Source organism: Stenotrophomonas sp. CFBP 13718 (genome assembly GCF_014842145.1).
Taxonomy (GTDB): Bacteria; Pseudomonadota; Gammaproteobacteria; order Xanthomonadales; family Xanthomonadaceae; genus Stenotrophomonas.
In genome coordinates, this window is sequence record NZ_JACYVC010000010.1 from 1 (window position 1) to 57,671 (window position 57,671).

At 65.7% G+C, this 57,671-nt stretch carries 48 protein-coding genes, 1 pseudogene and 1 riboswitch (1 of these 50 running past the window's edge); of the genes and pseudogenes, 22 read left to right on the forward strand and 27 right to left on the reverse strand.

Annotated elements, in window-relative coordinates; translation table 11 throughout:
- Nucleotides 1-197: 197 nt before the first annotated feature.
- On the forward strand, nt 198-491 hold the full coding sequence (locus IFT58_RS14695) for a hypothetical protein (protein WP_188324592.1): 294 nt from the start codon (nt 198-200) through the stop codon (nt 489-491).
- Between the two features lie 54 nt (nt 492-545).
- On the opposite strand, the gene IFT58_RS14700 is transcribed toward IFT58_RS14695, so the two are convergent.
- Nucleotides 546-1,289 (reverse strand): DUF4349 domain-containing protein, encoded by a 744-nt coding sequence (locus tag IFT58_RS14700; protein ID WP_192095869.1) that lies wholly within the window; start codon nt 1,287-1,289, stop codon nt 546-548.
- A 53-nt stretch (nt 1,290-1,342) separates the two neighbouring features.
- Nucleotides 1,343-1,699, reverse strand: a complete 357-nt coding sequence (locus tag IFT58_RS14705) for a GFA family protein (RefSeq protein WP_192095750.1) — start codon at nt 1,697-1,699, stop codon at nt 1,343-1,345.
- Nucleotides 1,700-1,803: 104 nt separating this feature from the next.
- Here IFT58_RS14705 and IFT58_RS14710 point away from each other — a divergent pair, with 104 nt between their 5' ends.
- Complete coding sequence (locus IFT58_RS14710; RefSeq protein WP_192095753.1) at nt 1,804-3,612, forward strand: DUF885 domain-containing protein; 1,809 nt, start codon at nt 1,804-1,806, stop codon at nt 3,610-3,612.
- 45 nt (nt 3,613-3,657) lie between these two features.
- Here IFT58_RS14710 and smrA read toward each other — a convergent pair whose 3' ends face one another.
- Nucleotides 3,658-5,490 carry a multidrug efflux ABC transporter SmrA gene (smrA, locus tag IFT58_RS14715; RefSeq protein WP_192095755.1) on the reverse strand — a complete coding sequence of 611 codons (1,833 nt, stop codon included), beginning with the start codon at nt 5,488-5,490 and terminating at the stop codon, nt 3,658-3,660.
- Between the two features lie 93 nt (nt 5,491-5,583).
- Complete coding sequence (locus IFT58_RS14720) at nt 5,584-7,143, reverse strand: serine hydrolase (RefSeq protein ID WP_192080319.1); 1,560 nt, start codon at nt 7,141-7,143, stop codon at nt 5,584-5,586.
- Between the two features lie 106 nt (nt 7,144-7,249).
- Here IFT58_RS14720 and IFT58_RS14725 point away from each other — a divergent pair, with 106 nt between their 5' ends.
- Genes IFT58_RS14725 through IFT58_RS14735 form a run of 3 tightly spaced genes read left to right on the forward strand, consistent with a single transcriptional unit; the run spans nt 7,250 to nt 9,477 of the window.
- Nucleotides 7,250-7,693, forward strand: a complete 444-nt coding sequence (locus tag IFT58_RS14725) for a VOC family protein (protein ID WP_192095757.1) — start codon at nt 7,250-7,252, stop codon at nt 7,691-7,693.
- Entirely contained in the window at nt 7,690-8,490 is an 801-nt protein-coding gene (locus IFT58_RS14730) for a DUF72 domain-containing protein (RefSeq protein ID WP_342029569.1), read from the forward strand. The genes IFT58_RS14725 and IFT58_RS14730 overlap by 4 nt, the downstream gene beginning before the upstream one ends.
- A gap of 39 nt (nt 8,491-8,529) precedes the next feature.
- Nucleotides 8,530-9,477 carry a DMT family transporter gene (locus IFT58_RS14735; RefSeq protein WP_192095759.1) on the forward strand — a complete coding sequence of 316 codons (948 nt, stop codon included), beginning with the start codon at nt 8,530-8,532 and terminating at the stop codon, nt 9,475-9,477.
- A gap of 106 nt (nt 9,478-9,583) precedes the next feature.
- On the opposite strand, the gene IFT58_RS14740 is transcribed toward IFT58_RS14735, so the two are convergent.
- The 5 genes from IFT58_RS14740 to IFT58_RS14760 all read right to left on the reverse strand — a co-directional run bounded on the left by IFT58_RS14740 (nt 9,584) and on the right by IFT58_RS14760 (nt 17,727).
- On the reverse strand, nt 9,584-10,654 hold the full coding sequence (locus IFT58_RS14740) for a sensor domain-containing diguanylate cyclase (RefSeq protein ID WP_192095761.1): 1,071 nt from the start codon (nt 10,652-10,654) through the stop codon (nt 9,584-9,586).
- A gap of 75 nt (nt 10,655-10,729) precedes the next feature.
- Nucleotides 10,730-11,452 carry a pseudouridine synthase gene (locus IFT58_RS14745; RefSeq protein WP_192080313.1) on the reverse strand — a complete coding sequence of 241 codons (723 nt, stop codon included), beginning with the start codon at nt 11,450-11,452 and terminating at the stop codon, nt 10,730-10,732.
- Between the two features lie 39 nt (nt 11,453-11,491).
- Nucleotides 11,492-13,153: a diguanylate cyclase gene (locus IFT58_RS14750; RefSeq protein WP_342029570.1), complete on the reverse strand. Its 1,662-nt coding sequence runs from the start codon at nt 13,151-13,153 to the stop codon at nt 11,492-11,494.
- 97 nt (nt 13,154-13,250) lie between these two features.
- Nucleotides 13,251-15,668: an EAL domain-containing protein gene (locus IFT58_RS14755; RefSeq protein ID WP_192095873.1), complete on the reverse strand. Its 2,418-nt coding sequence runs from the start codon at nt 15,666-15,668 to the stop codon at nt 13,251-13,253.
- Between the two features lie 163 nt (nt 15,669-15,831).
- Complete coding sequence (locus tag IFT58_RS14760) at nt 15,832-17,727, reverse strand: DEAD/DEAH box helicase (RefSeq protein ID WP_192080311.1); 1,896 nt, start codon at nt 17,725-17,727, stop codon at nt 15,832-15,834.
- Nucleotides 17,728-17,961: 234 nt separating this feature from the next.
- On the opposite strand from IFT58_RS14760, the gene IFT58_RS14765 reads away from it, so the two are divergent.
- The gene (locus IFT58_RS14765) at nt 17,962-18,192 is read left to right on the forward strand and encodes an RNA-binding S4 domain-containing protein (RefSeq protein ID WP_188324602.1); all 231 of its coding nucleotides are present in this window, start codon (nt 17,962-17,964) and stop codon (nt 18,190-18,192) included.
- Between the two features lie 7 nt (nt 18,193-18,199).
- Here the strand turns inward: IFT58_RS14765 and ubiM are convergent, their stop codons facing one another.
- From ubiM to IFT58_RS14785, 4 genes are all read right to left on the reverse strand, one after another.
- Nucleotides 18,200-19,390, reverse strand: coding sequence for a 5-demethoxyubiquinol-8 5-hydroxylase UbiM (ubiM, locus tag IFT58_RS14770; protein ID WP_192095763.1), 1,191 nt, complete (start codon nt 19,388-19,390; stop codon nt 18,200-18,202).
- Nucleotides 19,391-19,479: 89 nt separating this feature from the next.
- The gene (locus tag IFT58_RS14775; RefSeq protein WP_188327328.1) at nt 19,480-19,869 is read right to left on the reverse strand and encodes an MAPEG family protein; all 390 of its coding nucleotides are present in this window, start codon (nt 19,867-19,869) and stop codon (nt 19,480-19,482) included.
- A gap of 9 nt (nt 19,870-19,878) precedes the next feature.
- Nucleotides 19,879-20,439 carry a DUF4019 domain-containing protein gene (locus IFT58_RS14780; RefSeq protein ID WP_192095764.1) on the reverse strand — a complete coding sequence of 187 codons (561 nt, stop codon included), beginning with the start codon at nt 20,437-20,439 and terminating at the stop codon, nt 19,879-19,881.
- A 57-nt stretch (nt 20,440-20,496) separates the two neighbouring features.
- Nucleotides 20,497-21,657, reverse strand: coding sequence for a hypothetical protein (locus tag IFT58_RS14785; RefSeq protein WP_192095766.1), 1,161 nt, complete (start codon nt 21,655-21,657; stop codon nt 20,497-20,499).
- Between the two features lie 156 nt (nt 21,658-21,813).
- Here IFT58_RS14785 and IFT58_RS14790 point away from each other — a divergent pair, with 156 nt between their 5' ends.
- The 5 genes from IFT58_RS14790 (at nt 21,814) to IFT58_RS14810 (ending at nt 27,441) form a co-directional block, all read left to right on the forward strand.
- Nucleotides 21,814-23,289 carry a DNA-3-methyladenine glycosylase 2 gene (locus IFT58_RS14790; protein ID WP_192095768.1) on the forward strand — a complete coding sequence of 492 codons (1,476 nt, stop codon included), beginning with the start codon at nt 21,814-21,816 and terminating at the stop codon, nt 23,287-23,289.
- Nucleotides 23,286-23,783 carry a methylated-DNA--[protein]-cysteine S-methyltransferase gene (locus tag IFT58_RS14795; RefSeq protein ID WP_192080301.1) on the forward strand — a complete coding sequence of 166 codons (498 nt, stop codon included), beginning with the start codon at nt 23,286-23,288 and terminating at the stop codon, nt 23,781-23,783. The genes IFT58_RS14790 and IFT58_RS14795 overlap by 4 nt, the downstream gene beginning before the upstream one ends.
- A 46-nt stretch (nt 23,784-23,829) precedes the next feature.
- The gene (locus IFT58_RS14800; protein ID WP_192095770.1) at nt 23,830-25,083 is read left to right on the forward strand and encodes an ectonucleotide pyrophosphatase/phosphodiesterase; all 1,254 of its coding nucleotides are present in this window, start codon (nt 23,830-23,832) and stop codon (nt 25,081-25,083) included.
- 859 nt (nt 25,084-25,942) lie between these two features.
- Nucleotides 25,943-26,803: a pirin family protein gene (locus IFT58_RS14805; RefSeq protein WP_192095772.1), complete on the forward strand. Its 861-nt coding sequence runs from the start codon at nt 25,943-25,945 to the stop codon at nt 26,801-26,803.
- Nucleotides 26,804-26,979: 176 nt separating this feature from the next.
- A complete protein-coding gene (locus IFT58_RS14810; protein ID WP_249405035.1) occupies nt 26,980-27,441 on the forward strand; it encodes a hypothetical protein in 462 nt (153 codons plus the stop codon).
- Between the two features lie 56 nt (nt 27,442-27,497).
- On the opposite strand, the gene IFT58_RS14815 is transcribed toward IFT58_RS14810, so the two are convergent.
- On the reverse strand, nt 27,498-28,349 hold the full coding sequence (locus IFT58_RS14815; RefSeq protein WP_192095774.1) for a pirin family protein: 852 nt from the start codon (nt 28,347-28,349) through the stop codon (nt 27,498-27,500).
- Nucleotides 28,350-28,620: 271 nt separating this feature from the next.
- Here IFT58_RS14815 and IFT58_RS14820 point away from each other — a divergent pair, with 271 nt between their 5' ends.
- Both IFT58_RS14820 and IFT58_RS14825 read left to right on the forward strand, forming a co-directional pair.
- A complete protein-coding gene (locus IFT58_RS14820) occupies nt 28,621-30,702 on the forward strand; it encodes a carbon starvation CstA family protein (protein ID WP_192095776.1) in 2,082 nt (693 codons plus the stop codon).
- Nucleotides 30,702-30,915 (forward strand): CstA-like transporter-associated (seleno)protein (locus tag IFT58_RS14825; RefSeq protein ID WP_192095875.1); only part of this gene is annotated, 214 nt, incomplete at its 3' end. The genes IFT58_RS14820 and IFT58_RS14825, both read left to right, overlap by 1 nt.
- Nucleotide 30,916: 1 nt before the next feature.
- On the opposite strand, the pseudogene IFT58_RS18845 reads toward IFT58_RS14825, so the two are convergent.
- Nucleotides 30,917-32,023, reverse strand: a pseudogene (locus tag IFT58_RS18845) (DUF3103 family protein); the annotation flags it as partial.
- Nucleotides 32,024-32,462: 439 nt separating this feature from the next.
- On the opposite strand from IFT58_RS18845, the gene IFT58_RS14840 reads away from it, so the two are divergent.
- Nucleotides 32,463-33,731: a phosphatidylinositol-specific phospholipase C domain-containing protein gene (locus IFT58_RS14840; protein ID WP_192095779.1), complete on the forward strand. Its 1,269-nt coding sequence runs from the start codon at nt 32,463-32,465 to the stop codon at nt 33,729-33,731.
- A 90-nt stretch (nt 33,732-33,821) separates the two neighbouring features.
- Here the strand turns inward: IFT58_RS14840 and IFT58_RS14845 are convergent, their stop codons facing one another.
- The 3 genes from IFT58_RS14845 to IFT58_RS14855 form a co-directional block, all read right to left on the reverse strand.
- Nucleotides 33,822-35,072, reverse strand: a complete 1,251-nt coding sequence (locus tag IFT58_RS14845; protein WP_192080287.1) for a DUF819 family protein — start codon at nt 35,070-35,072, stop codon at nt 33,822-33,824.
- Between the two features lie 136 nt (nt 35,073-35,208).
- Complete coding sequence (locus tag IFT58_RS14850) at nt 35,209-36,498, reverse strand: HAMP domain-containing sensor histidine kinase (RefSeq protein ID WP_192095781.1); 1,290 nt, start codon at nt 36,496-36,498, stop codon at nt 35,209-35,211.
- Nucleotides 36,488-37,186 carry a response regulator transcription factor gene (locus IFT58_RS14855; protein WP_192095783.1) on the reverse strand — a complete coding sequence of 233 codons (699 nt, stop codon included), beginning with the start codon at nt 37,184-37,186 and terminating at the stop codon, nt 36,488-36,490. The genes IFT58_RS14850 and IFT58_RS14855 overlap by 11 nt, the downstream gene beginning before the upstream one ends.
- A 149-nt stretch (nt 37,187-37,335) precedes the next feature.
- Between IFT58_RS14855 and IFT58_RS14860 the strand changes: the two genes are divergently transcribed.
- Nucleotides 37,336-39,330: a M2 family metallopeptidase gene (locus IFT58_RS14860; RefSeq protein ID WP_192095785.1), complete on the forward strand. Its 1,995-nt coding sequence runs from the start codon at nt 37,336-37,338 to the stop codon at nt 39,328-39,330.
- A gap of 93 nt (nt 39,331-39,423) precedes the next feature.
- Here the strand turns inward: IFT58_RS14860 and IFT58_RS14865 are convergent, their stop codons facing one another.
- Both IFT58_RS14865 and IFT58_RS14870 read right to left on the reverse strand, forming a co-directional pair.
- Complete coding sequence (locus IFT58_RS14865; protein WP_188324619.1) at nt 39,424-39,816, reverse strand: hypothetical protein; 393 nt, start codon at nt 39,814-39,816, stop codon at nt 39,424-39,426.
- A gap of 105 nt (nt 39,817-39,921) precedes the next feature.
- Nucleotides 39,922-41,142, reverse strand: coding sequence for a multidrug effflux MFS transporter (locus tag IFT58_RS14870; protein WP_192095879.1), 1,221 nt, complete (start codon nt 41,140-41,142; stop codon nt 39,922-39,924).
- Nucleotides 41,143-41,426: 284 nt separating this feature from the next.
- A riboswitch (glycine riboswitch) is annotated at nt 41,427-41,529 on the forward strand.
- 60 nt (nt 41,530-41,589) lie between these two features.
- Here IFT58_RS14870 and gcvP point away from each other — a divergent pair.
- The 4 genes from gcvP (at nt 41,590) to IFT58_RS14890 (ending at nt 45,677) form a co-directional block, all read left to right on the forward strand.
- On the forward strand, nt 41,590-44,457 hold the full coding sequence (gene gcvP / locus IFT58_RS14875) for an aminomethyl-transferring glycine dehydrogenase (protein WP_192095786.1): 2,868 nt from the start codon (nt 41,590-41,592) through the stop codon (nt 44,455-44,457).
- Nucleotides 44,458-44,876: 419 nt separating this feature from the next.
- Nucleotides 44,877-45,107 carry a hypothetical protein gene (locus IFT58_RS14880; RefSeq protein ID WP_192095787.1) on the forward strand — a complete coding sequence of 77 codons (231 nt, stop codon included), beginning with the start codon at nt 44,877-44,879 and terminating at the stop codon, nt 45,105-45,107.
- A gap of 83 nt (nt 45,108-45,190) precedes the next feature.
- Nucleotides 45,191-45,418: a hypothetical protein gene (locus tag IFT58_RS14885; RefSeq protein ID WP_192095788.1), complete on the forward strand. Its 228-nt coding sequence runs from the start codon at nt 45,191-45,193 to the stop codon at nt 45,416-45,418.
- Nucleotides 45,419-45,452: 34 nt separating this feature from the next.
- Nucleotides 45,453-45,677, forward strand: a complete 225-nt coding sequence (locus tag IFT58_RS14890) for a hypothetical protein (RefSeq protein WP_192095789.1) — start codon at nt 45,453-45,455, stop codon at nt 45,675-45,677.
- Between the two features lie 70 nt (nt 45,678-45,747).
- On the opposite strand, the gene IFT58_RS14895 is transcribed toward IFT58_RS14890, so the two are convergent.
- Together IFT58_RS14895 and IFT58_RS14900 are read right to left on the reverse strand one after the other, a co-directional pair.
- Nucleotides 45,748-47,133: an amino acid permease gene (locus tag IFT58_RS14895; protein WP_192080267.1), complete on the reverse strand. Its 1,386-nt coding sequence runs from the start codon at nt 47,131-47,133 to the stop codon at nt 45,748-45,750.
- A gap of 81 nt (nt 47,134-47,214) precedes the next feature.
- Complete coding sequence (locus IFT58_RS14900; protein WP_188324625.1) at nt 47,215-47,925, reverse strand: AraC family transcriptional regulator; 711 nt, start codon at nt 47,923-47,925, stop codon at nt 47,215-47,217.
- A 120-nt stretch (nt 47,926-48,045) separates the two neighbouring features.
- On the opposite strand from IFT58_RS14900, the gene IFT58_RS14905 reads away from it, so the two are divergent.
- From IFT58_RS14905 to IFT58_RS14915, 3 genes are all read left to right on the forward strand, one after another.
- Nucleotides 48,046-50,154 (forward strand): catalase, encoded by a 2,109-nt coding sequence (locus IFT58_RS14905; protein WP_192095790.1) that lies wholly within the window; start codon nt 48,046-48,048, stop codon nt 50,152-50,154.
- Between the two features lie 230 nt (nt 50,155-50,384).
- Nucleotides 50,385-51,356: a L,D-transpeptidase gene (locus IFT58_RS14910; protein WP_192080722.1), complete on the forward strand. Its 972-nt coding sequence runs from the start codon at nt 50,385-50,387 to the stop codon at nt 51,354-51,356.
- Between the two features lie 4 nt (nt 51,357-51,360).
- Nucleotides 51,361-52,050 carry a M23 family metallopeptidase gene (locus tag IFT58_RS14915; protein WP_192095791.1) on the forward strand — a complete coding sequence of 230 codons (690 nt, stop codon included), beginning with the start codon at nt 51,361-51,363 and terminating at the stop codon, nt 52,048-52,050.
- Between the two features lie 33 nt (nt 52,051-52,083).
- On the opposite strand, the gene IFT58_RS14920 is transcribed toward IFT58_RS14915, so the two are convergent.
- The 5 genes from IFT58_RS14920 to IFT58_RS14940 all read right to left on the reverse strand — a co-directional run.
- Nucleotides 52,084-52,629, reverse strand: a complete 546-nt coding sequence (locus tag IFT58_RS14920) for a potassium channel family protein (protein ID WP_192095793.1) — start codon at nt 52,627-52,629, stop codon at nt 52,084-52,086.
- A gap of 162 nt (nt 52,630-52,791) precedes the next feature.
- Complete coding sequence (locus IFT58_RS14925; RefSeq protein ID WP_192095794.1) at nt 52,792-53,226, reverse strand: pyridoxamine 5'-phosphate oxidase family protein; 435 nt, start codon at nt 53,224-53,226, stop codon at nt 52,792-52,794.
- Nucleotides 53,227-53,441: 215 nt separating this feature from the next.
- Entirely contained in the window at nt 53,442-53,855 is a 414-nt protein-coding gene (locus IFT58_RS14930; RefSeq protein ID WP_192095796.1) for a hypothetical protein, read from the reverse strand.
- 378 nt (nt 53,856-54,233) lie between these two features.
- Nucleotides 54,234-55,526: an adenylosuccinate synthase gene (locus IFT58_RS14935; protein ID WP_188324631.1), complete on the reverse strand. Its 1,293-nt coding sequence runs from the start codon at nt 55,524-55,526 to the stop codon at nt 54,234-54,236.
- Between the two features lie 207 nt (nt 55,527-55,733).
- Nucleotides 55,734-57,671, reverse strand: partial view of a M13-type metalloendopeptidase gene (locus IFT58_RS14940; protein WP_192095797.1) — the 3' portion only. 201 nt of this gene lie beyond the right edge of the window; 1,938 of the gene's 2,139 nt are visible here — the last part of the coding sequence; its start codon lies beyond the right edge, outside the window; it ends in the stop codon at nt 55,734-55,736.

A 57,671-nucleotide genomic window follows, 5' to 3' on the forward strand; every position in this document is an offset into this window, starting at 1 on the left:
CCGACTTCAGTCGGCTGCGTGCTGTGCGCAGCCGACTGAAGTCGGCTCTACCCTCGGGGGCTCTGCAGCCGACTGAAGTCGGCTCTACCCTTCGGCTCCACCGCCTCCGGCGCTACCGTCCTGCATGCGCCACCCTCACCCGCTTTTTTCCATCTGCTGGCTAGGCTGGGTGCCTGCAATCAATGAGGAAACGCCCCATGGCCATGTTGCGACTGCGAATCACCGGTAGCGAAGACGATGCACGTGCCATCAGCGATCTGCTGCTCGGTATCGAAGGCATCGAGCATGTTGAAGAAACCGATGACCTGATGCCGAAGATGGACGACGATGATTCCAGCTCGGCCGGCCTGTCCGACGACATGGGCCCCGGCAGCCACGAACTGGAGGTCGAGGTAGGCAATGAGGCTACCGCGCAGAAAGTGCGCGATGCCGTGCAGGAGCTCGCGTTGGAGCTCGATGTGTTCGTCGAGTACGAAACCGACGAAGGCTGATCCGGGGCAAGGGGCGCCAAGCTCGGCGTGGCGCCCCCTCCGGACTTCCGGCGGTCAGGCCTTCCGGCGTCGGCGCCAACGCCACAGACGCACGCCGATCCACCCCACGAGGCCCAGCACCACCGCGACCGGCAGCAGCGCAGCCACGGCACGGATAAGGAAGGCCACGCTGTTGGTCAGGATGGTGCCCGATTCACGCAACGCCTGGCCGATTTCACTGCGGCTGCGCTGCCCCGACGGTGTGTTGAACTGCATCGTCACCAGTTGCGTATCGATGCGCCTGCGCTGCTGCGTCGCATCCTTGTTCGCCTGTTCGACACCCGCCTCGATCTCCGACAGACGCTGCGTGATCACCAGCAAATCCGCCAACTTGATGTCCTTGCTGTCCTGGTAAGCGAGCAGCCGCTCATGCTCCTTCTGCAGACGCGCCTTGGCCAGCGCGGTATCGGCGACCTGCTGGGCAAGATCTTCTGCATGCGTATTGCGTGAGGACACCTCCCCGCCCTGCCCCGCCAGGCCGATGATCGGCTCCACGCCCTTCGGCGCGATGCGGACGCGGATGGAGCCGGTCGGATAGTCACCCCCCTGCTGCCCCACCTGCAGCACAGCACAGTCGCCGAAGCGCGCGGATTGGCACGCGTCGGCGATCTGCTTGACGCGCGGACCAATCTGCGTCGCGTCCAGGCGGATGTCCAGATCGTGCTCGTAGGCCAGTGATGCGCCTTTGGGAGAGGCCACGGCGCCCGCGCCAGCGCCGCCGGCATCGGCCATCCCCGGCTTGCCACACCCGGCGAGCATCAGCGCGAACAATGCCGCACCGATACCCAAGCCACGTCGCGTTACAGGAAGGCTCACGCATCGGCTCCATTGAAGGCGGTGACTGACAGGCCATCCAGCGCAAGACCCGGCAGGCAACGTACGTTCACCGCCGCCATGGCCTGACCGCTGCGTGGATCGACCCCCTCACTGAACGGCGCGATGCCGCAGTGGGCGCAATGGTGATGATGCAGGTGGTGCTTGTTGAACTGGTAGGTCGCCAGCTGCGCCGGATCGCTGGACAGCACCAGCGCGTCACGGGCGGCGAACCACAGCAGGCCGCCGCGCCGACGGCACAGCGAGCAGTTGCAGTCGATGACATCGGTGATCGGCTCTTCAGCCTGCACGGTGAACGCAATCCGGCCGCAATGGCAACTTCCTTCGTACTGCATGACACACCTCCGCACGGGAATGCGACGATGGTAATCCTTTGGCACGCAGACAGCGCACCGGGGCCAGCCTATGCTTGGGCATTGACCCGAATACAGGATTGCCGATGCGCCCGCATCTTCTTGCCCTCGCCCTGATCGCCGCCCTTGGTGGCTGCCAGCAGACCGACGCTCCCTCGGCCAGCACGCCCGCCGCCGCCCCGGCCCAGGCAGGGGCGGCCACCGCCGATGCGGCCTTCGCCGACCTGTCCAAGCGTGCCTTGGACAGCTGGATGCAGCAGTCACCGGTCGGTGCCACGCAGATCGGTGACCACCGGTTCGACAGCGAGATCGATGACCTCAGCGCCGCGGGCCAGCAGAAGACGCTCGCCGCCTACAAGGGCCTGCTCGCCGAGTTGGACACGATGGACGTGGCCACGCTGGGCCGCGAGAACCAGGTGGATGCGGCGATCCTGCGCAACCAGCTGCAGTCCGATATCTGGAATGCGGAAGTTCTGCAGTCGTCCAAGTGGGACCCGCAGATGTACAACGGTCTGGCCGGCAGCGCGATCTACGGCCTGATGGCACGTGAGTTCGCCCCGCTGCCGGAGCGCCTGAAGTCGGCCACCGCGCGCATGGAAAAGATCCCGGCGATCTTCGCCCAGGCCCGCGAGAACCTCGATCCGGCCCGCGTGCCGAAGATCCACGCTGAAACGGTGGCCAAGCAGAACCGCGGCATCCTCAGCATCGTCGATACCTTCATCACCCCGCACATCGGCGAACTGCCGCAAGCCGACCAGCAGCGCCTGCAGGCGGCCATCGATGGCTTGAAGAAGGCCGTGGACGAGCAGCAGCAGTGGCTGGACAAGACGCTGGTGCCCAACGCCAAGGGTGAGTTCCGCGTGGGTGCTGAGCTGTACGACCAGAAGCTGAAGTTCGCGCTGAACTCGTCGCTGTCGCGGCAGGAGATCGGCGAGCGTGCGCGTGCCGAGCTCAAGCGCGTGCGCCAGGACATGTATGGCATCGCCCAGACCGTGCTGAAGGACAAGCCCGGCGCGCCGCAGATGCCGACCAACCCGAGCGACGAGCAGCAGCAGAAAGCCATCGAAGCCGCGCTGGAACTTGCCTATGCGGACAAGCCGGCGCGCGACAAGGTGGTGGACGATGCCAAGGCGGCGCTGGACCAGTCCACCGCGTTCGTCCGCGAGCATGACCTGATGACCCTGCCCGACGCGCCGGTGGACATCATCCTGATGCCGGAGTTCCAGCGCGGCGTGGCGGTGGCCTACTGCGATTCACCGGGTCCGCTGGACAAGAACCTGAAGACGTTCTACGCCGTGTCGCCGATCCCCGACGACTGGGACCAGAAGCAGGTCGACTCGTTCCTGCGTGAATACAACTCACGCATGATCCACCTGCTGAGCATCCACGAAGGCACCCCGGGCCACTACCTCGAAGGCTGGCATTCGGCCAAGTTCCCATCGACCCTGCGCTCGGTGCTGCGTTCGGGCCTGTTTGCCGAAGGCTGGGCGGTCTACACCGAACGCATGATGCAGGAACAGGGCTACCTGGATAACGACCCGCTGTTCCACCTGGTGCAGCTGAAGTTCTACCTGCGCACCATTTCCAACGCGATCCTGGACCAGGGCGTGCACGTGGACAACTGGACGCGCGAACAGGCGATGCACCTGATGACCCACGATGCCTTCCAGCAGGACAGCGAAGCATCAGGCAAGTGGGTGCGCGCACAGTTGACGTCGGCGCAGCTGCCGACCTACTTCGTCGGCGCGCAGGAGCACTTCGACACCCGCAAGGCCGCGCAGGAAAAACTGGGCGACCAGTTCAACCTGAAGGCGTACCACGACAAGATGCTGTCCTACGGCGCGCCGCCGGTGCGCTTCGCGCGCCAGCTGATGCTGGACCAGCCGATCGAGTAAAACCCCACGGCATCGGTTGCGCCGAGCATGGCTCGGCGCAACGCATTATCCCTCGGCGGCAACAAAGCCGCCGGTCTGCCGTGCCCACAACCGCGCATACAGGCCACCGGCCTCCACCAGTTCTGCGTGCGTGCCCGTTTCAACGATCCGGCCCTGGTCCATCACCACCAGCCTGTCCATCCGGGCGATGGTCGACAGACGGTGTGCGATCGCGATCACCGTCTTGCCCGCCATCAGCTCGTCCAGGTTGTCCTGGATCGCGGCTTCCACTTCCGAATCCAATGCCGACGTTGCTTCGTCCAGTACCAGGATGGGCGCGTCCTTCAGCAACACGCGGGCAATGGCGATGCGCTGGCGCTGGCCACCGGACAGTTTGACGCCGCGCTCGCCCACCAGCGCGTCATACCCCTTGCGCCCCTGCGCATCCACCAACGACTCGATGAAGCCATCGGCACGCGCCTTCGCCACCGCCGCGCGCACCGCGTCGTCGGTCGCCTCGGGCCGGCCATACAGCAGATTGTCGCGGATCGAACGATGCAGCAGCGACGTATCCTGGGTGACCACGCCGATCTGACCACGCAGGCTTTCCTGTGTCACCGAGGCGATGTCCTGGCCGTCGATGACGATGCGCCCGCTTTCCAGGTCATACAGCCGCAGCAGCACGTTGACCAGTGTGGACTTGCCCGCACCCGATGGCCCGACCAGACCAATCTTCTCGCCCGGCTTCACCTGCAGGTCCAAGCCGTCGATCACGCCCCCACGCTTGCCATAGTGGAAGTGGATGTTCTGGAAATGCACGCCGCCCGCACTCACGGTGAGCGCGGGCGCATCATCGCGGTCCTGCACGGTCAGCGGTTGGGAGATCGTGGTGATGCCGTCCTGCACTGTGCCGATGTCTTCGAAGATGCCGTTGATGGTCCACATGATCCAGCCGGACATGTTGTGGATGCGGATCACCAGACCGGTGGCCAGGGTGATCGCACCGACGGTAATCAGCCCGTCGTTCCACAGCCACAACGCCAGTCCGCAGGTGCCGGCAATCAGGAAGCCGTTGACGATGGCGATGGTCAGGTCCATGCCACTGGTGATGCGCGTCTGCCGACGGTGCTTGACCGCCAGTTCTTCAATTGCCTCTGCCACGTACGCCTGCTCGCGCCCCCCGTGGGCGAACAGCTTCAGCGTCGGAATATTGGTATAGCCATCCACGATGCGACCCATTGCCTTGGATCGCGCTTCCGATGCGATCCATGCGCGCTCCTTCGCACGCGGCACGAAGTACACCATGATCACCGCGTAGGCCAGCATCCACAGCAGCAGCGGAATCATCAGCCGCCAGTCGGCCTGCGCGAACAGGAACAGCGCGGTGCCGGTGTAGACCACGATGTACCAGAGCGAGTCGACCATCTGCACCGCCGATTCGCGCAGCGAGGTGCCCGTCTGCATCACCCGGTTGGCCATGCTGCCGGCGAAATCATTCTGGAAGAACGTCAGGCTCTGCCGCACGACGTAGTTGTGCATCAGCCAACGGGAGCGGTTGCTCAGGCCCGGCACGATCGCCTGGTTGACGAGCAGGTTGTGCAGGCCCACCAGCACCGGACGGGCGATGACACACACCACCACCATCCAGATCAGATCCTGCGCATGGCGCTGGAAGAATCCCGCGCCGGGCTGCTCGGCCACCATGTCGACGATGCGACCGAGGAAGTCGAACATCGCCACTTCCACCAGCGCCAGCAGCAGACCGGCGATCAGCGTGGCCAACAGCACCGGCCATACCGGACGCAGATAGAACAGATAGAACTTCACCACGCTGCGCGGCGGCGTGCGCTTGTCCACCGGCGGAAACACCGGGATCAGGGATTCAAACCAGCGGAACATCACAGTCGCTCACAGCACGGGAACCCGCTGATTATCCCACCAAGCGTGTGCCCGGTAGTGACGGCCGCCGCACGCGTCACCCCCGGGTGCGCATCACCCTTGCGGCACGAACAGCAGATCCTGGAAGTCGAAGCTGAAGTCGGTCAGCTCGGATATCGCCTGCATGCGCACATCGCGCACCTTTCCATCCGGATCCAGGCTGAAGTTCACGAACGCGTCGGCATTGAGCGAACGATCATCCCAGCGCACGATGAACGTGTCGTGCTGCCAATGTTCCAACGTGCCGACCAGCTGCGGCGTCTTGTCGAACTGCAGGCGCAGCACCTTGCCGTTGCGTGAGATGTGCATGTCGCCATACCAGCTGTCCCGGTACGTAGCGGCGTAGGCGTCCAGCGGCAGGGATGGCCGGCTGGTCCGATCACGCGCGGCCTGGTGCTTCGCCCACGCCTCGTCCGCCTTGCCGCGTCCCTTGTCCACGGCCTTGCCGTAGGCATCCACCCAGTCATGCCTGCTGCGTCCCAAGTACGCATCCAGCACGCTCAGGGTAATCGCGTTGAAGGCCGCACCCACTTCCTGATTGGTCAGTACGACCACGCCCAGATTCTCCTCGGGCACCAAGGTCACCCGCGAGACCATGCCGGGCCATCCCCCGGTATGCCAGACCAGTTTCTTTCCCTGGTAATCGCTCAGACTCCAGCCCTCGCCATAGCCGGCGAAGTTCGGCCGCGCCGGCAGCAGCTCCGGCACCGCCGGTTCGGCGACGACCTGCGGGGTGATCATTTGCCACATCTGCTGCTGGCTTTTCGCGCTGAACAGCGCGGTGCCATCGGACAGCGTGCCGTGCGCCAACTGCACCTGCATCCAGCGCGCCATGTCGTGCACGCTGGAATAGATACCGCCTGCGCCGGCATTGTTCTGCCACGTCAACGGCGCGACCGTGCGCAGATCGGTGAAGTCGAACTTTGCGTGGCCCACGGCAGCCTGGTCACCCGCGCGCAGGTGGTCCGCGTTGTACCGCGTGCCGGCCATGCCGACCTTGTCGAAAATGCGCTGCTGCAGGAAGGCCTGGTAAGACTGGCCGGATACTTTTTCAATCACCTGCTGCGCCACGGCGTACAGAATGTTGTCGTAGGCGTAGCGCTCACGGAAGCCTCCCTTCAACGGCACCTTGCCCAAGCGTTCCACGACGTCGGCATTGCGGTACGTGGTGGTCGGCCAGAACAGCAGGTCCCCCGCGCCCAGGCTCAGGCCGCTGCGGTGCGACAACAGATCGCGCACGGTCATCTGGCTCGTCACGAAGGGATCGGACATACGGAAGGCCGGCAGGTGCTCGATCACCTTGTCGTCCATCTTCAGCTTGCCCTCTTCGGCCAGCAGGTTCAGCGAGAGCGCGGTGAACGCCTTGGTGTTGGACGCGATGGCGAACAGCGTGTCGGCCTGCACCGGCCCAGGGCGGCCCTGCTCGCGCACGCCCCAGCCACGCTCCAGAACGATCTTCCCGTCCTTCACCACGGCCACGGCGATGCCCGGCACGTCGAAGCGCTCGCGTACGCGCTCCACGGTGGCATCCAGGTCCTGCAGGGGCGGCGGACTTGCCGCACCCGCCAACGTCGCACAGGCCATCAGCATCACGCCTCCAATCAAACGCATCATCACGCACAGTCTCCAGACGGGAGTGGCGGCACCGTGCAGGGCCGCCGGGATTTCTCAGGATGGTAACGGCGCACAGCGCAGCCTTCCTGTGCCAAAGGAGGGTGCCATGCCAGACCATGCACAGGCCACTGCCGGTTCGACCATCATTCCCTGCCTGCGCTACCGCGATGCACAGGCAGCCATCGCCTGGCTGCAGCGCGCGTTCGGTTTCCAGGCACAGGCCGTCTTCGCCGACGGCGATACGGTGCACCACGCGCAGCTGGTCTACGGCGGGGGCATGCTCATGCTGGCCTCGGCCGGCAATGAGGGGGAGTGGTCGCGTTACGCCGTGCATCCAGCCGACCTCGGCGGCCGTCAGACCCAGAGTGCCTGCGTGATCGTCAGCGACGTCGATGCGCACTTCACCCGAGCGGTCGACGCAGGCGCGCGGATCGTCATGGATCTGGCGGACCAACCCTACGGCGGGCGTGGCTATGCCTGTGCCGATCCGGAAGGCTACCTGTGGTGGTTTGGCAGCTATGACCCCTGGCACACGGATGCATCGCAGTGAGCGCCGCACCGATACGCTGTGGAATCGGCGGCTGGGTGTTCCCGGAATGGCGCGGTGGCATGTTCTATCCCGAAGGCCTGGTGCAGCGCGAAGAGCTGGCCTTCGCCAGCCAGGCCCTGCGCTGCATCGAAATCAACGGCACGTTCTACCGCACGCCCAGCCCTGCCCAATGCGCGCAATGGGCGGCGCAGACGCCGGAGGGCTTCCGTTTTTCAATGAAGGCACCGCGTTACCTGGTGCAGCGGCGGGACCTGTCCGGCGTGGCCGATGCCGCGCAGCCCTTCCTGCAGGCCGCACTCGCCCTGGGTGACCGGCTCGGTCCGGTGCTGTGGCAGTTCGCCCCGGATCATTCCGCTGACGCCGATGCGCTTGCGGCGTTCGTTGCCACGCTGCCCGCCTCGTTGCAGGGTGTGACGCTGCAGCACGCCCTGGAAGTGCGCAACCCCGCTGCAGTGGATGCCGCGCTGATCACCGCGGCACGCCGGCACGATATCGCACTGGTCATCGAAGACAGCGATGACGTCCCGCTGCACGGTGACCTGACCGCCGACTTCGCCTACGTCCGCATCAAGCGCAGCCAGGCCCGCCTGAAGGCCGGCCTTCCCGTGCCGGCACAGCAGCGTTGGGTCGCAAGGGCGCAGGCCTGGGCAGCGGGACGGCCCGTGGATGACCTGCCGTTGATTGCGGCCGCAGCCGCTCAATCACCGCGCGAGGTCTATCTGCTGTGCATCGGCGCGGCGAAGGCCCGCAATCCTGCCGCCGCGATGGCCCTGCAACAGCGCTGCGACGCACGCTGACCCATCGCCGCAGGGCCCTGCTTGCCGCACAATATCGCGATGAGCAGCCCTGACACCCGCAAAGCCCTTTTCCAGATTCATTTCTGTGTACTGCTGTGGGGGATCACGGCCATCCTGGGCAAGCTGATCACCCTGCCGGCCCTGCCGCTGGTGTGGTGGCGCATGCTGCTGGTGGTGGCGATGCTGGCGCTGCTGCCGCGGGTATGGCGCGGGCTGCGCACCCTGCCATGGCGGGTCGTGGCAGCGTATTCCGGCATCGGCGCGCTGGTCGCGCTGCACTGGCTGACGTTCTACGGCGCGGTGAAGCTGGCCAACGCGTCCGTTGCCGCTACCTGCATCGCACTGGCCCCGGTGTTCACCTCCATCATCGAACCCTGGGTGGCCAAACGCCCGTTCCAGGTCCGCGAACTGGTGTTCGGCATCGCGGTGCTGCCCGGCGTGGCGCTGGTGGTCGGCGGCGTGCCGGAGGGCATGCGGGTGGGGGTGCTGGTCGGCGCGATGTCGGCGGTACTGGTCGCCGTGTTCGGTTCGCTCAACAAGCGCATGGTCAGCCATGCCGACCCGCTTACCGTCACTGCACTGGAACTGGGTGCGGGCACGCTGACCCTGACCCTGCTGGCCCCGCTGATGCCCTACCTGCTGCCTGCCCTGGCCAGCCCGCTGTGGGTGATGCCCGACCTGCATGACGGCCTGTTGCTGCTGCTGCTGGCGGGCGTCTGCACGCTGTTGCCGTTCGCCCTGGCCCTGGTGGCGCTGCGTCACCTCAGCGCATACACCGTGCAGCTGGTGACCAACCTGGAGCCGGTCTACGCGGTGATCCTCGCCGTGGTCCTGCTGCGCGAACAACACGAAGTCGCCGGCTGGTTCTACGTCGGCGTCGCGGTGATCATCGGCGCGGTGTTCCTGCATCCCCTGCTCAACCGTCGCCGCCCCGTCCAGCACCCCGAGAGCCTCGGTACCGCAGAAGCCCGCAACATCGCGGACTGAGGAAAAAAGGGGACGGAGGGGATTAGGAAAAAAGGGGACGGAGGGGATTAAGTCGTTTCTGACCCCGAAGAGGTCAAAAACGACTTAATCCCCTCCGTCCCCTTTTTTACGGGGCGGTCTCCACCCGGTTGCGGCCGGCGGCCTTGGCCCGGTACAGGGCGGCGTCGGCACGCTCGACCGTGTGGTCGGTGCTGTCGCCGCTGCGGTGTGCCGCTACGCCGATGCTGACCGTGACGGGGAAGCCCAATGGCAGGTCGGCCACTGCCGTGCGCAGGAACTCGCACTGCACTTCGGCCGTGCGCAGGTCGGTGTCCGGCAGCAGCACGACGAATTCCTCGCCGCCGTAGCGGGCCGCCAGGCCTGCCCCGGCGAAGTGGGAACGCAGCAGCGCACCCAGTTCGGACAGCACGCGATCACCAGTGGCATGCCCCTGGAAATCGTTGATGCGCTTGAAGTGATCGATGTCGAGCAGGGCCACGCAGGTCTGCCGCGGCTGGCCATCGCGGGTGGTCACCGCCGCGTCCAACGCCAGTGCCATCGCACGCCGGTTCGGCAGGCCCGTCAAGGCGTCGGTGCGGCTCTGTTCGGCCAGGTCCGCGTTCTGCGCCAGCAGTACGTCGTGGTAGTCGCTGAGCAGTTTCTCGTAATCATCCCGCTCCAGCATGTGCTGCTGGATATCCAGCGCGAAGCGACGCAGCTCCATGACCACCATCACCTGGCGTGACAAGGCGGACAGCGCCTCGGCCTTGTCGGCGTCGAGCCGGTGCGGTTGCGGATCGAACACGCACAGCGTACCCAGCGGCTGGCCATCGTTGCTGACCAGCGGCGCGCCGGCGTAGAACCGTACGCGAGGATCACCCGTCACGATCGGGTTGTCATGAAAGCGCGCGTCAAGCCGCGCGTCTTCGACCACCATGATTTCCTGCGGCCGCAGGATGGCATGCCCGCACATGGACTCGTCACGCGACAGCTCGGACACCTGGGTGCCCTGGATCGACTTGAACCACTGCCGCTCGGCATCGATGAGCGTCACGGCGGCCATCGATGTGCCCGCCACCGCACGGGCGATGGTGACCAGGTCTTCGAAGGACTTTTCTTTTTCCGAGTCGAGGATGCGATAGCGTTGCAGCGCATCGAGACGCTGCGCTTCGTTGGCAGGCTTGGCGGGCTTGATCATCCAGCGCTCGGGGGATGGGACCGGGATCAAGTCTAGAGGAAAGCAGCAGGCCATGGACCCGCTGCTTCGCGGCGGTTACCAGTCCTGCTGGCCGGGCAGCAGGCCGCGCAGTTCCTGCTCGCTGAGGTTGCGCCACTGGCCCGGCTTGAGCGCACCGATCTTGATGTTGTCGATGCGTACGCGCCGCAGCTGCGTGACCCGGAAGCCAAAATGCGCGGACATCAGCCGGATCTGTCGGTTGAGCCCCTGCTGCAGGGTGATGCGGAAACCGAACTTGGCCAGCTTCGAGGTTCGGCAGGGCAGCGTGGTCTGGTCATGCAGCCGCACACCGCGGGCCATCCCGCGCAGGAACTCGTCAGTGACCGGCTTGTTGACGGCCACCAGGTATTCCTTCTGGTGGCCATTCTCGGCGCGCAGGATCTGATTGACGATGTCACCGTTGCTGGTCATCAGGATCAGCCCTTCGGAATCCTTGTCCAGGCGCCCGATCGGGAAGATCCGCTGTTCGTGGCCGACGAACTCGACGATGTTGCCCTTTACCGAGCTCTCGGTAGTGCAGGTGATGCCGACCGGCTTGTTCAGCACGATGTAGACATGGCGACGGCCGCCGGGCTTGCTGGCCTGGCGCACGCGAAGCGGCTGCCCGTCGATGAGGACCTTGTCCTCTTCGCCAACCACCGCGCCCGTACCGGCAACGTGGCCATTGACAGTAACGCGGCGCTCGCTGAGCAGCCGGTCGGCCTCGCGGCGGGAGCAGAAGCCGGTTTCGGCGATATGTTTGTTCAGGCGGATGGTCATGCCCCCATTATCGGGCATTGTGGCCTCCGCGGCATGGATTCAGGCGGCGCTGCCCGCATCCAGCTGGTCCCCGTCCATCACCCGGTCGCGGCCGGCGCGCTTTGCGCCGTACATCGCATGATCGGCACGGCGCAGCAGCCCTGCCAGATCGTCCTGATCTGGCCGCCATTGCGCCAGGCCGATGCTCACCGTCACCTGCAATCCCGGTACCTGCAGCGCGGTGCCGGCTTCGCTGATCTTCCGGCGGATCTGCTCCAGGCGCCCGGCAGCGACCGCGCGGCTGGCGCCGGGCAACAGCAGCAGGAACTCTTCGCCGCCCATGCGGAAGACTTCTTCGCGGCTGCGCACCGAACCGCGCAACGCGGCCGCCACCGCGACCAGCACCGCGTCACCGGTTTCATGTCCGTGGTGATCATTGATTTCCTTGAACAGGTCGATGTCGAGGAAGCCGATGACCAGTGGTGTGCCTTCGTCCGTCGCGCGGGCGATCTGCGCACCCAGCTGGCGCAGCCCGGCACGGCGATTGGGCAGCCCGGTAAGCGAGTCCGTATCGGCCAACTGGCGCATCTCGTCACGCTGCTCACGCAGCTTGCCCAGCCGCTGGTTGAGCGCGTAGGCGGCCATCATCAACAACCAGGTCGTGGACAACTGCAGCGATTCCACGCGATGCGCCAACAACCACTGGGCGCGCGCGAGATCGGCCACGATCATCAGCAGGAACGGGGCCACGGCAATCAGCCCGATGGCTGCCCAGCGCTCGCCGCGCGACCAGGCCCACACGCCGGCCAGCAACGCGGCCGCGCAACCGGTGATGTGTGCCGCCTGCAGGATGTCGGCCATCCAGCCCAGCATCGTCCAATCCATCCAGGGCACCAGCAGGGCCGCCAGCACCAGTCCACAACTCAGCATGGCCCAGGTGCGCCGCCAGCGTGGCCAGTGGCGGTCGCCCACGTTGAGCCGCCACAACACCGGCAGCAGGACCGCCTGCGCGCAGGCGGTCAATCCCACCAGCCACCATGCACTGTCCACGTCCACCGGAAACCAGGGCTCTGGATACCCGCTCAGGCCGCTCAACACCGATTGCCAGACCATGAACACCGCGCAGACGCCGACGTAGACCAGGAACAGGCGATCGCGCGCGCTGAAAAAGCCCATCAATGCCGACAGCGCCAACGCCAACGCCACCGCCAGGCAGGCAGCGCGTACCAGCAGGCGGGCCGTGTCACGCTGCTGTACCGGACTGGGCGCGCCCAGCCGCAGCGTGGGTCCCCAGCGTTCCTTCAGGGGGGTCGCCCAGGAAACGACGATGGGCTCGGCGCTGCCCGCAGGCGGGACGATGACGATGCCGATGCCCGCGCGGAAGCGTGAATCCCGCGTCCGCGCATCCCCCATGTTGCCGCATATCTCCCGCGCCGCGTGGCGGATCATCACCTCGCCGGCGAAGACGTTGAACACATCCAGCGCCTGCGGTTGACCGGACCAGCCACCGGCCGGAGCGGGAATCTCCAACGTCTGGCGCGGGCCGTGGAGCATCTGCGGCGTGCAACTGCGATGCGGTGTGGGTTCGTCGGTGGCGCCACCGAGCAGCAGATAATCGCGCACAGGCTGTGGCGTCGCCGCGGCCTCCGACGGCAGCAGGACGGCGCACAACAGCGCCACGATCACCACCCAGCCTTGCCACTGCACTCCTGTGCTCCCCACGCCCCACCCGCCTGCTTGCGTGCGCGCAGACTGCGCGCCGTCCGTGCGGCCAGATTATCGCAGCCGCACGGTTTTCACGCAGACTGCGACCAATTGCCTAGCGGTGCGCCATCCACGGCGGCGTCTGTTGCTGGCGGTGCGGGTGCAGCGCGGTCTGCGTGATGCGCTCCAACGGCTGTGGTCGCTCGATGGCATAGCCCTGCAGGCTGTGCACGCCCATCTCCACCAGCTGCATTGCCTGCTCGTCGGTCTCCACCCATTCGGCCACCACGTCCAGCTGCAGTTCGCGGCCCAGCGCGGCGATCGCGCGCACCGTCGCGCGACTGATCGGATCGGCCTGCATGTCACGCACGAACGTGCCATCGATCTTCAGTTGATCGGCGGGCAGATGGCGAAGGTAGCCGAACGAGGATGACCCCGATCCGAAATCATCCAGTGCGATACGGCATCCGCGCGCCTTGACCGCATCGATGAACTCGCGCGCCTGACCGAGATTGTTGATGACCGCCGTTTCCGTGATTTCGAAGCACAACCGCGGCGCAAGCGAGCGGTTGCGCTCGAGCAGATCGGTGACGAAGGCCAGGAAGCTGGGCTCGGTGATCGACTGCGCCGACACATTCACATTGCACATGCCCAGCCGCGCCACGTGCGCGGGGCATACCTGCAAGTGGCGAAACAGCATCGACAGCACGCACCGGTCCAGCGACATGCCCATGCCATAGCGCTCGACCGCGGCAATGAACTCACCCGGCCCGTGCAGCACGCCCTGCTCATCGCGCATCCGCACCAGCACCTCGTAATGCAGGTGACCGGGGTCTTCGACATTGGCGATGCGCTGCGCGTACAGCACCATGCGGTTTTCGGCGATGGCGCGGCTGACGCGCCGCAGCCGATCCGCTTCACCGCGCCGCTCCTCAAGCGCCATGCGGTCTTCGTTGAAGCAGTGGATGCGGTTGCGTCCTGCCTGCTTGGCCGCGTAGCAGGCGCTGTCGGCAGCCCCCATCAGCCAGTTCACATCCGGCGTATCGGTGCCCATTTCCACCACGCCCACGCTGCAGCTGATCTTCAGAGTGTCCTCGCCGAACTGCACGCTCGCTTGTCCCAGCGTGCGGATCAACCGGTGCAGAATCTGCTTGGCTGCATCCTGCGTAGCCCCCTGCAGGAACAGTGCGAACTCGTCCGCGCCCAGCCGCCCTACCCAGTCGCCGTCACGCACGGCGTCCTCCAGATGCTCCGCGAAGGCACGCAGCATCTGGTCTCCTGCCGCGTGGCCCACCGTGTCGTTGACCAGCTTGAAATGGTCGAGGTTCAGATAGCACAGCGCGTGGACGCCGCCATCGTTGCGCACCTGCTGCACGGCTTGCTCCAGCAGCCGCTCGATCTCGCGCCGGTTGATCAGGCCCGTCAACACATCATGGCTGGCGTGGTGCTGCACTTCGCGCGCCAGCACATGGTTCTGGGTGACGTCTTCGACGATCGCGAAAATCGAAATGCCCTGCTTGCCGCGTGACACAGCGGTGCCGCTCCAGCGCCCCCACATCAGGCTGCCGTCCGCCCGCAGGAACCGCAGTTCACCGGCACGCAGCTGGCGGGGCCAGTCAATGCGCCCCCCGCCATCGAGCACCAGCTCGCCCTCTGCCAGCAGCTCACGCAGGTGCATGTGCTGCAACTGCTCGGGATGACGGCCAAGCAGGTCGGCCAGCGCCTGGTTGACCTCCATGATGCCCCCTTCCCCGTCGATCTTCAGCATGCCCACACTGGCCTGGTAGAAGGCGGCACGGAACCGGCTTTCCTGCTCCATCAGATCGGTGCGCACGCGACGCGCCAACAGCAGCGCGACCACGGCGATGGCCACCACTGACAGCGCACCCACGGCGAGGGTGATCATCCGCACCAGGGCGGACATGTTCACCAGCGCGAGAGAGAAATGGCGTGCGGTCTCCTGCAGCCCCGCATCGAGTTCGCTCAGACGACGGTGATAGCGCACCGCATCCTGCTCACTGACCGTGCCGGACTGGAAACGCTGTTCCAGCTGGTCGCCGATGCGCGCAAGCTCCTGCAACGGCGCATCGGTCTGCTGCCACAAGTGGGACGCTTCGCGGAAATAAGCGAAGTCACGGCCATAGCGGTATGACAGGATCAACCGATTGACATCGCCACGGGCGTTCCCGCCGCGCAGGAAGGCAGCGCGCGCGGTATCGACGTCCGGCACTTCCTGCTCCAACGCCAGGCGCGCCTCCAGGTCCGCCAGCGGCACCGCCAGCGCGGTGCGCGCCTCGTGCAGGTCGGTGGCGACGCCGCTGTCGAGATAATTATCCAGCGCGGCAACGGTCTGCTGCTGGCTGCGCGACCAGTGGCTCTGGCCTACGATCCAGGCCGTGGATGCGGCCTGCAGTTCCTGGATCAGCGCGGAGATGCCTACCAGGCCCACGGCCATACCGGTCAGCAAGGCAAAGCGCAGGGTCAAGCCGCGCGTCCTCGCAAGCTGCCGCATCCTCGCACCGGCCTCGCCCATTCGTGGAGCCCCCCAATCCGTGGTTGATCCTGACTGCATTCAGCGCATCATGCACGCTAGCGGCGGCCCTGTCTGCACGGCGCGAAGCCTCCGCGCGCTGTCCCGGGACAAAAAAAAACGCCAGCCCGAGGGCTGGCGCTTCCATGTCATGGCAGGCGTGGGATCAGACGCTGCGCGGACCGCGCGGCTTGAATCCCTCGCGGCGTGGCGGGCGATCATTGCCACCCGGACCACCGGGACCACCCGGACCACTACGGCGCGGACCGCCCTTGTCGAAGCGCGGCTTGGCCGGACCCCGCGGTGCCTGGCTGATGTCCTCGCCCGGCTCAACGCGACGCATGTTGAGCTGCTGGCCCGATACCCACACTTTCTTCAGATGGGTGAGCACGTCCTGCGGCATGTCGGTCGGCAGGTCCAGAACGGAGAAGCCGTCATGGATGTCGATGCGGCCGATGAAGCGGCTTTCCAGACCCGCTTCGTTGGCGATGGCGCCGACGATGTTGGCCGGCTTGACGCCATGCTGGTGACCCACCTCGATGCGGAAGGTTTCCATACCCTGCTCCGGCGCGCCACGCGGCGGCATTTCACGGCGCGGACGGTCCGGGAACCCTTCGCCTTCGGCGCGCGGCGCGCGGTCGAACTTGGGACGGTCACCGCGGTCGAAGCGCTCGTTCCGCTCCGGACGGTCGGTGCGTTCACGCGGGGCACGCTCTTCGCGGGGCGCACGCACCGGCGGCTGCAGCAGGAACGGCGTATCGCCCTGCATCATCTTGGCCAGCGCGGCAGCGACGTCGATCGCCGGCACTTCGTTCTCGCCCTGGAAGCGCTCCAGCAGCTGGCGATAGAAGTCCAGGCCGCCCTGTGCCAGCGTTTCGCTGATGCGCGCGGTGAACTTGCTGACGCGGTTGTCGTTGACGGCTTCCACGCTCGGCAGCTGCATTTCTTCGATCGGCTGGCGCGTTGCGCGCTCGATCTGGCGCAGCATGCCCTTCTCGCGCGGAGTGGCGAACAGGATCGCCTCACCGCTGCGACCGGCACGGCCGGTACGGCCGATGCGGTGCACGTAGCTTTCGGTGTCGTACGGAATGTCGTAGTTCAGCACGTGGCTGATGCGCTCGACGTCCAGGCCGCGCGCGGCAACGTCGGTAGCGACCAGGATGTCCAGCTTGCCTTCTTTCAGCATGGCGATGGTGCGCTCACGCTGGGCCTGCTGCATGTCGCCGTTGATGGCGGCAGCGGCCAGGCCCCGGGCCTGCAGCTTGGTGGCCAGTTCTTCGGTGCCGGCCTTGGTACGGGCGAAGACGATCATCGCGTCGAACGGCTCGACTTCCAGGATGCGGGTCAGTGCATCCAGCTTGTGCATGCCACTCACCCACCAGTAACGCTGGCGGATGTTCGCCGACGTGGTCGTCTTGTTGACGATGGTGACTTCGGCCGGGTCTTTCAGGTAGGTCTGGGCGATGCGACGGATGGCCGGCGGCATGGTGGCCGAGAACAGCGCGACCTGGCGCTTTTCCGGCAGCTTCTTGAGCACGGCTTCGACATCGTCGATGAAGCCCATGCGCAGCATCTCATCGGCTTCGTCCAGCACCAGCGTCTTCAGCTCGGACAGGTCCAGCGTGCCGCGGTTCAAATGGTCGATGACGCGGCCGGGAGTACCCACCACGATATGCACGCCACGGCGCAGCGCCGACAGCTGGGTGGCATACGGCTGGCCGCCGTAGACCGGCAGCACGCGGAAACCGGGGATCTTCGAGGAATAGGTCTGGAACGCCTCGGCGACCTGGATGGCCAGCTCGCGGGTCGGCGCCAGCACCAGTGCCTGCGGCTTGGTCTGCTGCAGGTCGATGTTGGACAGCACCGGCAGCGCGAACGCTGCGGTCTTGCCGGTACCGGTCTGGGCCTGGCCCAGCACATCGCGGCCTTCCAGCATGGCCGGAATGGTGGCAGCCTGGATCGGCGAGGGGGTTTCGTAACCGACGGCGGCAACCGCCTGCATGACGGGCTCGGAAAGGCCGAGCTGCGCGAACTGCATCGGCGCTTGGGTATCTTGGGACATGGGGAACTCCGAAGGCACTGCCACGAACGTGGCAGGCGAAAAAAGGGGGGTATTGTGCGCTTAGGGCGCCCTTCTGACGCGTGCCCCGGCGCTTTTTCGAGTGCATAGGATACAGCACGCTGGATGAACCGGGGGATTGCCGCCATTCATCCGAGGCTGGCGCAACCGCAAGGGGTCATGGACCGTCCTCGCTGATCACCGCACAATGCGCATCATCTTACACGGAAGCCCCCCATGCAGACCCTAGAGTTCGACCTTGACGGTGAGTACGTCGAGCTGAAACAGCTGCTCAAGCTGACCGACCTGGTCAGCAGCGGCGGCGAAGCCAAGATGGCCATCAGCGAGGGCCGCGTACTGGTCGACGGTGAAGTCGAGCTGCGCAAGGCCTGCAAGATCCGCGCGGGCCAGCAGGTCGATTTCGATGACACCGTGATCCGGGTGCTGGCCCTGCCGGAAGAAGACTGAGCCCGCGCTAGGGCCTCTGCCCGGCCACTGGCTGGGTGAGGTGGCTGGCGATGAGCTGGCGGAAGGGGCGTACACCCTGCGCAAGCCGCAGACCGGCCGCCCGCAGCAGACGCGCTGGCGCGCGATCATCGGTGTACACGCTGGCAATCGCATTGGTGGCTTCGTACAGCGGCCGCGAGGCGCGTCGGTGCCCGCGCTGGTAGCGGGCCAGGCTCCCCGCATCGGCAATGTCGGCACCGCGCGCATGCTGATCCGAGATCAGGTCGGCCAACCGCTGTTGGCTGGCCAGCCCCAGGTTGAATCCGTGCGCGGTGACCGGGTGCATGCCCACCGCCGCATCGCCGATCAACGCCGCGCCTGGAGCGACGAACCGCTCGGCGTAGACGCCCACTAAGGGGTATGCCTGCGGCTTCGCCACGGGCTGCATGCGGCCCAGGCGATGCGCGAAGAAACGGCTGATTGCATCGCCCAGTGCATCCTCGTGCAATGCGAGCAGCCCTTCTACCTGCTGGGGCGGCAGCGTGATCACCGCCGAGGCCAGTCCGTCGTTGAGCGGCAACAAGGCCAAGGTGCGGCCATAACCGAACCATTCCCACGCCGTCTGCCGGTGATCGCGCTCGAGCTGCACCCGGCACACCAGCATCGATTTGCCGAAGTCGCGCACGCGGGCACCGATGCCGAGCAGTCGGCGGGTAGAGGAAAAGCGGCTGTCGGCGGCAACCAGCAGTCGCGTGTGCAGGCAGCTGCCATCGTCAAGCTGCACCACATGGCCTGCGTCGGCCGACTGCACGCCCTGGACCCGGCGGCCGTCCAGCAGCTGCAGGCCGAGCTGCCCTTGCACGGCATTCCAGGCGGCACGCCGGATCAGATGATTGGGCACCAGCCAGCCCAGCGGGCCATCGGCAGGCCGGTCCCGCGCGAACGTGAGCGCGAAAGGGGACACCCCGTCCATGACGCGGGCATCGTGCAGCTCGGAAATTTCGGCGGGAGGCAGGCGCTCCCACATCTGCAGGCGTTGCAGGATCTGCCGGGATGCGTGGGTAAGCGCGATTTCGCGCCCGTCGAACGGCGCATCGGCCAACTGCTGCCGGGACTGCGGCTCCACCAATGCGACCCGCAGGCCGCTACCAGCCAGAGACCGTGCGAAACACAATCCGGCGGGGCCCGCCCCCACCACCACCACATCGGTCACCTGCATCGCTGTGCTTCCCGGCTGTTTGTCAGCCCCAGCATAGCGGCGACTGCCCTGCGCGGCCCTTGATCTGGATCAGGCCGGGCAGCGCGGATTCACAGCAACGCCTTGAGCAGCATGAACACGCCGGCCATGGAGACCACCCACGCCAGACTGCGCACATAGGGCACGCCTGCTGCATACAGCGGCAGGTAGACCAATCGCGCCCAGAAATACAGCTGCACCGCGAGCGCCGTGCTGCCGTCCTGCCGGCCGGCCACCACGACCGCCAACGCAGCGGCGGCGAAGATCGGGAAGGTCTCAAAGAAGTTGGCCTGCGCGCGTTGCAGGCGACCAGCCACGAGACCCGGCGGTGGTGGCGCGCCATCGCGCGCGGAGGCGTTCCACTTCTGCCCGCGTTCCCGCGTGACCGCTGCGACGGCGAGCAGCACGTAACCGATACCCAGCAGGCCGGACCAGGCCAGCATCTGCAGCTCAATGGACAGGGGCATGGCTCAGGTTCCCGGCGAACGGACGCTGTAACCGGCCAGGCGCCAGACCTTGTCTTCATCAAGGCGGAAGCTGACCAGCTCACGCACCGGCTGCGGACTGTTGGCGAAGCGCGTCGGGTAGGTCACGTTGAGGTACAGGCCCTCGGGAACGGCCGCCCCTGCGTTGAACCGCACCCGGCTGATGCTCGGCTGGCCACGGCCCACCAAGGCGCCCAGCCGAGCGCGATCCGCGCTGACCTGCTTGGTGAACGTATCACGCGTGACCGCCTTGCGTGCTACGGCCGATGCGCCGTCCCACAGCTGCGCCGTCTGGCCGCCGTCCACAAGCCGGGCCGCCTGTAGCGCCGCTGCACTCATCTCGGCATTCTGCTTTTCAAGCTGCGCCTGCTGGGCCGGCGTGAGCTGCTGGGCCGGTGCAGCCGGTGCCGTGGCGGCGGCCGGGCGCGCGCCCGTTGCAGCCGGGGCTGCGGCAGGCCGTGCGGTGGACGGCTGGGCGGCCTGAGGCTGCTGAGCGACCGCCGTGACGGGCAGCAGCAGGGACAGAAAGATCAACGATCGCTTCATCGGAACCGCCGGTTCAGGGTAGATGCCCGCAGTCTACGCCACCCACCGCCCCGCGCTTCAAGCCGCCGGTTCGACCGGTTCGGCCGGCATCTGCTCGGCGGTCGGCGACGCCTCGTCTCGTCCATCATCCGCGGCTCCCTGCTGCGACGGCGAGACACCCGGTGCGGGCGGCAGGGTTGCCACGTCTATCTCCGACAGCGGGCTGTCCGAGGGGCATACCTCATCGGGGAATCCGTAGTCTTTCTTCAGCGACTGCCCGCAGGCATTGACGGCTTCCAACTCGGCGCCTTCGCGTTTGCACTGCTGGTCGAAGGCCACCAGGAACGCATCCTTGCGGCGCACGAAATCATCGCCGCAGGCGCGCATCTGTTTGATGCGCTCCAGATCGTCCTGCACCGCGTTGGTGCCGTCCAGGCCATATTGCCGCAGCTCGTCCGACGTCAGCACCCGCAGGCTGCGGTTGGGCACCGTCATCATCAGGTCGGCCACGCCCACCGCAACGCCGTTGCGCTGCAGGTAATCCTTGACGTTGTCATACACCTCATGCAGCTCGCGGTTGAGTTCGGCACGCGACGTGGCCTTCGAGCTGATCCGCATCATGCGGTGGATGCCCACCTTGCCCAGCACCAGGCGATTGTCGCCCGCCGCCAGAACGAACACGCAGGCGCTGTGGCAGATGGAGGCCTCACGCACCCAGATGGTCCAGTTGGACTCGCCGATGCTGTCACCGGCGACGATGGCCGATTCAACCTGTCCACCGCTGGAGTCCAGGTCGAGGATGCGCTTGTGGATGCCCAGCCCGTCGGCTACCACGGCCAGCCGCCAGACCAGCTCGGCAAAGCCCGGATTGATCTTGCCGCTGTATCGCACACGCGCCAGACCGCGCTCGGCGCACGGCTGCAGTGCCTGTTCGATCTGCACACGCTCCAGGCCCGCCAGCTCCTCGCCATCCCCGGGCTCGGCCGCGTAGTCGGTCGTGCAGCTGATCCATGCCCTGCCGTTTTCCAGCGCTGCCGCCGGCCACGGGCGATCGGCGCGGCCAACAGGCGGCGACGCGGGTGGCGGCGCGTCGGCCACGTTGATGGACACCATGTGGTCGCCGTCGGCGCTGGGCGCACGCGTGGCGGCCTCGTTGGCCGTCACGTTGCCGGGATTCTCAAGCTGGCTGCACGAGGCCAAGGCCAGGCACAGCAGGGGCGACCACCATTTGAGCAACATGTACCATCGAACCGGTCGGAAACACACGCCCAGTCTAGGGCCTGCACAGCAGATGGCTGCAACCGCCGCTGAACCTGACCGGCTGCGTCAGGGGGCCGATGCATTGGTGTCCGAAAATGGCGAGCCCGGACACGCCGGCCGGCCTAGACTGATCGCATGACATCCTCTGCCGCCCTGGACACTGCAAGCTGCGAACGTGCGCGACTGGCCCGCGATGCGCGTTTCGACGGGCTGTTTTTCACGGCCGTCCGCAGCACCGGCATCTATTGCCGCCCGGTGTGCCCGGCGCCGGCGCCGAAGCCGTCCAACGTGACCTACTACGCCAACGCGGCCGCTGCCGCTGCGGCCGGCTATCGGCCCTGCCTGCGCTGCCGGCCGGAGCTGTCACCGGCGGCGCAGCAGCGGATCGACGAGGACGCCGTGCGGCGGGCGCTCGATCTGATCCATGACGGCTTCCTGCAGGGCGCGACGGTGGCCGCGCTGTCCGCGCGGGTGGGTGTCAGCGCGCGGCAGTTGCAGCGGCTGTTCGTCGCTGCGTTGGGCGTGACGCCGCAGCAACTGCATGCCAACCAGCGCCTGCTGCAGGCCAAGCAGCTGCTGACCGAGACGCGCCTGCCGGTGACCGATGTGGCGTTGGCCGCCGGTTTCAACAGCCTGCGGCGGTTCAATGATGCGTTTCTGGGCGGCTGTGGCATGCCGCCCACCGCCATCCGCCGCCTGCCTGCCCCCGCCTCCAGTGCGGGCGATGCCGTGCAACTGCGCCTGGGATACCGGCCTCCATTGGATTTCGGCCTGATGCTGCAGTTCCTGCAGCGCCGGATGATTCCCGGGATTGAACGCATCGACGACGACGGCTACCAGCGGGTGATCGGCCCTGCGCAGCGCCCTGCCCTGCTGCAGGTCAGCGCGTCGCCCGGGCGCAACGAACTCGTGCTGCGGCTTGAGCGCATCGATCCGCGACAGATTCCGGCCGTGGTCCGCCGCGTACGCCATATGTTCGACCTGGATGCCGACCTGCATCAGGTCCACGCGGCGCTGCAGGCAGAGCCCCTGCTTGCACGGGGCATCGCACAGCGTCCGGGGTTGCGCGTTCCCGGCGGCTGGGAAGGGTTTGAAGTGGCGGTGCGCGCGGTGCTCGGGCAGCAGGTCAGCGTTGCGGCGGCCACCACGCTGGCGCGTCGGCTGGTGCAAGCCTATGGGCACCCGCTGGACGGGATGCCCGACGGATTGGATCGGTTGTTTCCAGAACCCGCACGGCTGGCCGATGCGCCACTGGAGGCCATCGGCCTTCCACGCACCCGTGCATCGACGCTGCGTTCGCTTGCACGTGCCTGCGCCGAGAGTCAGCTCGACTTCGGTGCAGGGCAACGGCTTGAGGATTTCGTCCAGCGTTGCATCGCCCTGCCCGGCATCGGTCCGTGGACGGCGCAGTACATTGCGCTGCGCGCGCTGGGCCAGCCTGATGCGTTTCCCGCCGGTGACCTGGTGCTGCAGCAGATGCTGGGCACACCCGAAAAGCGACTGACCGAACGCCAGACCGAGCAACGGTCACAGCCGTGGCGGCCCTGGCGCGCCTATGCCGTGCTGCACCTTTGGCACCTCTCTCCTCCTTTCCGTGGAGCTCCGTCATGACCCTTCATTACGATCGCTTCGATTCGCCGATCGGTGAGCTCACCGTGGCCGGCGACGCGCACGGCATCGCCCACATTATTTTCCCTGAGAACCGCCATCCGCCGAAGGGCCGCGAGCACTGGCAGTACCAGCCCGCGACGGTGCGCGAGGCGCGCCTGCAGCTGCTCCAGTACCTGCAGGGCGAGCGCTCGGCCTTTACCTTGCCACTGGCCCCCCGCGGCACGCCGTTCCAACTGCGCGTGTGGCACGCATTGGCGACGATTCCGTTCGGGCAGACCTGGAGCTACCTGCAACTGGCGACCGCGCTGGGCCAGCCCACGGCAACGCGCGCCGTGGGCGCGGCGAACGGCCGCAATCCGCTGCCGATCGTGCTGCCCTGCCATCGGGTGATCGGCCGCGACGGCTCATTGACCGGGTTCGCCGGTGGACTGCAGACCAAGGCCGCGCTGCTGCGTCTGGAACAAGGGGCAGGCGCGTTGTTCGACCCCCCATGACCTTTGGTGTCTTGGGTACGTCATTGCGGCTGCCTACAATAGCGCGATGACCTATCGACGCCTTGCCTGGGCGCTGGCCGCGATCCTGCCGCTGGCTGCCTGCACCACCCCAGTTGCCCGCCCCGGTTCCGGCGTCGCCGCCACGCCTGTCGCCGCACCTGCACCCAAGCTGCTGCTGATCTCCATCGACGGCCTGCGCGCCGATGCGCTGGACCGTGGCATCACGCCGAACCTGCAGCGCATCATCGACAGCGGCGTGCGCGCGAAATGGATGAATCCATCGTATCCGTCGCTGACCTTTCCCAACCATTACACACTGGTCACCGGCCTGCGCCCGGACAAGCACGGCATCATCCACAACAGCATGGACGATGGGCAACTGGGCCCTTTCAAACTGAGCGACCGCGACACGGTCACCAAGCCGGCATGGTGGGGTGGCGAGCCGATCTGGGTCAGTGCCGAGCAGGCCGGCGTGCGCACTGCAACGTGGTCGTGGCCGGGCAGCGAAGCCGAGGTAAAGGGCGTGCGACCCAGCCAGTGGCGCCAATATGACGAGCGCGTCCCGTTTGAACGCCGCGCTTCCGATGTGCTGGCGTGGCTGCAGCAGGCCGGTTCCGATGCGCCACGACTGGTCACGCTGTATCTGGAAGGCGTGGACAAGGCCGGGCACCACGATGGTCCACAGTCGGCCGAGTACACCACGGCCATCCAGCGCGCGGATGCGGTGATCGGCCAGGTACTGGATGGACTGCAGCGGGGCGGTCTCGACGCCACCACCAACGTGGTGCTGGTGTCCGACCACGGTATGGCGTCGGTGCCGGAGGGTCACGTCATCGCTACCGAAGACATGGCGGATCCGGCCATCGCGCGCAACATCAGCGTGGGCCAGTCGGTCGGCTTCGAGCCGATGCCGGGCCAGCGCGCCGCGGCCGAACGCGTGCTGCTGGGGCGCCACGCGCAGTACACGTGCTGGAAGAAGGGCGACCTGCCTGCCCGATGGCACTACGGCAGCAACCCACGCATCCCTGCCATCGTGTGCCAGATGGATGAGGGCTGGGATGCGCTGGCCCGTGCGACGATCGCCAAGCGTCCCCAGCAGGACCGTGGATCGCATGGCTATGACAACGCGTTGCCGTCGATGCGCGCGGTGTTCATTGCGCGTGGGCCGTCGTTCAAGCAGGGCGTGGTGATCGATGATTTCGACAATGTCGACCTGTATTCCCTGCTGGCGCGCCTGCTGCAGGTGCCGGCCGCGCCGAACGACGGTGATCCGCAGACGTTGCTGAAGACCTTGCGCTAGCGGGTGGGGTGCCGGGCTGCGCCCGGCGCCGGCAGAAGCGAGCAGCAACGGCAACGGCAGCAGCAACGACTACGGCAACAGCAGCGGCTGAAGGGCCGTGGGTGGGTGGGCCGGGGTGGGCCGGGGTGGGTTGGCGGGGGACGGCAAGAGCCGCCTCCATGCGGGCCTCGTTTCGCGCCATCCATGGCGCTCAACGCCCCCGCCAACCCACCCCCCCCCACCTTCGACAGGTCCATGGTGGCCATGGGACCTGCGGGCATCGGTAGCGCCGACCCATGGTCGGCGAGCGCAGCGGGCCGTTGGCGGGAACATTCCGCCGACCATGGCAGGCTGTGTAACAACTCCCAGCTCGGTCGAGCTACGCAAGATCTGGAGCGCCTGCAGTCCTGCAAGGTATGCAGATCACACGTAGCAGGGCGAAAAATGGCGAAGATTTCGCCACTCGCCGTAAAGGCCGGACTTTTTACACAGCCTGCATGGGTCGGCGCTACCGCAGATCTCGTTGAAACGTCTGGTGGAGGGAGCCCCTGAGTCAGGGGCGGCCGCGAAGCGGCGGGGTATGGGTGCTGGTGAGACGGGGCCCGCGGTTTGCGAAGCAAAGCGTGGGAGCGGCAGCGCGAATGCGATGACGTGGACCCCGCCATGGATGGCGCGAAACGAGGCCCGCATGGATGCGGTTTTTGCCGTCCCCCGCACAGCCCCACCGCCCGGCCCATCCTCCTGCTGCGGCTGTCGAGCCACCGCGAGGGGGGTCCCGCCCGTTCGCACCGCGCAACAGCCTGTTGCCCATTCGGGGGATCCCCCGCCGCACACCGCATGCGATCCTGCGCCCCTGTCCCTGCCAGCGAGAACGCCCGTCATGACCACCATCATCGCCCCGCGCGTGCACGACATCGGCGGGCTGGAAGTCCGCCGCGCCGTGCCCACCCTGCAGGCGCGCAGTGTCGGACCGTTCGTGTTCATCGATCAGATGGGCCCGGCCGTGCTTGATCCCGGCACCGGCATCGACGTGCGCCCCCATCCCCACATCGGACTGGCCACCGTGACCTTCCTCTGGTCCGGTGCCATCGGCCACCGGGACAGCCTGGGCTCGGACCAGGTGATCCGTCCTGGCGATGTGAACTGGATGACCGCCGGCCGCGGCATTTCCCATTCCGAACGCACGCCGCCGCCGGAGCGCGAACACGGCCATCCGCTGCATGGCATGCAGACCTGGATCGCGCTGCCGAAGGGTTTCGAGGAAGTGGAACCGGCGTTCCACCACCACGCCGCCGCGACGCTGCCCCAGCAACATCGCAATGGCGCGTGGCTTCGGGTGATCGCCGGCCGGGCCTACGGTGAGGAATCGCCGGTCAAGGTGTTCGCCGATACCCTCAACGTCGCCATCGATCTGCAGCCGGATGCGGAGATCGATCTGGACACCGGTCACCGCGAGCGATCGCTCTACATCCTTGACGGCCAGGCGCAGTTGGATGGCGTGGACGTGCCTGCGCAGCACCTGATCCTGCCGGCTGACGGGGCGCGTGGACGGCTGCGCGCGAAAACGCCGGTCAAGGCCATGCTGATGGGCGGCGAGCCGCTGGATGGCCACCGCCATCTGTGGTGGAACTTTGTCTCCAGTTCCAAGGAGCGCATCGAGCAGGCCAAGCACGATTGGGAAAACGGACGCTTCGGCACCATTCCGGGCGACGATCAGGAGTTCATTCCCCTGCCCGCCTGATGGTTACCGATGTAACAGGGTTTGTGCGCTCGCTCACGTTCCGTTAAGGTCATCCCAACTCCCGCCAGCGTGGCTGGCAGGCAGGGTTGGCGTCCGGGGATGGGGGCCAGGTCGCAACGGCGACCGCGCCCGCCTGCCGCTGGCGGTGCCGTCGACTTGCTGCCTTGGGGATACCTATGAACCGCCTGACTACCGCCGCCCTGCTGTGCCTGATGTCGCTCGCCATCAGTGCTTCAGCGCAGACCACGCCGCAGTGCCCGTCCTTGCCCACCAGCAGCAACCTGCAGTGGCAGGAGCAGGCCACAGGGGATTTCCTGGTGTGTCGTGCCACCACAGGGGACGGCCGCGAGGTGCTGAGCCTGATGCTGACCGGCAATGATCCAGGTCTTCGCTTGCCGCGCGCACTGCGCCATGAAAAGGACAGCTTCGCCGGCGAAGAACTGTACTGGTACCAACCCGACCTGGGCGGGCAGGAGCCGCCGGGATTCGCTGACCGGCGGGTGAGCGTGGTCAAGATCGACAAGAACCGCTACGCGCAGATGGCCCTGTATCCCAGCAACAGCGAAGAGCGGGCCAGCCTGCAGCAGATGATCCGCGGCATGAACCTGACCCCGGCCGCCGTGGCAGACGGCCGCTGATCATGCAGGCCATGCCGGTGGGGCCGATGCAACGACCGGCCCCGCTTGCCGCATGCTCAGAAACGACCTTCCTGGAGATCGACGAAGGCCTGCATCAGCTCCTGCCGCGTGTTCATCACGAACGGCCCATGGCGTGCGACCGGCTCGCGCAGCGGCCGGCCTGCGACCAGGATGAGGCGCGCATCGCGCGTGCCACCGACGACATGCAGCGCATCGCCGCCGCCCAGCACGGCCATCTCCTGGCTCGCCAGCGGACGCGCATCTTCGCCGAGGCCGATCACCGCATCGCCTTCGAACACGTAGGCGAACGCGTGATGGCCTTCGGGCAGCCGGTAGTCCCACGTCGCCCCGGCCTCAAGGCCGATATCCAGGTAAACCGGGTCGGTTGCCGGCTGCACGATCGGGCCCGCCGTCCCGTCGACCTCTCCTGCGATGACCTTGACCCGCACGCCCGCGGCCGGCGTCAGCTGGGGAATCGCCTCCGGCGCGAACTCCTGGTATTTCGGCGCGGTCATCTTGTCCCGCGCCGGCAGGTTCACCCACAGCTGGAAACCGCGCATGCGCCCACTTTCCTGCTCGGGCATCTCCGAGTGGACCAGACCGCGGCCGGCCGTCATCCACTGGACGCTGCCCGGCGTCAGCAGACCCTCGTTGCCGTGGTTGTCCTTATGCCGCATGCGGCCATCCAGCATGTAGGTGACCGTTTCGAAACCCCGATGCGGGTGGCTGGGAAAGCCGGCGATGTAGTCCTCGGCCTTCTCCGTCCCGAACTCGTCCAGCAACAGGAACGGATCCAGGTCCGGCAGCGAAGAGCCGCCGATGACACGGGTCAGGCGCACGCCCGCCCCGTCAGACGTGGGCATGCCGCGGATCGTACGCAGAACGCGGACCGGTGCGTGGGTGCTCATGGGAACTCCAGTGAATGACTACGACAAAGATGGGCGCTGTCGCGATCAGGACCAAGCACGCCCCCCGCAACCCATTGTTCCAGTGCTGGCGTGCCACGCCTCGGTGTCCGCCGCCGACGGCGGGTGACGTTGGACCGGGTGCGCCGAAATGTACCGCCGGGAGGCACTGGCGGGTTACGACCAAAGTACTAGCCCTGAAACACCCTGTCTGCATTGACCCTGCAAAGGCCAAAGCGGACCCTTACGACGTACCTCCGGGAGAGTTCACCTCATGAAAGGCTTCTCAAAGCTGGGCTGGGCACTGCTCGCATTGCTCGGCGCATTCTGTCTGGGCACCGTGGCGCTGCGCCGCGGTGAACCGATCAACGCCCTGTGGATCGTGGTGGCTGCGGTCTCCATCTACCTGATCGCCTACCGTTTCTACGGTCTGTTCGTCGCCAGCAAGGTGCTGCAGCTGGACCCGACACGGGCCACGCCCGCCGTGCTGAACAACGATGGCCTGGACTACGTGCCGACCAACAAGCACGTGCTGTTCGGCCATCACTTCGCTGCCATTGCCGGTGCCGGTCCCCTGGTCGGCCCGGTGCTGGCCGCACAGATGGGCTACCTGCCCGGACTGCTGTGGCTGGTGGTCGGCGTGGTCCTGGCCGGCGCAGTGCAGGATTTCATGATCCTGGTGCTGTCCAGCCGCCGCAACGGCCGCTCGCTGGGTGACCTGGTGCGCGAAGAAATGGGACCCGTCCCCGGCACCATCGCGCTGTTCGGTGCCTTCCTGATCATGATCATCATCCTCGCGGTGCTGGCGATGGTGGTGGTGAAGGCGCTGGCGGAAAGCCCGTGGGGCATGTTCACGGTCATCGCCACGATGCCCATCGCGCTCTTCATGGGCGTGTACATGCGCTACATCCGCCCCGGCAAGATCGGTGAGATCTCGGTGGTCGGGTTGATCCTGCTGCTCGGCTCGATCTGGTTCGGCGGTATCGTCGCCGCAGACCCGGTCTGGGGTCCCGCCTTCACCTTCACCGCCAAGCAGATCACCTGGATGCTGATCGGTTATGGCTTCGTGGCTTCGGTGCTGCCGGTGTGGCTGCTGCTGGCACCACGCGACTACCTGTCCACGTTCCTCAAGATCGGCACCATCATCGCCTTGGCCGTCGGCATCCTGATCGTCATGCCCGAGCTGAAAATGCCGGCGCTGACCCAGTTCGCCGCCAGCGGCGACGGTCCGGTATGGAAGGGCGGGATGTTCCCGTTCCTGTTCATTACCATCGCCTGTGGTGCGGTCTCCGGCTTCCATGCGCTGATCGCGTCGGGCACCACGCCCAAGCTGCTGGCCAACGAATCGCATGCGCGCTACATCGGTTACGGCGGCATGCTGATGGAATCGTTCGTTGCCGTCATGGCGCTGGTCGCCGCCTCGATCATCGAGCCGGGCATCTACTTCGCCATGAACAGTCCCGCCTCGGTGATCGGTGCCGATGCGGTTTCCGCCGCGCACTACATCACCACCAACTGGGGCTTCACCATCACCCCGGAGCAGCTGGAAGCCACGGCCGTTGCCATCGGCGAGCCGACCATCCTGCATCGCGCCGGTGGTGCACCGACGCTGGCGGTAGGCATCGCGATGATCCTGCACGAAGCGATCCCGAGTGCCGGCGACGCGATGATGGCGTTCTGGTACCACTTCGCCATCCTGTTCGAAGCACTGTTCATCCTGACCGCGGTCGATGCAGGTACCCGCGCCGGTCGCTTCATGCTGCAGGATCTGCTGGGCAACTTCATCCCGGCGCTGAAGAAGACCGAATCCTGGTCCGCCAACATCCTGGCGACGGCTGGCTGTGTCGCACTGTGGGGCTACCTGCTCTACTCGGGCGTGGTCGATCCCTTCGGTGGCATCCAGACCCTGTGGCCGCTGTTCGGTATCTCCAACCAGATGCTGGCCGGCATCGCGTTGATGCTCGGCACCGTGGTGCTGTTCAAGATGAAGCGTGACCGCTACGCCTGGGTCACTGCTGTGCCGGCGGTATGGCTGTTGATCTGCACCACGTATGCGGGGCTGATCAAGATCTTCGACAGCAACCCGGCGCAGGGCTTCCTGGCACAGGCCCATAAGTACCAGGATGCCATCGCCAGCGGCACCATCACCGCACCGGCCAAGACCGTCGGCCAGATGCAGCAGATCGTGGTCAATGCGTACGTCAATACGAGCCTGACGGTGCTGTTCCTGCTGGTGGTCTTCTCGATCCTGTTCTACGCGCTGAAGACCATCTTCATCGCACGCCGCGCCCCGCAACGTACCGATCGCGAGACCGAGTACGTGAAGCTGCTGCCGCACCAGATGGCGGACCTGTAATGAGTACACAACTGGTACCGGCCGGTCAGCACCAGGCCCACCGCCGTCTCTGGCGGCGACTGGTGCAGACCGCGCGGCTGTGCTGCGGGATCCCGGATTACGACAACTACGTGCGGCACGTGCTGGAAAACCATCCGGACCGCACCCCGATGGACTACAAGACCTTCTTCCGCGAGCGACAGGAAGCGCGCTACGGCGGGCGCAACGGAGGCCNGTCCACGGTCGCGTTGGCGCCAGCACCCGGCCGGCTTGTGTACGCCTGGCCACGTTGCAGCAGATAGAAACTGTCGACGTAGTCGTGCTCATCAACGAACCAGGCGTCAGGCATTACCGTCAGCACCGCATCGGCGATCACGCTGACCAGACCTACGGACGGCTGGATCGGACCGATCGTGGCCCCGACCACCTTGATGAGTGCCGAGAGCATCGTCTTGTAGTTGGTTTCCCCATCTTCTTCGAACAGCTGGACGTTGGCCACGTCGTAACGGTAGTTGTCCCATTGAATCCAAGGCTGGCCGGGGTAGTAATCCGTCTTGTCATACTCCAGCCATGGCATTTCGAATGTGTGCATCTCCGGCTTCTTCTCGTCCACCTGCAGCCCGGAAACGATCGCGAATATCTCCGCAGCCCCTTTGAGGTTCGGCTCCTAGTCAACGGCGAGCCGGATGTGATCAAGCCGGGTGATGTCCAGCGTATCGGCCTGGGCAGCCTGGGCGGGCAGCGTCTGCAGGCCTGCTGCTCGCAGTCCCTCGTTGACCACCTTCATTCCCTCCCGCAGCGCGGTGCGTGTGTCCACCTCCACCAGCAGCAGCGGGAACGCGGGACGCGCGTCGATGCCGATTTCCTGCATGCTGCCATCGGCGGCATACGTTCTTACCATCGTATCCAGGCGATCCTCGCCCATCGGAACCGCTGCCACCCGGTACGCTGACAGCGCAAAATCCTCCCGTTGGGCGCCTTCTGGCAGCAATACCCTGACCTGCAGGAGATCGGCACCCTGCTCCGGAAGGCCCTTCAGCGCGCGCAGGCTCCGATTCGCCCGCTGCAGACGGCTGGCCGCCATCGCATGCGCGCCGAGTTGCTCGACGACCTTCGACAAAGGTGCCGTCTCCCCGCCTTCTGCGGCGATCACAGCGAGCGCATCCGCGACGAAATCCTGATGCCGCACGAGGTCGCGCACCTCAAGGATGGCGTCGCCCAGGACCGACGCCACGGACGCACCGGGCTCCAGCGTCAGTGCGGTTCCGGCGTGGGCCGTGGATACGGCGGTGGACAGGGCAAGCGCCAACAGGCAGGTTCGAGTGAAGGAATTGCGATTCATCGTTTTCTCTCTTCAAGGCGTACAGCAGCGCCCGCCCGGCGTTGTGTCAGGCTTCAAGCGCGCGGCCTTTTTACGACCTCGGCGAACGTGATGAGTCAATGCGGGTCGCAGAAGTAGCGGGGCGGGTGAAACCCTTACTTGTCTGTACGTTCCAGTGCTTGTCGGCCGGTCCGCCTGCACGTCGTCACAGGGCAGTCTCCACGGATCGCTTTCACGCCTTGTCGGGTCCGGCACGATGTTCTTCAAGGATCCGTGCACGATCCCGCGCCGTACGTGTCGGGCCGTGGCACGGCCGCATGAAAGGCGTCCAACGTCGCGTCATGGATGTGCTGAAAAAGACGTAATCCGCAACGTAGAGGCGGGTTATGGGACCCGCGTCGCCATCCCGCATTGTCGGCCGACAGATGGTCGGGCCTCATCCCAGCGGAGCATCCGCGCCATGAAGCACCCCGCACTGTGGTCGTCATTTCTGCTTTTTCACGCCCTTGCCGCGCACGCGGTGAGCCCGCGCCCTGCTGACATGATCGACCTCGACCGGCCGCTCGACCACTACCTCTGGATCACCACCCACAACGCAGCGAATCACGGAGGCCTGCTACCCAACCAGTCCTTCGACATAACCGAGCAGCTCCAGCGTGGCGTGCGGGGGCTGATGCTGGACATCCATGAGCGTGACGGGCGACTGTTTACCTGCCATGCGAACTGCACCTTTGGACGCAAGGCACCCCTGACGGAGGACATGGGGGCGGTGTCCCGCTATCTGGACACCCATCCGGACGCAGTCGTCACACTTCAGCTTGAAGATTACTATCGGCGTGGCGCAATGGACGCGTTCGTGCGCGACAACGCCGGCCTGTTCAAGCACAGCTTCAAGCCGGGCGATCCCCGCTGGACGGCGCTGCGTGGGCAGTGGCCTACCCTGCGCGAACTGATCGCGGCCGACCAGCGCCTGTTGGTTCTGACACAGCGGGCGGAGCTTTCAGGCGCGTATGCCGATGGGCTGATCACGTTCATGCACGACCAGGCAGTCACCGCAGAGAACTATTGGAGCCTGGGCGCCACGGTCTTCACCCATGACACTACGTGCAAGCCGCGCTGGAGCGGGATTCCCCTGGACGCAACCGACCAGCCGCTGGGGCTGCCGCGCCTGTTCGTCATGAATCATTTCCACGGCGCGCCCTTTTCCTGGCATAGCGGTGTCGACAATCGCCTGGACACCGTCGTGCAACGACTGGACACGGCCTGCCTCCCCGCCGCCAAACGCATGCCGAACTATCTGGCGATCGATTTCATCGATTGGGGCGACATGCTGGAATTTGCCGAGACCTACAACAACGGCGGGCTGTTTGCCTTCGCGGACAACGGTGCAACGGGCGGACCGATATGCAGCTTCAGCACGGCGTTTGAACGGAACTGGTCGCTTGCATCCGCGCCGCGCATGGGCTGCGAGAACAACACGATACGCTCGCTCGTTTTCCGGGGTGCCCGCCAGGGCCAACGCGTGACGCTGCATGATGCGGCAGATGGCGATACCCAGCGCGCTTACACCGTTATCGACGTGCTGCAGGACATCGCCTGGAACCAGCCGCAGTCCGTAGAACGCCTGGACCTCGAGTTCGACTCGGCCTACCTGCGGGTAAGACCCTTCAAGGGAGGCCCCCTTGATGGAAGCGTCTCACACATCTCAGTGGAGCCAGCTGCCCGCTGAGCAGGCCCCCTGCTCCCTGCGTGTGCCGCGTCACGAGCCGGCGCAAAGGCCGGCTCGCGCGCTGGACCTGCGGATTTCTGACGGCCGGCACTAGGCGCCGGCCATCGCCTTCAGGATCAGGCCGGTAACGTACGCCAGTCCGGTTCCCGTCGCATACCCCACCGTGCCCAACAGCACACCGACCGGCGCAAGGCTCGGGTGGAAGGCCGCGGCCACCACCGGTGCCGATGCGGCTGCGCCGATGTTGCCCATCGAGCCGACGCCGAAGAAGAACAGCGGTGCGCGCATCAGCTTTGCCACGATCCACAGCACCAGCACGTGGGTGGCCATCCAGATCAGGCCCAGCACGAACAGCCACGGCCGATCAAGCAGCGACAGCAGATCCATCTGCATGCCGATGCAGGCGATCAGGAAGTACAGAAACACGGTACCCAGTTTCGACGCGCCGGCCGACTCCAGCCGCCTTGCGCGGGTGAAGCTGAGCGCCAGGCCGAGGCCGGTGGAGAACAGCACGACCCAGACGAACTGGCTGTCCAGGCTGAACTGGCTGGACCAGCCCACGTTGGCCTTGAACCAAGCGGCCAGCGGTGCGGCGATGGCGTGCGCCAGACCGACGCCGCCGAGCGCTACGCCGACGATGACCATCAGATCGGTCAGCGTGGGGATGCGCGAGTTCTGCGCCTCGTAAGCGCTGATGCGGGCCTTCATCTCATCGATGGCCCGCGTATCCGCGCCATTGCGGGCATCGATCTGCTCCGAACGGTTGGCCAGGAACAGCAGGATCGCCATCCACAGGCTCGCGCAGGCCACGTCCACCACCGCGAACTGCCCGAACGTGGTGGCGTCGGTGCCGAAGATCTCGCGCATCGCCACCATGTTCGCACCGCCGCCGATCCAACTGCCGGCCAGCGCCGCCATGCCTGCCCAGGTATCACCGGACACCGTTTCCGGATGTATGAGTTTCATCACCTGGAACGAGACGATGGCACCCAGCATCACGCCAGCCGTACCGGCGCAGAACACTACCAGCAGCTTCGGTCCCAGCTTGGCGATGCCCTTCAGATCGATGGACAGGGTAAGCAGGATCAGCGCGGCCGGCAGCAGCACGTCGCGCGCCACCGGGTTGTACAGCGCGGTGCCATGGCCGTCGATCAGCCCGGCCGTGTTGTAGATGGCCGGGATGAAGTAGCACAGCAGCAACGCCGGCACCCAGGCGAAGATCTTTTTCAGCAGTGGCGTGGGACCACTGGCAGCCCAGAAGATCAGGGCGAGCGTGGCAGCGATGAGTCCCAGGCCGACGATGTCGCTGGAAATCAGGGCAGTTGCAGGTTCGGTCGGCATGGCGTCCTCTGTCGATCGAAAATGGTGGGCGAAAAAAATGCCGCAGGACGCGGCACCCTTCGAGCTTAACATCGCCATCACAACCGCGCTTGAAAAGAGCCGCTGCCGAGCGTGCCAACTTCAGCCGGCACGCACTCTACCCAGAGAAAGGTACGCCCGACGCGCTGACATCCAGTGTCGCCCGCGTGCCGCGTGGCTGCACCGGGTCGAACCGCAAGGTCCAGCCCAGGTGCTCGCACAGCCGTGCCACCAGCTCCAGGCCGATGCCGCCGTGTTCGTTGCGGAGCCCGCGCGCCATCCGTGCATGGATGGCCGCGATCTCCTCCGGGCTCATGCCGTGTCCCGGATCGCGCAGGGTCAGCACGCCGGCGGACGAAAGATCGAGCTGGATCGCGCCGCGACCACTGTTCTCGATCGCGTTGCGCAGCAGGTTGCCGATCGCCGCCTGCACGACGGCCAGCGGCGCCACGATATCCACCGGCGCGGCGTGCAGGGCCACGGTCAGGTCCTTGTCTCCCAGCAGGTGGCGATGGTCCTCGATGATCTGCGGCAGCAACTGGTCCAAGGCGACGCGCTCGGCACGAGCGGCAAGTCGGGCCGGGTCGCGGGCCAGCACCAGCAGCAGTTCGATCAGTTCTTCAACGTCCGCCGCCGTACGCTGTACGCGCAGCATCTGCTGGCGTGCACGCTCCGGTAGCCCCGGTTGTTCCAACGCCAGTTCGGCCGCACCGGTGATCACCGCTACCGGCGTGCGCAGCTCATGGCTGGCCGTGCTGATGAACACCCGCTCGCGCTCGACGAACTGCTCGTTGCGCGCCAGGTAGTCGTTGAGCGCATTGGCAATGGTATGCAGCTCGGCGCTGCCACGTGCATCCACCTGGATATGCTGGCTCGGCGCACCGGGCTTCAACGCGGCAATGTCACGCGCCAACAGGCTCAACGGACGCACTACCCGCTGCATGCCCAGCCGCGCCATCACCACGGTCACGATCACCATCACCAGGCCCGCCAGCAGCACCCAGCGGGTAGCGAACTGCTCCAGCGCCTCGAAATCCGAAATATCCAACGCCAACGCCACGCGTCCCATCGTCTGGGTCTGCCGCACCATCACCGCCGCCTGCCGCTCCCCGATGGGCACGCCATCGTGCAGCCCGGGATGGAGATCACGCACGCTGGCCGGCGTTCCCGGCTGGTCCAGCCGGAACAGACTGAGCGTGTCCGAATCCTGCCAGCGGTACTGCGGGTCGCGCGCACTGTGCGCGAGGATGCTGTCCAGCTCGGAGTTCAACAGCGCCCGCCAGGCCGCATGTTCGGCGTGCTCATGCACGTTGTTGCCAACCCCGAACACGGCCAGTGAGATCAAGGCCAGGTAGGTCAGCAGCCATCCCAGTACCCGCCGGTACAACGGAGCAGGCCTAGCCGCCATCGGTGGCCTCCGGCTCCTGCACAGCCAGGCGGTAGCCGACGCGCGGCAGCGTGTGCAGCAGCTTGCGCGCGAAGGGGCCGTCCACGCTGCGACGCAGTTCGTAGACATGCGAGCGCAGCAGGTCACCGTCAGGTGGCTCGTCGCCCCACAGGGCGAACTCCAGCTGCTGGCGCGTCACCGCTGCGGGGCTTGCGCGCATCAGCACCTCCAGCAACTTGCGGCAGGCGGGGTAGAGGTGCAGCGTCTGGCCCGCGCGCTGGGCTTCCAGCGTTGCCAGGTCAAGCACCAGATCGCCCACCTGCAGCCGTTTGCGCGGATTACGGCCCTGCGCGCGCACCCGCAGTGCATCCAGGCGGACCTCCAGCTCGGGCAGTGCGAACGGTTTGGTCAGGTAGTCGTCCGCCCCCGCCCGGAACCCGGCGATCTTGTCAGGCAGGTCGTCGCGTGCGGTGAGCATGATGACCGGCACTTCAGAGGCGTGGTCCGACCGCAGGCGGCGCAGCACTTCAGGTCCTTCCATGCGCGGCAGCATCCAGTCCAGGATCACCACGTCATAGGTCTGCGTGGTCGCCAGGTGCAGCCCGGTGATGCCGTCCGGCGCGACGTCCAGCACGTGCCCGCGCGATTCGAAGTAGTCGAACAGGTTGGCGACCAGTTGCCGGTTGTCCTCGATCACCAGAAGCCGCATGCGCTTTCCCACCCTGTGTGTGGCTGCATGGTACCGCTGCCCGTGTCGGAATCACGTCCCCCCGCCCTCGCCGCCAGCACGGATGCCACTTGCGGCAACCCGCCGCGCCCACTAGCCTTCGGCGGTCGTTCACCACCCAAGGATCGCCCGTGAAACACCGTCATCTCCTGCTGGCCTCGGCGATCGCCGCCGCCACGTTGTCGCTGGCCGCCTGCAAGAAGGAACCTTCGCCGGAAGCCGACACCGCGGCGACCACGGCACCGGCCGGCGAAACCGCTGACCAGTTCGTGGCCCGGATCAATGCGGAGTACAAGGCCGCGTACCCGGAGATGACCTCGGCACAGTGGCTGTCTTCCACCTACATCAACAGCGATTCCGAGCGTGTGGCGGCCAAGGCCAACGAACGCTCGCTGACCCAGCTCAACAGCTGGATCGAACAGGCCGCGAAGTTCGAGGGGCAACCGATGTCCGACGACAGCAAGCGCGCCCTGCATCTGCTCAAGCTGATGTCGTCGATGCCGGCCCCGCGCGACCCGGCCAAGCTGGCCCAGCTGACCCAGATCGCCACGCGCATGGAAGGCAGCTACGGTGCAGGCAAGTACTGCACCGATGCCAACGATCCCACTTCCTGCCGCCAACTGGGCGACCTGGAGCAGGTGCTGTCCAGCAGCCGTGACTACGACCAGCAGCTGGATGCCTGGCAGGGCTGGCACGGCACCACCAAAGACATGCGCGGTGATTACCAGCAGTTCGTGAGCCTGGTCAACGAAGGCGCCAAGGGCCTGGGATTTGCCGATGCCGGACAGATGTGGCGCAGCGGGTACGACATGCCGCCGGAGCAGATCGGTCCGGAAACCGACCGGTTGTGGGAACAGGTCAAGCCGATGTACGAGCAGTTGCACTGCTACGCGCGCGGCAAGCTGGACGCCACCTACGGCAAGGACAAGGCCGAAGCGGGCAATGGCCTGATCGCTGCCCATCTGACCGGCAACATGTGGCAGCAGGACTGGTCCAACCTGTGGGACCAGCTGCAGCCGTACCCGGGTGCGGGCAGTCTGGACATCACCGCTGCGCTGGAAAAGCAGTATCAGGGCAACCTGAGCGGCGCACTGGCCAAGGCGGGCAGCAACGCCAACGTGGAAGGCCTGTACAAGGCACAGCGTGAAGCCGAACTGCGCACTGCGCGGCAGATGACCGAACGCGCCCAGGATTTCTACGTGTCACTGGGCATGCCGTCGCTGCCGAAGTCCTATTGGGACAAGACCCAGTTCATCAAGCCGCAGGACCGCGACGTGGTGTGCCATGCCAGCGCGTGGGACATGAACATGGAAGGCGATGTGCGCACCAAGATGTGCATCAAGCCCAACGAAGAGAACTTCACCACGATCTACCACGAGCTGGGCCACATCTATTACGACCTGGCCTACAACCCGCTGCCGCCGCTGTTCCAGGGCGGTGCGAACGACGGGTTCCATGAAGCAATCGGCGACACCATCGTGCTTGCGATGACGCCCAAGTACCTCAATTCGATCGGTCTGGTGGACAAGCCGGAAGAAAGCCGCGAAGCGGTGATCAACAACCAGATGCGGATGGCCCTGTCCGGCGTGGCCTTCCTGCCCTTCGGCCTGATGATCGACCGCTGGCGCTGGGGCGTGTTCGACGGCTCGATCACCCCGGACAATTACAACAAGGCCTGGTGGGACCTCAAGGCGCGTTACCAGGGCGTGGCACCGGCCACCACGCGCGGCGAGGAGTTCTTCGATCCGGGCGCGAAGTACCACGTGCCGGGCAATACGCCCTATACGCGCTACTTCCTGGCCCGCATCCTGCAGTTCCAGTTCTACAAGGGCCTGTGCGATGCCTCCGGCTACAAGGGCCCGCTGCATGAGTGCAGCTTCTACGGCAACAAGGAAGCGGGGCAGAAGTTCTGGGCCATGCTGAGCAAGGGTGCCAGCCAGCCGTGGCAGGCCACCCTGAAGGAACTCACCGGCGGTGAAAAGCTGGATGCCGGCCCGATGATCGAGTACTTCAGCCCGGTCAACGCGTGGCTGAAAGAGCAGAACCAGGGCCAGGTGTGCGGTTGGCAGGCCAGTGCCGCGGCGCCTGCTGCACCGGCAGCACCGGCAGCACCCGCACAGCGCTGACCGCGCCCCGTCATCCGGTAGCGCCGCGCCCTGCTCGGCGCTACCTTCGGACCTCATGCGACGCCGGGCATCGCCCGGCGCCGTCACGGCTGATCAGTTGGCCTTGCCTGCCGTCATCTTCGCGGCAAGCGCATCCTTGAACTCATCGAAACTGACCCCTTGCGCATTGGCCTCCGCCTGCGCGGCGTCACGCAGCGCATCGGAATACACCAGGCGCACCGGCGTGCCATTGCGCTCGTGCAGTTCACCCGCCTGCATGATCAGGGACAGCACCTGGGCAGCACTCTCGCTCTGGCCGGCAATGCGACCGTCCATGCCCAGCACCCATTCGCCATCGCGGCGGACAATGCCGGCCAGCAGCGTCCGCTGCTGATCGCGCAGTTCGGCGTGCGGCTCGACGGGCGAGGCGTTGGCAGCGTCCCGGTTGGCGGTCTGGGTTTCGCGGCGCCGGCGGATATCGCGGCGCAGTTTGGAAGTGGTCGACATCAGGGGCTTACAGTCATCCGGGTGCGCAAGGATACCCCAGCGGCGTCCCGCGCCGGCTTCACCGCCACGGCCCGCGCACGGCGCAGCGGCTCTGACGGCTGGGGCTCAGCGTGCAGGGGCGTGCGGGTTGCGCCGAGCGCAGGCGTTCTCCCAGTACCACACCGACGCCCCAAGCACGAAGAAACCAGCGTAGCCAAAGGCGAGGTGCACCGGGTTGCTGCTCAGCAGGGGCGACAGCACACCGGCAACGAAGGTATTGATCATCATCTGGATGAACATCTGCATCGAGGAGGCGAGCCCGCGCTGGTGCGGGTACAGATCCAGCACGCCCAGCGCCAGGATCGGGAAGATCATCGCCAGTCCGGTGCCCCCCATGAATATCGGAACGACCGCCCAAGGCAAGGCGATTTCTGGCACCGACAGCACGTAGCCGATGTTGAGCACCGCCGACAATCCACACAGGCCGAAGCCGATGCCGATCTGCCGCTGCGGAAGCACACGCCCGGCCATCTGCCCGGACAGGAACGCCCCCAGCGTCATCCCGCCGATGGTCGGCACGAACAGCCAGGCAAAACCGCCCTCACCCAGTTTCAGGTGCTGCATGACGAACACCGGGGCCGAGGAGATGTACAGGAACACGCTGGAAAAATTCAGCGCACTGGCCAGCGCAAGGCGCAACAGGCGTGGGTTGGAGCCCATCCGCAGGTAGTCGCGCAGCAATCCGCGCGGCGACAGTGACGTACGCGCTTCGACCGGATGCGTCTCGGGCAGGAACCGCGCCGTGGCCACCAGCAACAGCAACGAAAACACCACCAGGAACCAGAAGATCAGCGGCCAACCGGCGCCACTGAGCAGGATCCAGCCGCCGATGATCGGTGCGATGGCTGGGGCGATGCCGAAGATCATCGAGACCTGGCTCATCAGCCGCTGGGCATCATGGCCGTGGTACAGATCGCGGATCACCGCACGGCCGACGATCATGCCCACACCCGCTGACAGGCCCTGCAGCGCGCGAAACACCAGCAGCGTGGTCAGATCGGTTGACAGCGCGCAGCCTACCGAGGCGCCGACGAAGATCACCAGCCCCCCCAGGATCACCCGCTTGCGCCCCAGCGCATCCGAAAGCGGCCCGTGGGCCAAGCTCATCAGCCCGTAGAACAGCAGGTACACGCTGATGGTCTGCTGCACCGCGACCTCGTCCACACCCAGGCGCTGCGCCAGTTGCGGAAAGGCGGGAAAGATCGTGTCGATCGAGAACGGACCAAACATCGCCAGACCTGCGAGCAGCAGAGCCAGACGGCGGGTCGAGGGCGAGGCGGCAGTCATGGAGGTGTCCGGAGAAGCCGTGCAGGCCATGCGCGGCAGGCGCCAGCCCGTGTCCGGAAAAGACAGGAAGGCGGCGCCGGATGAATACGAGTGGTGCGTCATGATAGGCCGTAGCGGCCCCCTTTGCCATTCGGTCCGATCCGAAAACGTCTGGTCCCTGACCCCATTCAGCCGCACATCCATCAGGGCCGACCGCTATAATCAACGGGCAACAAGGTGGGAGAAGCAGGACACCGCTGCCGAAGGCGCAAACGCCCGTAATCGCTCAGGCCCGTGACCACCCGCATCAAAACTCTGGAGAGACCGGTTCGATCCGGCGCCGAAGGGGCACGAAGCCGCGCACATGCGCGCTTCCAAACTCTCAGGCAAAAGGACAGAGGGGCGCCCCGCAGGCTGCCGAATGGCGGCCTGCCCACGTGCGTGCCCTTTCCCGACGGATCCTTCGCCATGCCCCAGAACACCCCTTCGCTGCGCGAGCTCGAACACCACAATGCGTTCGTCGAACGCCATATCGGCCCCAACGATGCCGAAATCGCGCAGATGCTCGGCGTGGTCGGCCACGCCTCGCTGGATGCGCTGACCGACGCCATCGTGCCCGCGCGCATCAAGTCGCCGGCACCGCTGGCGTTGCCCGAATCGGTGACCGAAGTCGAGGCGCTGGCGAAGATCCGTGCAATCGCCGACCAGAACACGGTGCTGCGCAGCTTCATCGGCCAGGGCTACTACGGTACCCACACGCCGAACGTCATCCTGCGCAACATCCTGGAAAACCCCGCGTGGTACACGGCCTACACGCCGTACCAGGCCGAGATCTCGCAGGGCCGCATGGAAGCATTGATCAACTTCCAGACGCTGTGCGCGGACCTGACCGGCATGGAAATCGCCAATGCCTCGTTGCTGGACGAAGCCACGGCGGCGGCCGAAGCGATGACCCTGGCCAAGCGTTCGGCGAAGTCGAAGTCGGACACCTTCTTCGTGCACGACGCGGTGCATCCGCAGACGCTGGAACTGCTGCGCACCCGCGCCGAGCCGCTGGGCATCGTACTGCGCGTGGGCACCCCGGCCGAAGCACTGGAAGCGGAAGCTTTCGGCCTGCTGCTGCAGTACCCGGACACCTTCGGCCAGGTCGGCGACTACAAGGCGCTGGTCGATGCCGTGCATGCACGCGGCGGCCTGGTGGCCGTGGCGACCGACCTGCTCGCACTGACCCTGCTGGTGGCACCGGGCGAATGGGGCGCGGACATCGTGGTCGGCAACAGCCAGCGTTTCGGTGTGCCGTTCGGTTTCGGTGGCCCGCATGCCGCCTTCATGGCCTGTCGTGATGCCTACAAGCGCTCGATGCCCGGCCGCCTGATCGGCGTATCGATCGACGCGCAGGGCAACCCGGCCTACCGCCTGACCCTGCAGACCCGCGAGCAGCACATCCGCCGCGAGAAGGCCACCTCCAACATCTGTACCGCGCAGGTACTGCTGGCGGTGATGGCGTCGATGTACGCGGTGTACCACGGCCCGGAAGGGCTGACCCGCATTGCCCGCCGCACCCATCGCCTGGCGGCGATCCTGGCGGCTGCCCTGCGCAGCAACGCGGTGGCCGTTGGCGAAACGTTCTTCGACACGTTGCATGTCACCGGCATCGATGCCGACGCCGTGCATGCCAAGGCCCGCGCTGCCGGCTACAACCTGCGCGCGATCGACAGCAGTTCGGTGGGCATCAGCCTGGATGAAACCGCCACCCGCGAAGACATCGTCGCGCTGGCCCAGGTATTCGGTGCACACGCGGATGTGGAAGCACTCGATGCGAGCACGGCCGATGCCATTCCGGCCGGCCTGGTGCGCAGCAGCGCATTCCTGACCCACCCGGTCTTCAATACCCACCACAGCGAACACGAACTGCTGCGTTACCTGCGCTCGTTGGCCGACAAGGATCTGGCGATGGATCGCACGATGATCCCGCTGGGTTCGTGCACGATGAAGCTCAATGCCACCGCCGAAATGATTCCGGTCACCTGGCCGGAGTTCGGCAACATCCATCCGCTGGTGCCGGCGGAACAGGCCGTTGGCTACAAGACACTCATCGAGGGCCTTGAAGCGATGCTGGTGGAATGCACCGGTTACGACGCTGTGAGCCTGCAGCCCAACTCCGGCGCGCAGGGCGAATATGCCGGCCTGTTGGCCATCCGTGCCTACCACCGCTCGCGCGGCGACGATCACCGCGACATCTGCCTGATTCCCGACTCCGCTCACGGCACCAACCCGGCCTCGGCGCAGATGTGCGGGATGAAGGTCGTGGTCACCAAGACCGATGCCAACGGCAATGTCGACGTCGATGACATCCGCCGCAACGCAGAAAAGTACAGCGACCGACTCGCCGCGCTGATGGTCACCTATCCGTCCACGCACGGCGTGTTCGAGGAAGAGATCGTCGACATCTGCGAGATCATCCACCAGCACGGTGGTCAGGTGTACACCGATGGCGCCAACATGAATGCCTTGGTCGGCGTAGCCAAGCCCGGCAAGTGGGGCTCGGACGTTTCCCACTTGAACCTGCACAAGACCTTCTGCATCCCGCACGGCGGCGGTGGTCCCGGCGTGGGACCGTGTGCCGTCAAATCGCACCTGGCCCCTTTCCTGCCGCGCGCGCTTGGCGGCGACGGTGATGTCGGGATGGTCTCGGCCGCCACGTTCGGCAGCGCCTCGATCCTGCCGATCAGCTGGATGTACATCACGCTGATGGGGACCGAAGGGCTGCGCAAGGCCACACAGGTCGCGCTGCTCAATGCCAACTACATTGCAAAGCGACTGGCCCCGCACTTCAAGACGCTGTACACGGGCCGCAACGGTCTGGTCGCGCACGAATGCATCCTCGACATCCGTCCGCTGGAAAAGACCAGTGGCATCGGCGCAGAGGACATCGCCAAGCGGCTGATCGACTTCGGCTTCCACGCCCCCACCCTCAGCTTCCCGGTGGCCGGCACGTTGATGGTCGAGCCGACCGAGAGCGAATCCCAGCATGAGCTGGACCGTTTCATCGACGCGATGATCCAGATCCGCGAGGAAATCGCCGCGATTGAAGATGGCCGGTTGGAACGTGAAGACAATCCCTTGAAGAACGCTCCCCATACCGCCACGGCCGTGACGGCCAGCGAATGGACGCATGCGTATCCGCGCGAGCTGGCGGCGTTCCCGCTGGCCAGCCTGCGGCAGTCCAAGTACTGGCCGCCCGTGGCCCGCGTGGATAACGTGTATGGCGACAAGAACGTGATGTGTGCCTGCATCCCGGTCGATGCGTACAAGGACGACGAAGTCGACGCCTGACGGCGTCAGCACGACCTGACCGTTTCACTGCATCACGGCCCGCGCAAGCGGGCCGTTTTTTTTGCGCCAAGGTGACAGACCCGGATCGCCGCGCTGCCTGCCGTGTCGCACCTGACAGGGCCAATAACGACTAGTCCGTGACTCCCTACAGCGCTCTGCGCGACATCACGTTCGCGGTTGGAGCCGCGTCGCATTCAACAACCACCCACCGCTCATCGAAAACGGAACCGTGTCGCAGACGTAAGAAACCCGGGTTTTTATGCTGGGCGCGTCACATTCGAACGCTCCTGTCGCGATGGTGTAGACGCACGATGACTCCACGTTCTGACGCCGGCCAGCCAGAACGGATCCCGGATCGCGAACGGGATCGACACCGCCGCCCATCCTGGTCGGCGGAACCCGTCAAACGGAGAATCATCATGAACAATCTGAAGACCCTCGTCGCCGCCGCTGCCCTCGCCTTCACCTTCGCCATCCCCGCTGCAAATGCGCAGCCTGCGCAGGACCGTGGTGGCGCGGCGGATTGCGCCGTGAAGCTGGCCGCGTGCCTTGCTGAGGGTGGCGGTGCAGTGACCTGCGGCATCGAATTCGTGAAGTGCCTGACCTCAGACAGTCCCTCGGCTTCAATCGCCGATCGCCGCGAGGACTGAAGCCCAAGGGCACGGGCGCGAATGCTCCCGTGCTCTCTTCAGCAACGCGGTCCCCATCCGACCAACTTCAAACAGGATCTGACATGTCCGTCATAAAAAGCGCTGCTCTGGCTGTCGCCATGACCTTCGCCATATCGCTACCTGCACTGGCCCAGCCTGCTGAGCCAAGCGCTGGTTCAATCGATTGCGCCAAGGCGTTCTTCCAATGCTATTACCTAGATGGACGCGACTTCATCAGCTGCTCGCTCGAACTGCGCAAATGCCTCGCCAGCGACAGCCCTCTCGCGCTGCCGCCTTCACGTGATCGCTAAGTCCATTGGGCCGATGCGACGAAAAGGAAAATCCATGAACATCCGAGTCCTCGCCAGCAGTCTGTTGCTGGTCAGCGCCATTGCCGTTCCCACCGCTCACGCACAGGTCGTCCCAACCGGAAATCCGGTGACCTGCGGCGCCGAGTTCGTAAAATGCGTCGCAAAGACCGGCAACTGGCTGATCTGCGGGGTTGCCTACAAGCGGTGTATCGACACGCGCGATACAACGGCTGTGGCGACCCAACCGCAGGCGGATTGAGCGCCCGCACAGGCGCGGCCGGTGCACCGATCGCGCCGACGCGGATTGCAGAATGGTTGCTGCGTCGAGATCAGCGACGTCCGGCCCGGATGCGTCGGGCAAGCGCACTGCAGCTGGCAATGAAGGCAGTCAGCACCACCATGGACAGGAATTGCAGGCGCGTCTGTTCGCCATACAACAGCAGAGCGAAGATCAGTGCCAGGATCGCCAACGCCAGCCCCGTCAACCACGGGAAAGCCGCCATGCGGAACGGCAATGACAGCCCCGCCCGATCCGCACGTCGACGCAGCACCAGCTGCGACGCCAGCGAAATCGTCCACACCAGCAGGCAGGTCGATCCGACGATGTTCAACAGCACCGGCAGCACTCTGGTCGGGAACAGCAGCTCCATGACCGTAGCGGCGAAGCCGAACAGGACGCTGGCAAGCACAGCGAGTATCGGCACTTGCCGGCGGTCTGCACGCCCCAGCGCGGCGGGCGCTTCACGGCGCTGCGCCAGGGAGAAGATCATCCGCGATGCCCCGTACAGATTGGCATTGAGCGCTGACAGCAGGGCGATCACCGCGACCAGGGTGATGGCGGTACCGGCGCCCGGAATATTGGCCGCTTCCAACACGGCGGCAAAGGGCGACTTCAACGCCTCGCTGGTCCACGGCACCACCGCGATGATGACGCTCAGCGAGCCGATGTAGAACACCAGGATCCGCCACGCCACCGTACGGATGGCGCGCGCGATGCTGCGCTCGGGGTCTTCGGTCTCGGCCGCAGCCACCGCTACGATCTCGGTCCCGCCGAAGGCGAAGATCACCACGAGCAATGCCGCCCCCACACCCGCCAGACCGGTAGGCGCGAACCCGCCATTGGCGGTGAAGTTGGACAGGCCCGGCGAGGCCGCGTTCGGCAGCCAGCCCAGCAGCAGGGCCGCACCGATGACGATGAAGCCGAGGATCGCGGCCACCTTGAGGATCGCGAACCAGAACTCGAACTCGCCGAAGTTCTTCACGCCCAGCAGGTTGATCGCGGTGAAGAACACCATGAAGGCAAGGGCTGCCATCGGAACGGAGAGACCGGGCCATACCGTTGCCAGCAGACCGGCCGCGCCTACCGCTTCGGCCGCGATCACGATCACCAGCTGGACCCACCACAGCCAGCCCACCGTGGCGCCCGCGGTCGCACCCAGCGCATCGGCGGCATATACCGAAAACGCGCCGCTGGTCGGCTTGTTCGCCGCCATCTCGCCCAGCGCGTTCATCACGATGATCACCAGTGCGCCAGCAACCAGATACGACAACAGCACGGCCGGGCCTGCCAGCTGCACGCCGACCCCGGAGCCGAGGAACAGGCCTGCGCCGATGGCGCTGCCCAGCCCCATCATGATCAGCTGGCGGGGCTTGAGCGCATGGCCAAGGCGCGTGGTGGTCGAGGCTATGGAAGCGGGGGTCGGGTTGTCAGGCATCGAAGGGCACGTGTGCGGCAACAAGGCCGTCACATTACCCTGTCCAGCGCGCGGACGGGATAGGCCGGATGGCCGGCCTGCTCAGCCGCCGGCCAGTTCGGCGATCCGGGCCCGATAGGCACGTGGCGAGACACCCGTTTCGGCCTTGAACTTGCGGGTGAACGCGCTCTGGTCACTGAAGCCACAGGCTTGGCCGATACTGGCGATGCTGTCATTTCCATGCAGCAGATGCATGGCCATCTGGATCCGCAGCCGGGTCAGCACCTGCTGCGGCGTCATCTGGAAGACCTTGCGGAAGCTGCGCTCCAGCTTGGACAACGAGAACCCGGTGATGTCCAGAAGCGTCTGCATGCGCACGTTTTCAGCGTAGTGCGCGTTGAGATGGGCCAATGCCAGACGCAGGTGCTCGTACTGCGCTCCCAGACTATGCTTCTGCCCCAGATCGCGGGAAATGCCGATCAGGCCCTGGATGCGCCCGTCCACCACCAGGGGCCGCTTGCAGGTCAGGCACCAACCCGGCTCGCGGTTGGCGAACAGGTGCAGTTCCATGAGGTTTTCGATCACCGCCCCGCCCAGCACCCGAGTGTCCTGGTCGGCGTAGTCCGCGCTCAGGCCTGTCGGGTAGATTTCCGCCGCGGTGCGGCCGATGACCTCCTTGCGCGACTTCAATCCAAGCCGCCGCAGCATGGTCTGGTTGATGTGCGTATATCGCCCGTCGCAGTCCTTCATGAAGAAGAGCACATCGGGAATGGCGTCAAAGAGGGCTTCGATTTCGGCGGGTTCAACACGCATGCGCACAGCATAACCGAGCCCCATTTTCCCTGCGCGTTCACCCGCACGGGACCGTGGATTAACACCCGTCGGGCCATGGTCGAAGGGAAAAAGCCCCGCCCACCCTCCAGGAGACCTCCCATGGCCGCCAGCAAGCCATCCGGCAAGCGCGCATCCGCCTCGACCGCCCCATCCGAAGACGCCCCCCGCGAAGAGCGCGGTACCGGTGACGAGCTGCACCAACTGGCAGGCGGCTCGCATCCGGTGCTGACCAGCAACCAGGGCATCCCGATCGCGGACAACCAGAACTCGCTGCGCCAAGGCCCGCGGGGCCCGACCTTGCTGGAAGATTTTCTGCTGCGCGAGAAGATCACCCACTTCGATCATGAGCGCATCCCGGAGCGCATCGTCCATGCGCGCGGTAGCGCCGCCCACGGGTACTTCGAGCTGACCCGTTCCTTGGGCAAGTTCACCCGCGCCAGGATCCTGACCGAAGTCGGCGTGAAGACGCCGGTGTTCACGCGCTTCTCCACGGTGGCCGGCGGCGCCGGGTCGGTCGATACGCCGCGTGACGTGCGCGGATTCGCGGTCAAGTTCTACACCACTGAAGGCAACTGGGACCTGGTGGGCAACAACATCCCGGTGTTCTTCATCCAGGATGCCCTGAAGTTCCCCGACCTGATCCACGCAGTGAAGATGGAGCCGGACCGTGCCTTTCCGCAGGCGGCCAGCGCCCACGACACGTTCTGGGACTTCGTTTCGCTGATGCCCGAATCCATGCACATGATCATGTGGGCGATGAGCGACCGCACCATTCCGCGTTCGCTGCGGATGATCGAAGGGTTCGGCATCCACAGCTTCCGCCTGCTCGACGAGGCCGGCAACTCCACGTTCGTGAAGTTCCACTGGCGTCCCAAGCTCGGCCTGCAGTCGACGGTATGGGACGAAGCGCTGAAGCTGCAGGGCGCTGACAATGACTTCCAGCGCCGCGATCTGTTCGAAGCGATCCAGCGTGGCGACTTCCCCGAGTGGGAACTGGCTGTTCAGCTGTTCACTGAAGAAGAGGCCGATGCGTTCCCGTTCGACCATCTGGATTCCACGAAGATCATTCCCGAGTCGCTGGTGCCGTTGCAGGTGATCGGGCGCATGGTGCTGGATCGCTGGCCGGACAACTTCTTCGCCGAAACCGAGCAGGTGGCTTACTGCCCTGCGAACGTGCCGCCGGGCATCGATTTCAGCAACGACCCGCTGCTGCAGGGCCGTCTGTTCTCGTATCTGGATACCCAGCTGATTCGCCTGGGTGGGCCGAACTTCCACCAGATCCCGGTCAATGCACCGAAGTGCCCCTTCGCCAACCACCAGCGCGATGGCCACATGCAGATGCAGATTCCCAAGGGTCGCGTCGCCTACGATCCGAGCTCGCTGGAAGGCGACAGCCCGCGGCAGACTCCGGCGGGCTTCCGCAGCCATGCAACGCCCGATGACGGGCGCAAGGGCCGGACCCGCGCGGACAGCTTTGCCGACCACTACAGCCAGGCCCGCATGTTCTTCCGCAGTCTGGAAAAACCGGAGCAGGCACATCTCGCCTCCGCGCTGGTCTTCGAGCTGTCCAAGGTGGAGACCGGCTACATCCGCGAGCGCGTCGTCAGCCACGTGCTGAACATCGATGAGTCGCTGGCCAAGCGCGTTGCCGATGGGCTGGGCATGGACGACCTGCCCGACGCCGCCCCCACCGCCATTCCGGCGCAGGACATGCCGAAGGCACCGGAAGTGCGCACCATCGGTCGCGGCAAGGAGAGCCTGCAGGGCCGCTGCATCGGCATCCTGTTCGATCAGGGTTCCGATGCGGGCACCATTGCCGCGCTCCGGAAGGCGGCACAGAAGGCCGGCGCCGACGTGAAACTGGTAGCGCCGAAAGTCGGCGGCGGGGTGCTCAGCGATGGCAAGCGCCAAGCGGCCGATGGACAGCTCGCCGGTACGCCATCGGTCGTGTTCGATGCGGTAGCGGTCGTGCTGACGGCCGATGCGGGCCGGGCGTTGTCGAAGGAATCGGCTGCCATCGATTTCGTCAGCAATGCCTGGGCCCACCTGAAAGCAATTGCGAGCGACGAAGGTGGCACCGCGCTGTTGAAGGCGGCCCGCGTGGGCACTGATCCGGGCATCGTCAATGCAGCCGACGCGGAGGCGTTCGTCGCCGCTGCATCCACCCGCCAGTGGGCGCGCGAGCCCAAGCTGCGGCTGCTGGCCTGACCCCCTCAGAGCAGCACGATCCAGGCCGCGCCGTTCACCGGATGACGGCGTGACCCGATTGCGGATTCGAGACCTGTGTTGACTCGACGGCGGTGGCAGCGATGCCACCGCCGTTTCAGTGTCCGGCAGACAAGCGCATCGGTGCACTCAGGGATGCCTCATCGTTTTCACGGCGGCTGCGCATGCATAACGGGCATGGTGGGGGTATTCGATGAAGGAACACATCCATGATGCCCAAGCGCCTCCGCCTCACCTGCCTGCTCGCCGCCTGCATGGGCCTGACCGCCGCTCCGTTCGCCATGGCCCAGGCGCCCGCCGCCGCTGCCCCCACTCAAGCGCCGGCCAGCGAGCCGGTGAACATCGAGCCACGCTCGCCGCTGCATGCGCAGGTGCTGCTGGACCGCGCCAACTTTTCGCCCGGTCAGATCGATGGCGAGGTCGGATCCAACCAGCGTCGCGCGGTGTCGGGTTTCCAGGCCGCCCATGGGCTGAAGGTCACCGGTGAGCTGGACGATGAAACGTGGACGGCCCTGAAGGCCGACAGCACCAACATGCTCACGCGCTACACGCTGACCGCAGAAGATGTGGCCGGGCCATTCCAGCCCACCCCGAAGGGCCCTGCCGCACAGGCGCAATTGAAGGCCCTGGGCTTCGGCACGGTGGAAGAGGCACTGGGTGAGCGCTTCCACGCATCCCCTGCGCTGCTGAAAGCACTCAACCCCGGCATCAACCTCGGCCAGGCGGGCGCCACGATCCAGGTACCAAATATCGGCAGCGGCGCGCTGCCCAAGGCAGCGAAGGTACTGATCGACAAATCGGACTCTACCCTGCAGTTGCTGGACGACCAGGGGAAAGTACTGGCGCAGGTGCCGGTGTCTTCCGGCAGCCAGCACGATCCGCTGCCGATCGGTGAATGGAAGATTCTTGGCGTAGCGCGTGACCCCACTTTCCACTACAACCCGAAGCTGTTCTGGGACGCAAAAAAGGGCGACACCAAGCAGACGCTGCCGCCGGGCCCGAACAATCCGGTGGGCGTGGTCTGGATTGACATCTCCAAGCCGCATTACGGGCTGCACGGCACCCCCGAGCCGGGCCACGTCGGCAAGACGGAATCGCACGGCTGCGTGCGCATGACGAACTGGGATGCGATGCGCGTGGCCGATGCCGTGGGACCGTCGTTGACCGTCGTGATGCAGGAGTGACCGGATGCGCGTGATGCCGTTGATTGCAGTGGGGCTGGTGGTAGGCATCGGCGTGGGCTGGTGGCTGTTCGACACACGGGGCGATGCGGTCGACATCGCGCCTGTGGATCCGGCGACCGTGATCGCCGTCCCTGAGACGGCGGCTGCCGGCGTACCGGGCGCGGTCGCGCCCGAGGCGGTCCCCGTGGCAGGCGCACCGCCGGTCACTGCCCCGCCCGTGGCGAGCCCGTCTGCCATGCCGCCGCCTGCGCCGGTGGCGTCGGGCAGTGGCCTGCTGCTGCCGGTCCAAGGTATCCAGCCATCGCAGTTGCAGGACACGTTTACCGACGCCCGGAGCGAAGGCCGGGTGCATGATGCGATCGACATCATGGCGGCGGAAGGCACGCCGGTGCTGGCGGTGGCCGATGGCCAGGTCGAAAAGCTGTTCGACAGTGATAAAGGCGGGCTGACGATGTATCAGTTCGACCCCGACGGTGTGCATTGCTATTACTACGCGCATCTGCAGCGGTATGCGGATGGCTTGGCGGAGAAGAAGCAGATCAAGCGGGGCGAAGTGATCGGGTATGTTGGCAGCACCGGCAACGCGAACAAAGATGCGCCCCACCTGCACTTCGAGATCCACCTGTTGGGGCCTGAAAAGCAGTGGTGGAAGGGCGAGTCGATCAATCCGTATCCGCTGCTGACTCAACGGTGAAGTGACTGACATCTCGGCTGGCTAGTACGAATCCTAACGAGCAGAGCCATGTGCGGCCGAGAAGTCAAGGTTACGCAGGAACACCACGACGAACAGGACGGCGTGCGTCATGCCAAGGAGTGCCTGACTGGTGACCATCCACTTCCCGGCAGGGGATAGCGGAACGATGTCACCGAATCCGAGCGAAGTAAATGTTGCAGTGGAAAAATAGAACGCGTCAGTAATAGACGGCAAGGGGGCAGCAATTCCACTTGGGGTGCCGGCAAGCGCGATGTTGCGATAATAGACTGCATACAGAAAGATCAGCTCCAGCGTGAAAAGGAAGAAGACCGCGATGACTGCGATGAGGTCTTCCTTCTTCAACACCAACGAGCGATTCATCAAGCGCGCGAACAATGCGTACCCCGCAAGAATGACTAGGATACCCAGTCCTACTGCGACACTTGGATGTTTTGCCAACAACAGAGGTACAACGGCAAGCGGAAAGACAAACCCCACCTTGAACATCGGCCACAAGCGCACCAATGTCTCTTTCAGGCTCCTCAATCTCTCTCTTGAACTCTGCTTGTCTGCTTGCATTGCCAATCATCCTTGATGAACTTATCAAAGTTAACGGCAAGCCCCCTCCAAACATTGAGGGCGACTTCATGGAAATGCCCTCTTTGCGAGCTAGCTGCAAAACAAGATCAGCCAAAGATCAGCGCTCATACCCAAGTCTGCGCGGCATCCGGACTAATACATTCACACTCTCAATTCACCACTTTCTTCGCCGTCCCACCACGTGAGGCGAGCGGCGCGGACGTGCAGCAACACGATGCCCGGGGTATCGATACCCTGCTCGAACCAGCGTTCAAGGTCGTCCACCCAATGCTCGGCAAAGGTGGCCTTGTCGGTATGCAGGTGGCAGTGCCCTTGCACGGCAATGAAGATCGGCGGCTTGCCCAACAGGGACTTCGCGCCGGTGAACGACAACCCGACCTTCGGGTCGCGCCGGATGTCGGCGACCATGCGCGTGTTTTCATAGGTGAAGAACCAGCTGTCACCGTCGTAGTCCACGTCGCCGTTGTTGCTCATCGGCCGTGCCGCCAGTTCACCGCCGTCGGTGATCGTCTGCAGCATGACGAAATCGATGTCGGCCATCTTCTTGGCCAGGTCCTGCAGCGTCTTCGTGCTCATGGGGCGGTCTCGCGTCGGTGGTTGGTCCGAGGGTGGACAGCTCGCTGTAAACCGCCCGTGCACGAACAGCGACGGCGGCGTGCGCAGGGTCACCCGATCACCCCGTAGAGCACCCCGAGCCCGAACAACGACGCCACGACGGCCACCGACGCCAGGACCACGGCGATCATTTCGAGGCGCGCTGGGGTACAGACCCTTCGGCGGGGCCCGCGCACTCAACGCCGCCCATGCACGGCGTCGCAGGCGGTCTGGGCCAGCTGCCGTCCGGCCTGCAGCAGTGCGCCCTGCAGATGATCGCCAAGCTGCTGCTCCGGCCCGGCGTGCTGCCGGGTCAGATGGGCAGCGTGCAGAATCTGCAGGATGCCGTGCAGCCCCTGCAGGCTGCGACTGGCCAGCGCCAGATCACCGCAGCGCCCCAGCCCCAGGCCTTCCTCTTCCCACAGCGTACCGTCCGCACTTTCGCCGTGATGCATCAGGGAGAGATGGGCCACCAGCGCGGGGGTGGGATCGCCCATGCCCTGCGCTTTGAGGGTTGTTTCCAGACGCTCGGCCAAGTGGCGCGGGATATCGAGCACGGCATCGCCGATGAGGGCATGGAGCCGTGCGCCGGGGGGAGAGAATTCACCCATGGAATGCCTGTCCTTCGCTGTGGCCACCCGCAGGATGCGGGGTGGCGGACGGTGCGGGTTGGCATACCGGAGCTTTCAATCACCATCAAACCGGCGGATCGGGTAAGGATCCCCACGCACCGCCCGCCGCAAGCCGGCAGGACGATGCATTCTCCGCCGTCCCCGAAGGGCCACAACAGAGATGGTGATTTGAAAACTAACGGAATGCCAATCCCGGCTGGAACTGTTGATTCCAGCCTCTGCATCGTCGATGCGATGGCCCGACGGGGATATGGGCGGATGTGTAAAACGGCAGAGGGCGTGACGACCGCTGGTCGCCACGCCCTCCGTGTGAAGCCCGCCGAGCAGGGCTCGGCGCTACCGCGTCACTGCCTGGGATCAGGCGAACGGGTCCTGCAGCACCATCGTGTGGTCGCGGTCCGGGCCGGTGGACACGATGCTGATCGGGCAACCGGCCAGCTCTTCCAGCGAACGCAGGTAGGCGCGTGCGGCCGGCGGCAGGTCGTCCCAGGTGGTGATGCCGTGGGTGTTCTCGGTCCAGCCCGGGAACTCCAGGTACACCGGCGTGCACTCTTCCCAGCCCTGCCCGTCCAGCGGCGCGTACTCGGTACGCTTGCCACGGTATTCGTAAGCGATGCAGATCTTCAGCTTTTCCATGCCATCCAGCACGTCCAGCTTGGTGATGCACAGGCCGCTGATGCCGTTGATGGCAACCGCGCGCTTCAGCGCCACGATGTCCATCCAGCCGCAACGACGCGGGCGGCCGGTGGACGCACCGTACTCGGCGCCGCGGTCACGGATGCCCTGGCCGATTTCGTCGTCCAGTTCGGTCGGGAACGGGCCACCGCCCACGCGCGTTGCGTAGGCCTTGGCGATGCCCAGCACGTAGTCGATGGAATCAGCGCCGACGCCGGCACCGGCCAGTGCACCACCGACGGTGGTGTTGGAGCTGGTGACGTACGGATAGGTGCCGTGATCGATGTCCAGCAGCGCGCCCTGCGCACCCTCGAACAACACCCGCTTACCCTGCTTGCGCAGGTCGTGCAGGATGCCGGCCACGTCGGACTTCATCGGCTGCACGTATTCGCCGAAGGCCAGCGCTTCATCGAAGGTCTGCTGGAAATCGACAGCATCGGTGCCCAGGTATTTGGTCAGCACGAAGTTGTGGTAATCCAGCGCGGTGCGCAGCAGCTCTTCCAGCTGCGCCGGGTAATGCAGGTCGGCGATGCGGATGCCGCGACGCGCCACCTTGTCTTCGTATGCCGGGCCGATGCCACGGCCGGTGGTGCCGATCGCCTTGCCACCGGCAGCGCGTTCGCGCGCCTGGTCCAGGGCGATGTGGTACGGCATGATCAGCGGTGCCGCCGGGGAGATCTTCAGGCGCGAGCGCACTTCCACGCCGGAGGTTTCCAGCTCGGCGATTTCTTTCTGCAGCGCGGCCGGGGAGATCACCACGCCATTGCCGATCAGGCACAGCGCATCAGGACGCAGGATGCCTGACGGGATCAGGTGCAGGACGGTCTTCTTGCCGTTGATGACCAGCGTGTGGCCGGCATTGTGGCCGCCCTGGAAACGTACTACGGCACCGATTTCCTCGGTGAGCAGATCGACGATCTTGCCCTTGCCTTCATCGCCCCACTGGGCACCAAGCACTACGACAGACTGACCCATGACGGGCTCCTCGAATTGTGTGCGGCCATCGGGGCCGCTGACGGGTAAACCGTGGCAGGACAGGCCAGCGCGGGATGGCGGCTCCAACGGGGAGGCGCCGGCGAAGGAAGGTCCCGGACACAGAAAAAGCCGAACGGGAGGGCCCGTCCGGCTTTTGTGCATTATCCGGGTTTCAGGGGGCAGGTGCCACCCCGGCCGGGGTACGGGTCAGCCACGGTTGGGGTCGGTCGTACCGGCGGCAGCGTCGCGCACGGGGAATAGATACTCGAAGGGCTGGGCGGGGCGCGGCGTGCAACCGAAGGCGCTGTCGAAGCCCTGCACGAATCGGGCCAACCCCGCGCGAAACGGGCCCGGCGGGTGGTCATCTTCGGCAACCTGCCGCCGCAGTTGCCGCTCGGTGGGATTGGCGGCGTGCAGGCCTGCGGCGGCAAGAAAAAAGCGCTGTAGATCGAACGACTCCCCTGCCCCCTCGGCCTCGGCCTGCCCGGCGCGTCGCGCCGCACTGATACCGCGCAGGTCACACGCGGCTTCTTCCTGCACGCGCGTGGCGTTCAGATGCGTCTGGTCTATCCACATGTCCCCGATACGTTGTCGGATGGCGGTGTCTTCGCGTGCCATCAGCGCTTCCGCCTCGGGGCTCAGGTCGCGCGCTTCGCCCAGCAGGTGCGCGATCTCATGCCCCAGCATGAAACCCAGCAAGCCCCAGCGCTCCTCACGGGATGAACCAAGGTGCTCAAGGCTGTCCAGCAGCGCCGGCGAAAGCATGACCCGTTCGTCGATCACGTTCGTCCCGAGCGAGAGGTGATGCGCAGGTCCCGCAAGGAGGGAATCGGTGGGGCCTTCAATGATGGCCAGATCGTTGCGGGTCGCGAGCACGTCCAGCGCCTGCATATTGGCAAGGTGCGAGGCCGAGGCGATGAATCCGTCCCAAGGCACCTGCTGGCCTGCATCGTCGAATACCAGCTGGACGGCTTCAAGCGCGGCGTGCAGCGAGGCGCGGTCCGCAGCGGGCAACGCGGACATCGCCAGGTCGTCGATGAACACCTGGCGGATCGCATCGAACATCGCCAACGCCGGCGCGGTCAGCGCCGGTGCCATGCGCTGGCCGTACCACGCACTGAGCAGCAACCTGCCGCCGCGGCTTTCATCCAGTTGTTTCAACCGCGCTGGCGGTTCGACACTCCCCAGCAGATACCCCTGTGCGCGACGCGCCTGGTGGTACTGCAGGAATGCCCGCCAATCGGCAAGCGGGCGCCGTTGCAGCATCACGTCAAGCTTCCTGCAACTCTCCATGGTGATGTACAGCGACGTCATCGGATCCAGGCCCAGCGTTTGCCAGACGGTCTGCCAGGCAAAACCCGGCAGCGCCGCCTCGGCTTGGGAAAGCGTGTAGGAATTCACCTGCACAGGGGCCTGGGCCAGTGTGCGCTCCATCTCCAACACCGTGTCTGCGGCCGCAGCCGCGTCGGTGGGCGCCATGCCGGACGTGCGCAGCAGGTCGGCAATGCGATCACGGTAAGCCAGCACATCGGGATGCGAAGGGGGCAGGCCGTACACCGCACCATCCGGGCTGCCAAGCGCGAAACCTGCGGCCAGCACGCCGTTGAGAAAGAAGCGCTGCAGGCCGAGCACCGACTCCTGCCCGCGCAGCATGCCTTGGCATATGTGGTGCTCGATGTCCGCACGGCTGGCGAGCGCGGCAATGGCATCGCGCTGCGGCCGGAAATGCGACCATCCCCGGCCCGCCGGATCGGCGGCGGCGGCCCAGGTTGCGGCAAGCGCGGCCTCGGCGCCCCCCGCTGCCGTGGATGCCTGCTGCGCCAGCGGCAGCAACGACTCGCTGGCGTGATGACGCAGTTCCGCGAAGCGGGTCGGGATCTCACGCCCCGGTGGGTGCTGCAGTTTCCAGAAGCCGTTGACGTAGCTGTCGAGCTGGCCGCAGGGGGTGGCGAACCACGCGGCGATGCCTTGCCACAGCAGTGAACTGCCGGCGCCGCCGCTCTCTTCGGCCACCGCGAGCGCTTCGGCATTGGCCAGCATTTCCAGCGGCTGCACCAATGGGTTGAACAGATCCGGGTGGAAGGCCTGCGGAAGTGGTGCGGCAGGTGTCGGTGCAGCGGCAGGCACGCAGCGCACGGAGTGCGG

Coding starts and splice junctions, on each gene's coding strand:
- IFT58_RS14760 (WP_192080311.1), bottom strand. CDS start 17,727: ATGTCCCAAGATACCCAAGCGCCGATGCAGTTCGCGCAGCTCGGCCTT.
- IFT58_RS14865 (WP_188324619.1), bottom strand. CDS start 39,816: ATGTCGACCACTTCCAAACTGCGCCGCGATATCCGCCGGCGCCGCGAA.
- IFT58_RS14740 (WP_192095761.1), bottom strand. CDS start 10,654: ATGATCAAGCCCGCCAAGCCTGCCAACGAAGCGCAGCGTCTCGATGCG.
- IFT58_RS14710 (WP_192095753.1), top strand. CDS start 1,804: ATGCGCCCGCATCTTCTTGCCCTCGCCCTGATCGCCGCCCTTGGTGGC.
- IFT58_RS14915 (WP_192095791.1), top strand. CDS start 51,361: ATGCGCGTGATGCCGTTGATTGCAGTGGGGCTGGTGGTAGGCATCGGC.
- IFT58_RS14785 (WP_192095766.1), bottom strand. CDS start 21,657: ATGTTGCTCAAATGGTGGTCGCCCCTGCTGTGCCTGGCCTTGGCCTCG.
- IFT58_RS14845 (WP_192080287.1), bottom strand. CDS start 35,072: ATGCCGACCGAACCTGCAACTGCCCTGATTTCCAGCGACATCGTCGGC.
- IFT58_RS14890 (WP_192095789.1), top strand. CDS start 45,453: ATGAACATCCGAGTCCTCGCCAGCAGTCTGTTGCTGGTCAGCGCCATT.
- IFT58_RS14755 (WP_192095873.1), bottom strand. CDS start 15,668: ATGGGCGAGGCCGGTGCGAGGATGCGGCAGCTTGCGAGGACGCGCGGC.
- IFT58_RS14935 (WP_188324631.1), bottom strand. CDS start 55,526: ATGGGTCAGTCTGTCGTAGTGCTTGGTGCCCAGTGGGGCGATGAAGGC.
- IFT58_RS14905 (WP_192095790.1), top strand. CDS start 48,046: ATGGCCGCCAGCAAGCCATCCGGCAAGCGCGCATCCGCCTCGACCGCC.
- IFT58_RS14705 (WP_192095750.1), bottom strand. CDS start 1,699: ATGCAGTACGAAGGAAGTTGCCATTGCGGCCGGATTGCGTTCACCGTG.
- IFT58_RS14765 (WP_188324602.1), top strand. CDS start 17,962: ATGCAGACCCTAGAGTTCGACCTTGACGGTGAGTACGTCGAGCTGAAA.
- IFT58_RS14810 (WP_249405035.1), top strand. CDS start 26,980: ATGAACCGCCTGACTACCGCCGCCCTGCTGTGCCTGATGTCGCTCGCC.
- IFT58_RS14815 (WP_192095774.1), bottom strand. CDS start 28,349: ATGAGCACCCACGCACCGGTCCGCGTTCTGCGTACGATCCGCGGCATG.
- IFT58_RS14880 (WP_192095787.1), top strand. CDS start 44,877: ATGAACAATCTGAAGACCCTCGTCGCCGCCGCTGCCCTCGCCTTCACC.
- IFT58_RS14920 (WP_192095793.1), bottom strand. CDS start 52,629: ATGCAAGCAGACAAGCAGAGTTCAAGAGAGAGATTGAGGAGCCTGAAA.
- IFT58_RS14850 (WP_192095781.1), bottom strand. CDS start 36,498: ATGGCGGCTAGGCCTGCTCCGTTGTACCGGCGGGTACTGGGATGGCTG.
- IFT58_RS14700 (WP_192095869.1), bottom strand. CDS start 1,289: ATGCTCGCCGGGTGTGGCAAGCCGGGGATGGCCGATGCCGGCGGCGCT.
- IFT58_RS14790 (WP_192095768.1), top strand. CDS start 21,814: ATGACATCCTCTGCCGCCCTGGACACTGCAAGCTGCGAACGTGCGCGA.
- IFT58_RS14840 (WP_192095779.1), top strand. CDS start 32,463: ATGAAGCACCCCGCACTGTGGTCGTCATTTCTGCTTTTTCACGCCCTT.
- ubiM (WP_192095763.1), bottom strand. CDS start 19,390: ATGCAGGTGACCGATGTGGTGGTGGTGGGGGCGGGCCCCGCCGGATTG.
- IFT58_RS14870 (WP_192095879.1), bottom strand. CDS start 41,142: ATGACTGCCGCCTCGCCCTCGACCCGCCGTCTGGCTCTGCTGCTCGCA.
- IFT58_RS14910 (WP_192080722.1), top strand. CDS start 50,385: ATGCCCAAGCGCCTCCGCCTCACCTGCCTGCTCGCCGCCTGCATGGGC.
- IFT58_RS14695 (WP_188324592.1), top strand. CDS start 198: ATGGCCATGTTGCGACTGCGAATCACCGGTAGCGAAGACGATGCACGT.
- IFT58_RS14800 (WP_192095770.1), top strand. CDS start 23,830: ATGACCTATCGACGCCTTGCCTGGGCGCTGGCCGCGATCCTGCCGCTG.
- IFT58_RS14780 (WP_192095764.1), bottom strand. CDS start 20,439: ATGAAGCGATCGTTGATCTTTCTGTCCCTGCTGCTGCCCGTCACGGCG.
- IFT58_RS14925 (WP_192095794.1), bottom strand. CDS start 53,226: ATGAGCACGAAGACGCTGCAGGACCTGGCCAAGAAGATGGCCGACATC.
- IFT58_RS14725 (WP_192095757.1), top strand. CDS start 7,250: ATGCCAGACCATGCACAGGCCACTGCCGGTTCGACCATCATTCCCTGC.
- IFT58_RS14895 (WP_192080267.1), bottom strand. CDS start 47,133: ATGCCTGACAACCCGACCCCCGCTTCCATAGCCTCGACCACCACGCGC.
- IFT58_RS14855 (WP_192095783.1), bottom strand. CDS start 37,186: ATGCGGCTTCTGGTGATCGAGGACAACCGGCAACTGGTCGCCAACCTG.
- gcvP (WP_192095786.1), top strand. CDS start 41,590: ATGCCCCAGAACACCCCTTCGCTGCGCGAGCTCGAACACCACAATGCG.
- IFT58_RS14900 (WP_188324625.1), bottom strand. CDS start 47,925: ATGCGTGTTGAACCCGCCGAAATCGAAGCCCTCTTTGACGCCATTCCC.
- IFT58_RS14745 (WP_192080313.1), bottom strand. CDS start 11,452: ATGACCATCCGCCTGAACAAACATATCGCCGAAACCGGCTTCTGCTCC.
- IFT58_RS14795 (WP_192080301.1), top strand. CDS start 23,286: ATGACCCTTCATTACGATCGCTTCGATTCGCCGATCGGTGAGCTCACC.
- IFT58_RS14820 (WP_192095776.1), top strand. CDS start 28,621: ATGAAAGGCTTCTCAAAGCTGGGCTGGGCACTGCTCGCATTGCTCGGC.
- smrA (WP_192095755.1), bottom strand. CDS start 5,490: ATGTTCCGCTGGTTTGAATCCCTGATCCCGGTGTTTCCGCCGGTGGAC.
- IFT58_RS14805 (WP_192095772.1), top strand. CDS start 25,943: ATGACCACCATCATCGCCCCGCGCGTGCACGACATCGGCGGGCTGGAA.
- IFT58_RS14735 (WP_192095759.1), top strand. CDS start 8,530: ATGAGCAGCCCTGACACCCGCAAAGCCCTTTTCCAGATTCATTTCTGT.
- IFT58_RS14885 (WP_192095788.1), top strand. CDS start 45,191: ATGTCCGTCATAAAAAGCGCTGCTCTGGCTGTCGCCATGACCTTCGCC.
- IFT58_RS14720 (WP_192080319.1), bottom strand. CDS start 7,143: ATGATGCGTTTGATTGGAGGCGTGATGCTGATGGCCTGTGCGACGTTG.
- IFT58_RS14930 (WP_192095796.1), bottom strand. CDS start 53,855: ATGGGTGAATTCTCTCCCCCCGGCGCACGGCTCCATGCCCTCATCGGC.